The sequence below is a fragment of the Clostridium frigoris genome, from assembly GCF_018861865.1.
Classification (GTDB): Bacteria; Bacillota; Clostridia; order Clostridiales; family Clostridiaceae; genus Clostridium_AD; species Clostridium_AD frigoris.
In genome coordinates, this window is sequence record NZ_JAHLDV010000001.1 from 1 (window position 1) to 57671 (window position 57671).

Annotated in this window: 53 protein-coding genes, 5 tRNA genes and 1 other annotated feature (1 of these 59 running past the window's edge); of the genes, 11 read left to right on the plus strand and 47 right to left on the minus strand. The window is 30.9% G+C overall.

All coding sequences use genetic code 11. The features are described from left to right. The 11 genes from KPL37_RS00005 to KPL37_RS00055 form a co-directional block, all read right to left on the minus strand. On the minus strand, positions 1–999 hold a 999-nt coding region (locus tag KPL37_RS00005), incomplete at its 3' end, for an IS110 family RNA-guided transposase (protein ID WP_216145099.1). Between the two features lie 142 nt (positions 1000–1141). Next, positions 1142–1393: a Txe/YoeB family addiction module toxin gene (locus KPL37_RS00010; RefSeq protein ID WP_216145100.1), complete on the minus strand. Its 252-nt coding sequence runs from the start codon at positions 1391–1393 to the stop codon at positions 1142–1144. Continuing rightward, entirely contained in the window at positions 1386–1694 is a 309-nt protein-coding gene (locus KPL37_RS00015) for a hypothetical protein (RefSeq protein WP_216145101.1), read from the minus strand. The genes KPL37_RS00010 and KPL37_RS00015 overlap by 8 nt, the downstream gene beginning before the upstream one ends. A gap of 211 nt (positions 1695–1905) precedes the next feature. Further along, positions 1906–1980 (minus strand) — tRNA-Cys (locus KPL37_RS00020). A 22-nt stretch (positions 1981–2002) separates the two neighbouring features. After that, positions 2003–2077 (minus strand) — tRNA-Gly (locus KPL37_RS00025). A gap of 5 nt (positions 2078–2082) precedes the next feature. Next, a tRNA-Phe gene (locus KPL37_RS00030) sits at positions 2083–2158 on the minus strand. A 37-nt stretch (positions 2159–2195) separates the two neighbouring features. After that, positions 2196–2272, minus strand: a tRNA-Asp gene (locus KPL37_RS00035). A 5-nt stretch (positions 2273–2277) separates the two neighbouring features. After that, a tRNA-Val gene (locus KPL37_RS00040) sits at positions 2278–2353 on the minus strand. Between the two features lie 276 nt (positions 2354–2629). After that, positions 2630–3511: an Hsp33 family molecular chaperone HslO gene (hslO, locus tag KPL37_RS00045; RefSeq protein ID WP_216145102.1), complete on the minus strand. Its 882-nt coding sequence runs from the start codon at positions 3509–3511 to the stop codon at positions 2630–2632. A 30-nt stretch (positions 3512–3541) separates the two neighbouring features. After that, entirely contained in the window at positions 3542–4279 is a 738-nt protein-coding gene (locus tag KPL37_RS00050) for a class I SAM-dependent DNA methyltransferase (protein ID WP_216145103.1), read from the minus strand. A gap of 239 nt (positions 4280–4518) precedes the next feature. Next, on the minus strand, positions 4519–4758 hold the full coding sequence (locus KPL37_RS00055; protein ID WP_216145104.1) for an alpha/beta-type small acid-soluble spore protein: 240 nt from the start codon (positions 4756–4758) through the stop codon (positions 4519–4521). 388 nt (positions 4759–5146) lie between these two features. Here KPL37_RS00055 and dapA point away from each other — a divergent pair, with 388 nt between their 5' ends. After that, on the plus strand, positions 5147–6040 hold the full coding sequence (gene dapA, locus KPL37_RS00060) for a 4-hydroxy-tetrahydrodipicolinate synthase (protein WP_216145105.1): 894 nt from the start codon (positions 5147–5149) through the stop codon (positions 6038–6040). Next, the gene (gene dapB, locus KPL37_RS00065; RefSeq protein ID WP_216145106.1) at positions 6040–6795 is read left to right on the plus strand and encodes a 4-hydroxy-tetrahydrodipicolinate reductase; all 756 of its coding nucleotides are present in this window, start codon (positions 6040–6042) and stop codon (positions 6793–6795) included. Before dapA ends, dapB begins: the two co-directional genes overlap by 1 nt. A 155-nt stretch (positions 6796–6950) precedes the next feature. Here the strand turns inward: dapB and KPL37_RS00070 are convergent, their stop codons facing one another. After that, positions 6951–8108 carry a pyridoxal phosphate-dependent aminotransferase gene (locus KPL37_RS00070; protein WP_216145107.1) on the minus strand — a complete coding sequence of 386 codons (1158 nt, stop codon included), beginning with the start codon at positions 8106–8108 and terminating at the stop codon, positions 6951–6953. 211 nt (positions 8109–8319) lie between these two features. Here KPL37_RS00070 and dapD point away from each other — a divergent pair, with 211 nt between their 5' ends. Continuing rightward, complete coding sequence (gene dapD, locus KPL37_RS00075; RefSeq protein ID WP_216145338.1) at positions 8320–9030, plus strand: 2,3,4,5-tetrahydropyridine-2,6-dicarboxylate N-acetyltransferase; 711 nt, start codon at positions 8320–8322, stop codon at positions 9028–9030. Positions 9031–9277: 247 nt separating this feature from the next. Here the strand turns inward: dapD and KPL37_RS00080 are convergent, their stop codons facing one another. After that, positions 9278–9970 carry a single-stranded DNA-binding protein gene (locus KPL37_RS00080; protein ID WP_216145339.1) on the minus strand — a complete coding sequence of 231 codons (693 nt, stop codon included), beginning with the start codon at positions 9968–9970 and terminating at the stop codon, positions 9278–9280. 180 nt (positions 9971–10150) lie between these two features. Then, entirely contained in the window at positions 10151–10900 is a 750-nt protein-coding gene (gene pdaB / locus KPL37_RS00085; protein WP_216145108.1) for a polysaccharide deacetylase family sporulation protein PdaB, read from the minus strand. Positions 10901–11179: 279 nt separating this feature from the next. Between pdaB and KPL37_RS00090 the strand changes: the two genes are divergently transcribed. Next, a complete protein-coding gene (locus tag KPL37_RS00090; RefSeq protein WP_216145110.1) occupies positions 11180–11707 on the plus strand; it encodes a DUF4364 family protein in 528 nt (175 codons plus the stop codon). Positions 11708–11752: 45 nt separating this feature from the next. Here KPL37_RS00090 and KPL37_RS00095 read toward each other — a convergent pair whose 3' ends face one another. Further along, entirely contained in the window at positions 11753–12634 is an 882-nt protein-coding gene (locus KPL37_RS00095) for a YncE family protein (protein ID WP_216145112.1), read from the minus strand. A gap of 149 nt (positions 12635–12783) precedes the next feature. Here KPL37_RS00095 and KPL37_RS00100 point away from each other — a divergent pair, with 149 nt between their 5' ends. After that, complete coding sequence (locus KPL37_RS00100; protein WP_216145114.1) at positions 12784–13032, plus strand: TIGR03905 family TSCPD domain-containing protein; 249 nt, start codon at positions 12784–12786, stop codon at positions 13030–13032. A gap of 198 nt (positions 13033–13230) precedes the next feature. Here KPL37_RS00100 and KPL37_RS00105 read toward each other — a convergent pair whose 3' ends face one another. The 9 genes from KPL37_RS00105 to KPL37_RS00140 all read right to left on the minus strand — a co-directional run bounded on the left by KPL37_RS00105 (position 13231) and on the right by KPL37_RS00140 (position 26797). Beyond that, complete coding sequence (locus tag KPL37_RS00105) at positions 13231–14583, minus strand: bifunctional folylpolyglutamate synthase/dihydrofolate synthase (RefSeq protein ID WP_216145340.1); 1353 nt, start codon at positions 14581–14583, stop codon at positions 13231–13233. 213 nt (positions 14584–14796) lie between these two features. After that, positions 14797–16485 (minus strand): peptide ABC transporter substrate-binding protein, encoded by a 1689-nt coding sequence (locus tag KPL37_RS00110; RefSeq protein ID WP_216145116.1) that lies wholly within the window; start codon positions 16483–16485, stop codon positions 14797–14799. Between the two features lie 226 nt (positions 16486–16711). Next, complete coding sequence (locus KPL37_RS00115) at positions 16712–17689, minus strand: ABC transporter ATP-binding protein (protein ID WP_216145118.1); 978 nt, start codon at positions 17687–17689, stop codon at positions 16712–16714. Further along, entirely contained in the window at positions 17689–18699 is a 1011-nt protein-coding gene (locus tag KPL37_RS00120) for an ABC transporter ATP-binding protein (RefSeq protein ID WP_216145120.1), read from the minus strand. The genes KPL37_RS00115 and KPL37_RS00120 overlap by 1 nt, the downstream gene beginning before the upstream one ends. Before the next feature lie 14 nt (positions 18700–18713). Next, positions 18714–19673, minus strand: coding sequence for an ABC transporter permease (locus KPL37_RS00125; RefSeq protein WP_216145121.1), 960 nt, complete (start codon positions 19671–19673; stop codon positions 18714–18716). Positions 19674–19689: 16 nt separating this feature from the next. Beyond that, the gene (locus KPL37_RS00130; protein WP_216145122.1) at positions 19690–20607 is read right to left on the minus strand and encodes an ABC transporter permease; all 918 of its coding nucleotides are present in this window, start codon (positions 20605–20607) and stop codon (positions 19690–19692) included. A 260-nt stretch (positions 20608–20867) separates the two neighbouring features. Continuing rightward, the gene (locus KPL37_RS20005) at positions 20868–20999 is read right to left on the minus strand and encodes a hypothetical protein (RefSeq protein ID WP_281418605.1); all 132 of its coding nucleotides are present in this window, start codon (positions 20997–20999) and stop codon (positions 20868–20870) included. Positions 21000–21615: 616 nt separating this feature from the next. Continuing rightward, positions 21616–24258 (minus strand): valine--tRNA ligase, encoded by a 2643-nt coding sequence (locus KPL37_RS00135; protein WP_216145123.1) that lies wholly within the window; start codon positions 24256–24258, stop codon positions 21616–21618. 80 nt (positions 24259–24338) lie between these two features. Further along, positions 24339–24568, minus strand: a binding site (T-box leader). A 195-nt stretch (positions 24569–24763) separates the two neighbouring features. After that, on the minus strand, positions 24764–26797 hold the full coding sequence (locus KPL37_RS00140; RefSeq protein WP_216145124.1) for a Na+/H+ antiporter: 2034 nt from the start codon (positions 26795–26797) through the stop codon (positions 24764–24766). A 329-nt stretch (positions 26798–27126) separates the two neighbouring features. Between KPL37_RS00140 and KPL37_RS00145 the strand changes: the two genes are divergently transcribed. Next, positions 27127–28152 carry an ABC transporter substrate-binding protein gene (locus tag KPL37_RS00145; RefSeq protein ID WP_216145125.1) on the plus strand — a complete coding sequence of 342 codons (1026 nt, stop codon included), beginning with the start codon at positions 27127–27129 and terminating at the stop codon, positions 28150–28152. 75 nt (positions 28153–28227) lie between these two features. On the opposite strand, the gene KPL37_RS00150 is transcribed toward KPL37_RS00145, so the two are convergent. The 6 genes from KPL37_RS00150 to KPL37_RS00175 all read right to left on the minus strand — a co-directional run bounded on the left by KPL37_RS00150 (position 28228) and on the right by KPL37_RS00175 (position 36206). Continuing rightward, complete coding sequence (locus KPL37_RS00150) at positions 28228–29043, minus strand: AAC(3) family N-acetyltransferase (RefSeq protein WP_216145126.1); 816 nt, start codon at positions 29041–29043, stop codon at positions 28228–28230. Between the two features lie 66 nt (positions 29044–29109). Further along, on the minus strand, positions 29110–29265 hold the full coding sequence (locus KPL37_RS00155; RefSeq protein ID WP_216145128.1) for a hypothetical protein: 156 nt from the start codon (positions 29263–29265) through the stop codon (positions 29110–29112). Positions 29266–29468: 203 nt separating this feature from the next. After that, positions 29469–29906, minus strand: coding sequence for a hypothetical protein (locus KPL37_RS00160; protein WP_216145130.1), 438 nt, complete (start codon positions 29904–29906; stop codon positions 29469–29471). Continuing rightward, positions 29888–30643 (minus strand): HipA domain-containing protein, encoded by a 756-nt coding sequence (locus KPL37_RS00165; RefSeq protein ID WP_216145132.1) that lies wholly within the window; start codon positions 30641–30643, stop codon positions 29888–29890. Before KPL37_RS00165 ends, KPL37_RS00160 begins: the two co-directional genes overlap by 19 nt. A gap of 148 nt (positions 30644–30791) precedes the next feature. Beyond that, positions 30792–31163, minus strand: a complete 372-nt coding sequence (locus KPL37_RS00170; RefSeq protein WP_216145135.1) for a hypothetical protein — start codon at positions 31161–31163, stop codon at positions 30792–30794. 765 nt (positions 31164–31928) lie between these two features. After that, entirely contained in the window at positions 31929–36206 is a 4278-nt protein-coding gene (locus KPL37_RS00175; RefSeq protein ID WP_216145137.1) for a 2-hydroxyacyl-CoA dehydratase, read from the minus strand. Positions 36207–36748: 542 nt separating this feature from the next. Between KPL37_RS00175 and KPL37_RS00180 the strand changes: the two genes are divergently transcribed. The 3 genes from KPL37_RS00180 (at position 36749) to KPL37_RS00190 (ending at position 38760) form a co-directional block, all read left to right on the plus strand. Then, positions 36749–37522 carry an ABC transporter ATP-binding protein gene (locus tag KPL37_RS00180; protein ID WP_216145139.1) on the plus strand — a complete coding sequence of 258 codons (774 nt, stop codon included), beginning with the start codon at positions 36749–36751 and terminating at the stop codon, positions 37520–37522. Beyond that, positions 37506–38306 carry an ABC transporter permease gene (locus tag KPL37_RS00185; protein WP_216145140.1) on the plus strand — a complete coding sequence of 267 codons (801 nt, stop codon included), beginning with the start codon at positions 37506–37508 and terminating at the stop codon, positions 38304–38306. Before KPL37_RS00180 ends, KPL37_RS00185 begins: the two co-directional genes overlap by 17 nt. A gap of 97 nt (positions 38307–38403) precedes the next feature. After that, positions 38404–38760, plus strand: a complete 357-nt coding sequence (locus KPL37_RS00190) for a tetratricopeptide repeat protein (protein ID WP_216145141.1) — start codon at positions 38404–38406, stop codon at positions 38758–38760. Between the two features lie 18 nt (positions 38761–38778). Here KPL37_RS00190 and KPL37_RS00195 read toward each other — a convergent pair whose 3' ends face one another. From KPL37_RS00195 to KPL37_RS00205, 3 genes are all read right to left on the minus strand, one after another. After that, entirely contained in the window at positions 38779–39948 is a 1170-nt protein-coding gene (locus tag KPL37_RS00195; protein ID WP_216145142.1) for a transglutaminase domain-containing protein, read from the minus strand. A gap of 92 nt (positions 39949–40040) precedes the next feature. Further along, positions 40041–40916: a recombination regulator RecX gene (recX, locus tag KPL37_RS00200; RefSeq protein ID WP_246578063.1), complete on the minus strand. Its 876-nt coding sequence runs from the start codon at positions 40914–40916 to the stop codon at positions 40041–40043. Positions 40917–40918: 2 nt separating this feature from the next. After that, positions 40919–42169, minus strand: coding sequence for a M16 family metallopeptidase (locus KPL37_RS00205; protein WP_246578064.1), 1251 nt, complete (start codon positions 42167–42169; stop codon positions 40919–40921). 327 nt (positions 42170–42496) lie between these two features. Here KPL37_RS00205 and KPL37_RS00210 point away from each other — a divergent pair, with 327 nt between their 5' ends. Together KPL37_RS00210 and KPL37_RS00215 are read left to right on the plus strand one after the other, a co-directional pair. Next, positions 42497–43021, plus strand: coding sequence for a QueT transporter family protein (locus KPL37_RS00210; RefSeq protein WP_246578065.1), 525 nt, complete (start codon positions 42497–42499; stop codon positions 43019–43021). A gap of 111 nt (positions 43022–43132) precedes the next feature. Further along, positions 43133–44704 carry a DEAD/DEAH box helicase gene (locus KPL37_RS00215; RefSeq protein WP_216145143.1) on the plus strand — a complete coding sequence of 524 codons (1572 nt, stop codon included), beginning with the start codon at positions 43133–43135 and terminating at the stop codon, positions 44702–44704. 229 nt (positions 44705–44933) lie between these two features. Here KPL37_RS00215 and KPL37_RS00220 read toward each other — a convergent pair whose 3' ends face one another. From KPL37_RS00220 to hcp, 14 genes are all read right to left on the minus strand, one after another. After that, positions 44934–45644 (minus strand): MgtC/SapB family protein, encoded by a 711-nt coding sequence (locus KPL37_RS00220; RefSeq protein ID WP_216145144.1) that lies wholly within the window; start codon positions 45642–45644, stop codon positions 44934–44936. Between the two features lie 164 nt (positions 45645–45808). Further along, a complete protein-coding gene (locus KPL37_RS00225; protein WP_216145145.1) occupies positions 45809–46336 on the minus strand; it encodes a UPF0158 family protein in 528 nt (175 codons plus the stop codon). A gap of 86 nt (positions 46337–46422) precedes the next feature. Further along, positions 46423–46695 carry a DUF1292 domain-containing protein gene (locus KPL37_RS00230; RefSeq protein ID WP_216145147.1) on the minus strand — a complete coding sequence of 91 codons (273 nt, stop codon included), beginning with the start codon at positions 46693–46695 and terminating at the stop codon, positions 46423–46425. Positions 46696–46831: 136 nt separating this feature from the next. Beyond that, complete coding sequence (locus tag KPL37_RS00235; RefSeq protein ID WP_216145148.1) at positions 46832–47821, minus strand: biotin--[acetyl-CoA-carboxylase] ligase; 990 nt, start codon at positions 47819–47821, stop codon at positions 46832–46834. Positions 47822–47872: 51 nt separating this feature from the next. Then, positions 47873–48742 (minus strand): radical SAM protein, encoded by an 870-nt coding sequence (locus KPL37_RS00240; protein WP_216145151.1) that lies wholly within the window; start codon positions 48740–48742, stop codon positions 47873–47875. A 354-nt stretch (positions 48743–49096) separates the two neighbouring features. Continuing rightward, positions 49097–49690 carry an HD domain-containing protein gene (locus KPL37_RS00245; protein WP_216145152.1) on the minus strand — a complete coding sequence of 198 codons (594 nt, stop codon included), beginning with the start codon at positions 49688–49690 and terminating at the stop codon, positions 49097–49099. A 180-nt stretch (positions 49691–49870) separates the two neighbouring features. After that, on the minus strand, positions 49871–50047 hold the full coding sequence (locus KPL37_RS00250; protein WP_216145153.1) for a hypothetical protein: 177 nt from the start codon (positions 50045–50047) through the stop codon (positions 49871–49873). Between the two features lie 64 nt (positions 50048–50111). Beyond that, positions 50112–50342, minus strand: a complete 231-nt coding sequence (locus KPL37_RS00255; RefSeq protein WP_216145154.1) for a DUF1292 domain-containing protein — start codon at positions 50340–50342, stop codon at positions 50112–50114. 441 nt (positions 50343–50783) lie between these two features. Beyond that, a complete protein-coding gene (locus tag KPL37_RS00260) occupies positions 50784–52118 on the minus strand; it encodes a CCA tRNA nucleotidyltransferase (RefSeq protein ID WP_425514016.1) in 1335 nt (444 codons plus the stop codon). A 38-nt stretch (positions 52119–52156) separates the two neighbouring features. Continuing rightward, positions 52157–53026, minus strand: a complete 870-nt coding sequence (locus tag KPL37_RS00265; protein ID WP_216145156.1) for a DUF6414 family protein — start codon at positions 53024–53026, stop codon at positions 52157–52159. A 164-nt stretch (positions 53027–53190) separates the two neighbouring features. Next, positions 53191–54396, minus strand: a complete 1206-nt coding sequence (locus tag KPL37_RS00270) for a DNA polymerase Y family protein (RefSeq protein WP_216145157.1) — start codon at positions 54394–54396, stop codon at positions 53191–53193. Positions 54397–54550: 154 nt separating this feature from the next. After that, the gene (ptsP, locus tag KPL37_RS00275) at positions 54551–56260 is read right to left on the minus strand and encodes a phosphoenolpyruvate--protein phosphotransferase (protein ID WP_216145158.1); all 1710 of its coding nucleotides are present in this window, start codon (positions 56258–56260) and stop codon (positions 54551–54553) included. 53 nt (positions 56261–56313) lie between these two features. After that, positions 56314–56577 carry an HPr family phosphocarrier protein gene (locus tag KPL37_RS00280; RefSeq protein ID WP_216145160.1) on the minus strand — a complete coding sequence of 88 codons (264 nt, stop codon included), beginning with the start codon at positions 56575–56577 and terminating at the stop codon, positions 56314–56316. Positions 56578–57047: 470 nt separating this feature from the next. Further along, positions 57048–57671, minus strand: partial view of a hydroxylamine reductase gene (hcp, locus tag KPL37_RS00285; protein ID WP_216145161.1) — the final stretch only. It continues 1020 nt past the right edge of the window; 624 of the gene's 1644 nt are visible here — the last part of the coding sequence; the start codon falls outside the window, past its right edge; it ends in the stop codon at positions 57048–57050.

A 57671-nucleotide genomic window follows, 5' to 3' on the forward strand; every position in this document is an offset into this window, starting at 1 on the left:
ACCTGAACTATTCTCAATCAGATTTAACCCTGCAAGTTTTTGAATTTGGCTTGGATGTGTAAATCTTTTTATATCACCAACTTCAGCAATGAACCCTGCAGCCGTCATTATTCCTACACCTTTAATAGATACCATCTCCTTGACCCCAGGTATCTGAAAAGCCAATTCCTCAATTTCTACCTCTAATTGTTCATTTTGTTTCAAATATAGTTCATACTGTTCCAAGTTAGCTTCAAGCTCTCTCTTAGCCATTTTAATGCCTTCTCTAATTCCAATAGAAATCTTAGCTGCTTCAACAAGTCTTACTGCCCTTTGATTGCCTACGGCACGTTTAATTTCTTTTCTCCATGTTGCAACTATTTGCTGCACACCTGTAAATAAAACTTCTTCTGGTGTAGCAAACTCCGTTAATGACATCAATGCAGCTTTACCTTCCCAATCAGCAAAAACATCGTTAAATTCAGGAAAGTATTTGTCTAACCAATGATCTACTTTATTTTTAATTATATTTAAATTTTTGGTAAGGCTTTCTCGCATACCCATTGCTATCCTTAGCTCGCTGTATATTCCTTCCGGAATGTAAGGCTGAGAATACCTACCATCAATAACAAGCTTTGCAATTGTTTTTGGATCTTTAAGGTCATTTTTAGTCTGAGAGTTATCATCTAACTCTTTGCTTCTTTTAACATGAAACGGGTTAACTAGAACAAGTTTAATCCCTAGTTCCTTTAAAAAGTTTCCCAATGTAAACCAGTAATGCCCTGTAGGTTCCAGACCTACAATTATGTTATCTTTTTTATTTTCTTTAGCTACCAATTCTAACCATTCTTGAAATATTTTAAAGCCTGCTGCTGTATTTTCAAAAGATTTAACTTTACTAAGCTCTATACCTCTATAATCGAACGCTCTCGCATACTGAAATTGCTTTGCGATATCAATTCCTATAACTAATGTACTTTCTGTTATTGACATTATCTTTTCATTTTGTGTATAATTCATATTGAGTACCTCCACTGATAATTATAAATTAGGGATAAAAGTTGCAACTGTTATACCCTGTATTTTATCAGCAGGTGCTCTTTTTTTCAAAGTTCATTTTAATTCATAACAGGAATGCTCCTTTTATCTTTTAAAGTTAATGCTAATGTCCTTTGCAACTTGCAACATAGATATTTTCATCATCAATACTATATATAAGTCTATGAACATTTGTTATTCTTCGACTCCAATAGCCGGCCAACTCATGCTTTAATGCTTCTGGCTTTCCTAGACCTTCATTTCCGTTTCTTTCAATGTCTTTTATAAGTTCATTAATTTTTCTTAATACTTTTTTATCCTCTGACTGCCAATATATATAATGCTCCCATGATACCTCTGAAAAAATCTTATTCATCAAGAAGTTCCTTTGTAATTCCCTTTCCCATTTTTAATTGATCAATAGATTTCAACAATTCATTATAACAGGTGGGATCACTTCTAACGTACAAATTTTCCATAAGGTTATTATATGCCGATTCAGATAACATAACCACGTTGTCACGACGCTCGCGAGTAAATCGTATTTTAAATAATTCCAGACATTTTAAACATATGTACTCAACAAAACCTAATGAAATATCTCCACATCTTATCATTTTCATTACTTCAATATTCATATGTCCTCTCATCTTTTCAGGATACTTTTCTTTAATCAATTTCCAAAACTTTGGATAAATATCTTCAAATATTTATTTTATGGTAATCTTACTTTTTTCATGATTTAACCATCTCATATTTATCTGATTTTTTCTATCTATTTTTTAACTAGAATATTATCCACAGCGATTTCGGCAAACTGTTTCCTATAAAATAAAAAAAGTAGTCTAGATACTGAAATATCAGTATCTAGACTACTTTTTAATACTTTGGAGGCGCCACCCGGATTTGAACCGGGGAATAAAGGTTTTGCAGACCTTGACCTTACCGCTTGGCTATAGCGCCATATTATTGGTTGTGAAATAATTGGAGCGGAAGACGAGATTCGAACTCGCGACGTCCACCTTGGCAAGGTGGCACTCTACCACTGAGCTACTTCCGCAACACTGGTGGCTAAACCCGGAATCGAACCAGGGACACGAGGATTTTCAGTCCTCTGCTCTACCGACTGAGCTATTTAGCCTTAATGTTTTTGATTTTTTAAATTTTTTAGATTTAAATGGCGACTCAAAAGGGACTCGGACCCTCGACCTCCGCCGTGACAGGGCGGCACTCTAACCAACTGAGCTATTGAGCCATATGTGGTGGGAACAATAGGGTTCGAACCTATGACCCTCTGCTTGTAAGGCAGATGCTCTCCCAGCTGAGCTATGCTCCCACATGTATTAATGCAACTATTATAGTCTACATCATTTCATAAAACTTGTCAACAACTTTATGTGTTAATTGTTTTATATACTTGATTACTTACTACTTCGTCGATCACTACTTTACTATATTATAAAATTTCCTTGAAACTGTCAACCTTAAATATAGTCCATATTCATGATTATATCGATTAAAATCGCAAATAATTGAATTTACTCCATTTATCTACGATTTTCAATATATAATTATATTCTCCTATGTTACCATTTAAAAACATAATTATTGTTTAAGATTTAGCCTCTTTAATTAATTTCCCAATATCCTCATGATTAAATTCGTAATTTTTGTTACAAAAATGGCATTTAAGCTCTTCTGTTTTATCATCATTATATATTTCTTCTAAATCCTTTTTACCTATACTTATAAGTGCTCTCTCAACTCTTTCTCTAGAGCAATCACATTTATACATAGGCTTAACCTCTTCATGTATTTTTAATTCCATATCTTCAAAAATAAATTCCAATATTTCGCAAATACTCATTCCTTTTGCTATAAACTCAGTTATAGCTGGAATTTCTTCAAGTCTATATGTTATCATATCAGCTAAAAATTCGTCTGCGTCAGGCATCATTTGGATTATAAAACCTCCCGCTGCTTTAATACTCATGTCTGTGTCAACTAAAACACCTAACCCAACAGCAGATGGTGTTTGTTCTGAAACAGTAAAGTAATATGCTAAGTCATCTCCAATTTCTCCTGTACGTATTGGTACTTGACCTATGTATGGTTCCTTTAGTCCCATATCTCTTATAACTCTTAGATAACCTTCTTTTCCTACAGCACCACCTACATCAAGTTTTCCTAATTTATTTGCAGGTAAATCCGCATTAGGATTTCCTATATAACCTTTTACACTTGAATCAGCGTGAGCAGTTACCACTATTCCCTTCGCCTCACCACCTCCATCAATTTGGAGTGTTAAACTATCCTTCTCAGACTTTAGCAGTGTGCCCATAAGAGTACCCGCTGTTAACATTCTACCAAAAGCAGCAGCCGCTGTAGGCGCACATTGATGCATGGTCACTCCCTCATTTACTAATTCCGTAGTTATTGCTGCAACTATTCTAACTTGACCATCTTTTGCAGTAGCTCTAATCAATTTATCCATATCCTTACCTCCCATAAACTCATTTATTTTTTACTTTTTTAGTACATAACATATTCTTTCTGTTTTATCATTTACTGCTTTATCTTCGTAACTATCCATTTTTTTAACTATTTTAAACCCAATTTCTTTTATAAGACTTTCTACATATTCTTCTTTATAAGCCTTTTCTAAGTGTATCTCATCAAATCGTCTATATACTTGTCCTTCTTTAACAAAGAAGGTTAAATTCATCTCTACTATATCATTTTCTAAATAATTTTCCCAAATGTAAACTACATCATCACTATCGTAATTATAAGTATTATTACCAAGCACAGTAGTCAACTTATAATAAGAGTTGAGATCAAAAACAAATAAACCATCCTCTTTTAACAAATTATAAACTCCTGATAAATATTTTTCAAAATTTTCCTCTTCTAATATATAATTGCTAGAATCTAAGCAACAAGTTATAAGATTAAATTTATTATTCAAATTAAGTTTACTAATATCTTGACATACAAATGTTGCCTTTATAAGCTCTTCCCGCATTTTCTTCTCTGCTTGACTTAACATATCACTAGATAAATCAACTGCCCATACATGTTTAAATTCATTTGCAATTTCTATAGTAAGATTGCCTGTACCACATGCTAAATCTAAATAGCTCTCCATGTCTAGGTTATATCCTTTGCAAATACATAATATGTTAGCTGCCCATGTTTTATAATCAATATCAGCATTGATTAATTCATCATATATGCGAGCGAACTCTTTATAACAGTCCATATTAACATTTCTCCTTTTCCAAAAAACTTCTTCTTCAAATCATCTCCGGCGGAGCTGCATATTAACGACTTCAGAACGATATTTATACTACCACTGAAGTTTTATTTCGGCTAAGGTAGATAACTCCCACTTATAAAAATAGGAGACTATCCTTCTGAAATGTCGTTAAAACTATATTGGTATATATTATACTAACCTATACACCAAATATTGTCCAAGATAATTTAATATAAATATCTTTAAAAGTCTTTATTTTTAGGCAAATTTATACTTTTTTTTCTTTTTGTCATTAATCCTCCGATTCTACCTGTTTCTTCTGCTGTTAATCCACTCCAACCACATTCACCTATTTTACTAGTTAATCCTAATTCTTCTGCTATTTCATATTTCAAAGTCTCTCTAAGCATTTCATTCTTAGTTAACTCTTTATTTGTTTTTAATTTAGCTTTTATAACTTTTTTTAAAGGCGTTTTTCCCATAATGTACCTCCTAATTATAATTGTAATATAATATATTTTTTACAATATTAAGCTTTTTTATACATAATATCTAAAAGTAATTATTCTATTATTTCTTTTAAAATTATCAATTTTTATTTATAAAAAGGAGTGATTTTCATCTTTTTTGAAAAAAGTATATATATTTTCACATATGGGTTATATAATATAGTAAAGAAAAATATTTTAGTGACTATTCGTGTCTTCTTTAAATTTATTGTTAATTAACAAAATAAAATTATTTTCAAAACGAAATGTTTCACTAAAAGCGATCTAAATTAATAGATATATAGTAGTAAAATAAAATAGTTTTAAGATGAATGATAATTAATAATTATTATTCTTCATATAACTACGAGGAGGTAATCTTATGAGTATTTTTAAAGGTTCTGGGGTTGCAATAATCACTCCGTTTAACGAAAGAGGAGTGGATTTTAAAAAACTTGAAGAATTAATAGAATGGCAAATTGAAAGTAAGACAGATGCTATTGTAGTATGTGGTACTACTGGTGAGGCTTCTACAATGACTGAGCAAGAAAAAAAAGAGACTATAAAATTTGTAGTTGATTTAGTTAATAAAAGGATTCCTGTAATTGCAGGTACCGGGAGTAACAACACTGCCGATGCAATAAGTATGAGTATATGGGCAGAGAAAATAGGAGCAGACGGATTACTTGTAATTACGCCTTACTACAATAAAACTACTCAAAAAGGCTTAGTTGAGCATTTCAAAGCAATTGCAAATAGTGTAACTTCACCAATTGTTATCTATAATGTTCCTTCAAGAACAGGCATGAATATTAATCCAGCCACACTTTTAAAATTATGCATAATACCAAATATTGTAGCCATTAAAGAAGCAAGTGGAAATATAGGTCAGATAGCTCAAATTAAAGCATTATGCAGAAATAACTTGGATATTTACTCCGGTAACGATGACCAAGTTATTCCTATACTTTCTCTAGGTGCTATAGGTGTTATATCTGTTCTTGCAAATATAATTCCTACTGACATTCATAATATGTGTGAATTATATTTTAATGGGGAACATGCAAAGGCTTTAGAAATCCAACTTGGGTACCTTCCTCTCAACAATGCAGTATTTGTAGAAACTAACCCTATCCCAGTTAAGACAGCTATGAATCTTATGGGAATGAAGGTTGGTCCTTTGAGACTACCTTTATGTGAAATGGAAGAAAATAATTTAGAATTTTTAAAAAAAGAACTAGAAACATATAATATCCCTTTAAAGGAGGAAAACTAATGATTAAAATGCTTTTAAACGGTTGCAATGGAAAAATGGGTAAAGTTATTACTGAAATGGCTAAATCATCTAAAACAATATCAATTGTTGCTGGTGTTGATAGAGATTCATCTAATTTAACCTACCCATGTTATGGCGATATATCGAAATGTGAAGTTGATGTAGATGTAATTCTAGATTTTTCAAGACCGGATGCTCTAGATAGCTTATGTGAATATTCCAAAGAAAAAAATATTCCTATTATATTTTGTACTACTGGTTTCTCTCCTGAGCAATTATTAAAAATAGATTCCCTAAGTAAAGAGATTCCAGTATTTCATTCAGCAAATATGTCTATAGGCATAAATGTTGTTAATAATGTACTCAAGAGTATTAGTAAAATGCTTTATAAAGATTTTGATATTGAAATAATAGAAAAACATCATAACCAGAAAGTTGATGCTCCAAGTGGTACTGCTCTACTTCTTGCAAATACTATTAAGGATTCCATAAACGATGATATGTTCTTTGTTAAAGGGCGAGATGGCTCAAGCAAAAGAGAACCTAAAGAAATAGGTATTCATGCTATTCGTGGTGGAAACATTATAGGTGATCATGAAGTTATATTTGCAGGAAAAGGCGAATGTATTGAAATCAAGCACACTGCCATATCAAGAGATGTTTTTGCTATAGGTTCACTTAAAGCATGTGAATTTATATATGGGAAAGAAAAAGGACTATACACTATGGATGATGTAGTTAATATGTCAAACTAGACTTTAATAAAAAATATGAGTGCATCCATGAAGTTTCTCCTGCGTAACTTAAAATAAGAGTTTGAAACGTGAAAGTTGATTAAGGCTACATTCTTTTAAAATATCTTAAAAGGAGTGTAGCCTTATTCTAAGTTATGCATTTCATAGTTTAAATATTACAGTACCACAGGTAAGGATTTAATCCATTTTTCCATTCTATCTAACCCCTCTTTTAACACTTCTAAACTATAAGAGTACGAGATCCTTATGTAACCCTCTCCTCCTATGCCAAAAGCTGAACCAGGTACAACAGCAACCTTACCTTCATATAACAATCTATTACAAAATTCTTCACTACTCATACAAAATCTAGTTATAGATGGGAATATATAAAATGCTCCCCTAGGAGATGTTATACCCATCCCCATATCCTTTAATCTTTTATATACGTATTCCTTTCGTTTTTCAAACTCTAGTTTCATATTATCCACATCATGCGTACAAGAAAGTAGTCCCTCGTATGCACCCCATTGAGAAATTGACGTGGCACATGAAACATTATACTGATGTACTTTCATTATATTATCCATAATATATTTACTTGCACAAACATACCCTACGCGAAGCCCCGTCATTGAAAACATCTTAGAAAATCCGCCTACTAGAATTACTTTGTTTTTTAATTCATCAATTTGAGCTAAAGAATAATATTTTTCATAACATAATGAGCTATACATTTCATCACTTATTATATAAATATCTTTCTCTTTTAGTATTTTAACAAGTTTATCTCGCTCGGTGCATGATAATATTGCTCCAGTAGGGTTCGATGGATGAGACATAACTAAAAGCTTAGGCTGCTCCTCATCAATTAGTTTAGTTATTAGATCAAAATTAATAGTAAAGTCTTCATTTAGATTATAATTAATAACTTCTCCACCAAAAATCTTAACACAACTCGCGTAGGCTGGGTAAGCTGGAGTAGGCACTAACACTTTATCACCAGCATTTAAAAATGCAGCAAATATACATAGAAGTGCTTCACTACCACCTACGGTTACAGTTATCTCATCCGCTAAATACCTAATATTCATTTTAGCTAAGAAATCAGAAATTGCACCTCGAAGTTCTGGAATACCTGCATTAGTTGTGTAACCCGTTTTATTATCATTTATAGCTTTAATCATGGCATTTTTAATGTTTTTAGGAACTGGAAAATCAGGTTGCCCAAGGGTAAGTGAAATTGCACCCTGTACTTTTGTAACTTTATTAGAAAACTTTCTAATTCCAGAAATCTCTACGTTATTTACATTGTTTGAAAACAAATTATTCATAATATCATCCTTTTCTAGTGTTTGCATTATAAGTATTTTACTATATAATAGAATAAAAATCAGTATTTTTTTAATTATTCTGATATAATAATAACATTTTGTTTATTTAATGTAGATTTTGTTATATGATTTATAGTATGTATAATAAAATTAAATGCATAAGAAAAATAATTTGGCTTAATACTTATAATAAGAAAGGAGAGTTACTATGATGAACTATGATTTAACAGACCCTTATGAAATTGCAAGATACATAAAAGAAGCTAAGAAGGCTACCCCAATAAAACTTTATGTTGACGGGGATTTATCACAGTGTGAATTCGGAAATATAGAAAACTTTGGTAGTGGAGACTTTTACATGCTTTTTGGAGAAAGTGAAGAGGTATCAGACTTTCTAATAAAGTATAAAAACAAAATTAAAAAATCCAAACTAGAACAGGACAGACGAAACTCTGCCATTCCTTTGATAGACCTTAAAAATATAGATGCAAGAATTGAACCAGGTGCAATTATACGTGATAAGGTTACTATAGGTAAGAATGCCGTTATAATGATGGGTGCTGTAATTAATATAGGTGCTGAGATTGGTGACGAAACTATGGTAGATATGAATGCTGTGGTTGGTGCACGTGGAAAACTAGGTAAAAGAGTTCATTTAGGAGCTGGTGCAGTAGTTGCAGGAGTTCTTGAGCCACCAAGCAAAAGTCCTTGTGAAATTGGAGACAATGTATTAATTGGAGCAAATTCCGTAATACTCGAAGGAGTTAAAATTGGTAAAAACTCTATAGTTGCAGCTGGATCAGTAGTTGTAAATGATGTCCCTGAAAATGTTGTAGTTGCTGGAACTCCAGCAAAAATAATAAAAAATGTGGATACTAAAACTAAAGATAAAACTAAATTACTTGATGATTTAAGAAAGTAATAGCACAAAGAGCATATATTACTACAATTGCGTTTCACTTCGCTAAGTAATTCTAAAATAATATTAATGAAAAATGCTAAAAAGTACAAACTCGCTATCGCTCAAACATGTACTTTTTTTAACGCACTCTTCATTCAAATTATTTTGAATTACTAAAGCTTGTTCAAATGCAATTTACGTAATATATGCTCTTTTTTACTTACTAAATTTATTAATTAAATCAGTAAAGGATTACTAACACTATATATTATATAACGTCTAGAACTTCAAAGCTCTGCTCCTCATCGCCTACATTATCTCCCTCTACTGTGTTTTCACCATCTTTGGTAACTTTCTCCATCTTGGATATAGATACCTCATATGCAACTTTTTTTATAACTTCATCATCAGATAATTTCTTTTGATATTCTCTACTTTGAAGTCTTCCCCAAATTCTTATATTATCTCCTACTTCAAGACTTTTACAGAATCTAGAATTTCTTCCCCAAGCGATTGTAGGGATATAATCGGATTTGTTATACAATCTATTGACTGCTAAAAGCATATCAGCAATTTCTCTTCCGAAAGGAGTAGTCCTATATACTGGGTTTTTACATATAAATCCATCTAAAAATATTTGGTTTGGATTTTTACTGCGTTCTTCACATATTTTAATATCTCTAGCAAATACTGTTAATATCAGTCTATTAGATCCATTAACAAATTTATTATAAGACCTAAGTTGACCTTCAACTATGAATTCATTTCCTATCTTAATGTCAATTCCCGCTATTAGTCTTTCAGAAATTGTTATTGTTAAGATATCAGTTGTTTCGCTAAGTCTCCATACCTCAAAATCAAATACGTAAAACCCCTCGCCATACATTTCGTGACTAAATTTTAATTCAGATACTACCTTTCCTTCTAAATAAATCTTATTATTTAACATAACATTATCCATCATAATCCCTCTTTCCCCTTAGTTTTTTTATTAGCTTTCCTTAGAATATAAGTATTCATTTTTCTGATGTAATATACCTATTACTAAAATAATTGTTTTATATTTATTTTTCCATAATTAATATTAATTGGTATTTACATTATAATACAAATGCTTATAGAATTTCAATACATTTAAAATTTATTTTTGTATTTGTTTTCCTGCTCCATCTATATAATAATTTTTCTTGTATATAAGGTCTGAAATATTCACAAATGTATATCCCTTATTTTTTAAATATTGTAAAATTTTAGATAAGTTTTGAGGTGTATATTTTGCATTATTATGAAATAAAAGTATTGAACCTGGCTTAGTATTTTTTATTACTCTATTGTACTCAATTTCTGCGCCTTGTTCTTTCCAATCAATACTATCTACATCCCATTGGATACAATAATGATTCGTAGACTCTACTGTTTCAATTACTAAATTATTGTATTCTCCAGATGGACACCTAAAAAGTGTTGTTCCTTTTCCTGTTATAGACATTATTTTAGCATCTGTCGTATCTATCTCTTTAATCATTTCTTCTTTAGATATTGTAGGCATCATAGGATGTTTATTAGAATGATTCCCTATTTCATGACCTTTTTCATACATTACTTTTAACTTATCTGGATATTGATCTACCCATGCCCCTACCACAAAAAATGTTGCTTTAGCATTGTACTTATCTAATATTTTTAATATCTCATCTGTTTTGTCATCACCCCAACTTGCATCAAATGAAATTGCAATCTTCTTCTCTTTAGTATCTACGTTATAAATTGGTACTTTACGTTGTACTCCAACAAATGCACCATTAGTTTTAAAGTTATAAAATCCTATGACCGTTGAAACTACAATGAAAATCATACAGAATATTATTAAATTCTTTTTTATGTAACTCATACCATACTTCTCCCCTTATCCCTTATACTCTAAATTTATATTCTAAAACTCAATAAATATGTATAATTTAACGACATTTCAGAAGGAATTTCTCCCACTACTATAAATGGGGGTAAACTATCTTAGCCAAAATAAAACTTCAGTGGGAGATAAAATATAAAAATTAATAGCACCGAATTATTTCAGTGCTTTTTATGTTATAATGTTTATAGTTAATTTTACATAAAAAAGGCAATTCACTATTGTTTTTGATTAGGATAATTACAAGGAGGGACAGATATGTTTGAAGATGCTTTAGAATTAGCTGAAAATAAGCTTCTTTTACTTTATATATTTTATAAAATAAAGCTCCCTATTTCCAATATCCAAATAACACAAATTATTTTAGAAAATAATTTTATAAATTATTTTACTCTGCAACAATATATTACAGAACTTATTGCGTCTAACATGATTAAACATACTGAGCAAAAAGGTAAACATAGATTAATCATTTCACCAAAAGGTGATAATGTCCTATCCTTATTTAAAGAAAGAATTTCTGAAAAGAAGATTGAACTTATAGATAATTATTTAAAAGCTCATATTGAAAACATAAAGAAAGAACTAACAGTTAGTGCTGATTATACAATAGAAAACAATAACAATTATTTAGTTAACCTAATTGCTTCCGAGGATAGTTTTACACTTATAGATATTAAACTTAGTGTAACATCCAACAAACAAGCGCAAAATCTATGCGCCAAATGGAGAAAAGAGCCCTCTAAACTTTATGCTAAAATAATAAATCTTCTTATTGACGATTAATCTTCATAAATAAGCTTCTAATCTTCTTACGAAAGCTTAATCATCTTATATAAGCGTCATTCCTGTAGGCTCTGTGCCAATAGAAATGGCTTTTTTATTTTCTGTTATTTTATCAATTCTAAAAAGCAAATTATTATAATTATCTCCTACATACAAATATTTTTCATCCTCAATTATTCCTCTAGGCATTCCTCCAACCTCAATTCTTTTTATCTCTTTGTATTTATTTATGTCTAATATACTCACTGTACCATCTCCAAAATTTGATACATAACAGTATTCACCATTGCAATACATATCCACAGGAGAATTTCCAACAGGTATTTTATTTAATACATTATAATTTTTCAATGAAATAATACTAATACATCCTTTATTATTCATACCTATATTACTCTCACAAACTAAAATATAGTTTCCATCGGTGGTAATTAACGCTTTAGTAGGATATGCCCCTACCCTAATTTCTTTAATATTTCCATTCTGAGCACAATCTATTAACGTTATACTATCACTATTCATATTTGCTACTATAATAAGCTTCTTTTTCTTACAAATATAAATACTGTGAGGTGAATTACCACAAGGAATTGCTTCTACAATGCTTTTTTTCTCTAAATCAAAAACTATTATATCATCAGAATCTCCACAAATAACATAAGCCTTATTATCATAAACGGATAAATCATTACAGTGCATACCTATAAAATAATTTTCTGTTTCATAATTATTAATATTAACAATAGAAATACTATTATCATAACTATTAGCTGTTAATATCTTATTTTCGTAAATATATATACCATGAGGACCAATTCTTTTGAGATTTTGTTTATCTAAATATATCTTTTCTTCTTCTACGAATAACTCTAGGTTTACCTTTGATATGCAATCTGCTGAAGTACTACATACATACAAGTTTCTCAAATCCCTCACCTCCTCATAACCATAATATGAAGATAGTTATAATCTGCTAACATTGTTTTTATAAAAATTAATTTCTTGAAAATAATATACCTCATAGTATATAATAATTAGTGAGACTAATAAATTCTCGAAAAATGGAGGAATAAAATATGTATAGTTACAAGCCAAAAGGCGTTTGTTCAAGAAATATAGATTTTGAAATAGTTGATAATAAAATAACTGATATTAGTTTTACAGGAGGATGTGCAGGTAATTTACTTGGAATTTCAACCCTAGTAAAAGGAATGGATGTTCAAGAAGCTATAAAAAAACTTAAGGGTATTAAATGTGGAGAAAAAAGTACTTCTTGTCCTGACCAATTAGCATTAGCGCTTGAACAATTTGTTGCAAATGCTTAATTAATTTATATAAAAAAACAAGGTTCATGTTATCTAATAATATGAACCTTGTTTATTTTTAAAATTTTAACAACATTTTGGAAGCTTCAAGTCTGCCATCTTCTATAAGTGGCAGTTGTCTAGCCTAGTAAAATTGCTTTGGTGGCAGTCTAAATCTGCTTCCAAAGTTGTTAATATTTCAGCTCCGAAGGAGATGATTTAATGTATATTAGTATTTCGTATTATTTTTCTCATATCTCCCACCATGTATAAAGAACCTGACACTAATAACAAATCATCATCTTCGCAGTAGCTCAATGCTTTTTTATAAGCCTCATCGTAGTCTTCAATTGACTCACATTTTGATGTGTACTTTTCTACTTGAACTTTCAATTCCTCTGCAAGTTCTGCACGTATACTGTGTGGGGTAACAGTAATAACTCTATATGCTTTTGGAACTATAGTTTTTATCATTTCTTCCACTTGTTTATCCGCAAGAATTCCTAAAATTAATATAATCTTGTTGTAGTTAAAATACATGTCAATACTTTGTGTAAGGTTTTTAATGCCGTCGATATTATGGGCACCGTCTATAACAACTAAAGGCCTTCTATTCATCACCTCAAGCCGTGCTGGCCACGCGACATTCATTAGCCCAGCTATTATGTTAGCTTTACTAATAATGACGCCTTGGCCCATAATAGCCTCTATAGCATGGACTGCTACGGAGCAGTTTAGTAATTGATGCTTACCTAAAAGTGCTAAATCAATAATATAATCATTATTTATAGTTTTAATTTCTATTTTTTGAGTAATAGCATTATGTTTATAAGCCATTTTTCCTTCAATTGATTTAACGACCAAATGCTTTAAATTTTCCTTACCTAAATATACAGCTGAATCCCTTGGTACTTTTATTAATTCACATTTTTTTTCTCTACATATATTCTCTATTACATCGTAACTTTGCTTATTTTGTGGATACACAACTACAGGGATTCCCCTCTTAATGATGCCTGCCTTTTCATAAGCAATTTTTCCCAAAGTATCTCCAAGTATTAAAGTATGATCAAGACTTATGGATGCTATAATACTTAAAATAGGTGTAATTACATTTGTTGAATCAAGCCTTCCTCCAAGCCCTACTTCTACAACTGCAAAATCTATATTGTTTTTATAAAAATATAAAAATCCAGCACAAGTTATAATTTCAAATTCTGTTGGATTAATATATCCAAGTTCCACTACCTTTTCTACAGCTTTAGAAACCTCTGTTATAATATCACTTAAATCATCTTTAGAAATATTTTTATTGTTTATTTGTATCCGCTCTTCAAACTCTTCAATAAATGGTGAAATATATGAACCCACCTTATATCCAGCTTCCACAAGAATACTACTCACCATTGCCGCAGTAGAACCTTTCCCATTAGTCCCCGCAATATGTATACACTTCAATTTTTTATGTGGATTTCCTAAAAGCTCTAATAACTTTTCAGTTCTATCAAGCCCAAGTTTGCTACCAAACTTGGCTGTATTGGTTATATAAGATCTAGCCTCATCATAATTCATGCTTATCATTCCTTTCAAAACTAAATATCTACTTTCTATTAAATTCTATACCAACTTAGATGCAGTTGCCAATCTTTTATTCTTATTATAACTCGCCTAGAATAATAATTTCTCTATTTCACCCTATTATTAACTGTTTACTTTTTGTTTCCATAGAAATACCCTATAGAATAGACTTTATATCTACTCTATAGGGTATTTTAATTAATATTATTATTTAGCAGCAGTTACATAAGCACCTTGGAACCAATGTTGTCCTAGAGGTGATGTACGTACTCCTTTAATATTAGATTTTAAAACTACTGTATTTGTATATGCATAAATAGGAATTACAACATCATCTTTCATAATAATGTCTTCTGCTTCATGAAGAATTGCCATTCTCTTAGTTGGATCTAATTCTTTTTTAGCAGCTAAGATTTTTGCATCATATACTGGATTACTGTATCCCGAATCATTATTTCCTGAGCTTGTTGTAAGTAGATCAAGGAAACTCATTGGGTCTGTATAGTCTGCAAGCCATCCATCTCTCGCAAGAATATATTTCTTATCATTTCTTGTTTGTATAAATACTTTCCACTCTTGGTTCTTAAGATCTACATCTATTCCAAGATTTGTTTTCCACATATCTTGAACTGCAGCGGCTATGTTTTGATGCCCTGCACCTGTATTATAAGTAAACGTAAGTTTAGGGAATCCTTTTCCACCTGGATAACCAGCTTCAGCTAGTAATTTTTTAGCCTTAGCTATATCTCCTGCTGCTGGATAATAAGCTTTACTTGCAAAATCCTTACCATTCGGTTCTAAAGAACCCTTTGGAACCAATGATGTTGCAGGAGTTTCCCCACCTTTACTAACATTAGCAACTATATCTTTTCTATTAATAGCAAGAGATAATGCTTTTCTTACTTTAGCGTTTTGTATAGCCTTAGCAGCTTCTGGGTTTAACTTAACTGCTTCTGGTGTAAGGTTTGCTACGTAGTAGTAGGTTCCATAATTAGGAGTTATTATACAACTACCATCTTTTACAAGAGCAGGGATTTCTGATTGTGGTGGTTGATAAAGCATATCTATTTGGCCTGCTTTATATGCGGAAAGTGATGCAGTTTGATCCTCTAACATTTTATAATTAAGAGTTTCAAGTTTAATATTTTTAGTATCCCAGTATTTATCGTTTTTCACAAAAGTCATTACATCTTTAGGTTTCCATTCTTTCATTTTGAATGCACCATTAGATATATAAGTAGCAGGTTTAGTTGCCCAAGCAGAATTTGTATCTGCTACATCTTTTCTAACTGGCATATATGTTTGAAATGCCAAAAGTGATAAAAAATAAGTAGTTGGATTCTCAAGTGTAACTACAAGTGTTGAATCATTTGTAGCCTTAACTCCTACATCAGCGGCCGTTGCTGCTTTTACACCAGCAGTTTTTTTGTCAGCTGAAAGTCCACTTTCATTGTATCCTTGTCCATTTTTCAAATAAAACATTTGGTACGCATATTCGGATGCAGTAGCAGGTTTCAAAGCCCTTTTCCATGCATATTCGAAATCACCAGCTACAACTTGTTTTCCATCTGACCATAAAGCACCTTTTCTAATGTGAAAGGTATAAGTCAAACCATCTTTTGAGACTTTATAACTATCAGCTGTACCTAGAACTGGTTTATCTTTAGAATCTAATCTCATTAGTCCTTCAAAAGCATTTCCGATAACATCCCCACTGTCAATTGCAGTACTCAATGCTGGATCAATAGTCTTAGGTTCTGCACCCAAATTGAAAGTTATTGCCTGTGTTACTTTGCCATTAGAATTTGTTGCTGTTTTAGATCCGCAACCCGCTAATAATGATACACTTACAGCTACCGAAAGCATCACTGCACTAATCCTTGCTGATTTATTCATTAATTATTCCCCCCTACTAATATATATATAAATTCGCTGCAATGCATCGACTTATATTCTGTAATATTCTCATTAAACAAACATTTTATACATTTTAACAACATTTTGGAAGCTTCAAGTCTGCCATCTTCTATAAGTGGCAGTTGTCTAGCCTAGGAAAATTGCTTTGGTGACAGTCCAAATCTGCTTCCAAAGTTGTTAATATTTCAGCTCCGCAGGAGATGATTTAATATAGATGGCAAGCAACGAAATGATCAGATCCTAAATTCTTGAGCTCTGGATCTACCTTTGAACATATTGGTTTAGCATATTGACATCTACCTTTAAATCTACACCCTGGTGGAGGATCTATAGGCGATGGAATTTCTCCCTTAAGCATTATTCTCTTTCTCAGAGCTGCCTCTTCAGGGTCTGGTATCGGAATAGCAGACAGCAATGCCTTAGTGTATGGATGCATTGAATGACCATATACCTCTTCACTCTTACCTATTTCAACCATTTTCCCTAAATACATAACACCAATTCTATTTGATATATGCTTAACCATTGATAAATCATGGGCTATAAAAAGATATGTTAATCCCATATTTTCTTGTAACTCCTCAAGCATATTTATAATTTGTGCTTGTATAGAAACATCAAGAGCAGATATAGGCTCATCGCAAACTATAAATTCCGGTTGCACAGCAAGAGACCTTGCTATACCAATTCTTTGTCTTTGCCCACCAGAAAATTCATGTGGGTACCGACTAGAATGTTCACTGCTTAATCCTACTGTTCTTAGCAATTCTTGAATTTTTACCATTCTATCCTTACCTTTGTAAACACCATGGATGTCAATTGATTCACCAACTATATCACCAACAGTCATTCTTGAATTTAATGAAGCATATGGATCTTGGAATATCATTTGAATTTTTTTTCTATATGGAAGCATCTGCTTTTGACTTAATTTTGATAAATCATGTCCGTCATATATTATCTGCCCGAAGGTGGGCTCATATAACTTTATTATTGTTCTACCACAGGTAGTTTTACCACAGCCTGATTCTCCAACAAGTCCTAAAGTTTCACCTTTATTAATTGTAAAAGAAATACCATCTACAGCTTTTACATAGCTGTGAGCTTTTCCAAATAGACCTTTATTAACTGGGAAGTACTTCTTTAAATCTTTAATTTCAACTAATACTTTTTCATTACTCATTATAAACTCCCCCTTCCAACAGGTGCCTTTATCTTAGGTGCATTAGGATGATTTAAAAAACAAGCTGAACTATGCCCAGGAGTAATTTGAAATAGTGGCGGCCTTTTCAGTTCACAAATTTTCATAGTATAATTACATCTAGCTGCAAACGGGCATCCTACCGGTGGTTTCAACAAATCAGGTGGTTGACCCTCTATTGGTTTTAATTTTTCCCGTACAGTACTTTCAGGATTTGGAATACTGTTTAAAAGTCCCCACGTATATGGATGTCTTGGGTTATAAAATATATCCCTAGTGGAACCTGTTTCTGCAACTAATCCACCATACATAACGTTTATTCTGTCACAAACATCTGCAACTACTCCTAAATCATGTGTTATAAGGATAATTGATGTATTTAATTTTTGTTTTATATCTTTCATAAGTTCAAGAATTTGTGCTTGTATAGTAACATCTAATGCCGTTGTAGGTTCATCTGCAATTAGAAGTTTAGGTTCACAAGAAAGTGCCATAGCAATCATTGCACGTTGCCTCATACCACCAGAAAATTCATGAGGGTATTGTTTCATTCTTTCTTTAGGACTTGGAATTCCAACTAAGGAAAGCAATTCAACTGATTTATTAAAAGCCTCTTTCTTGCTTAATCCTTTATGTTTAAGCAGTGGTTCCATTATTTGATTACCTATAGTGAACACAGGGTTTAGGGAAGTCATTGGGTCCTGAAATATCATTCCCATTTCATTTCCTCTTATTTTTTCCATTTCTTTCTCGGAAAGTTTCGCAAGATCTTTTCCCTCAAATATCATTTCGCCATCTATTATCTTCCCTGTATCAGCAAGTAACCTCATAAGTGACATCATGGTAACGCTTTTTCCACTTCCTGACTCTCCAACTATTCCAAGAGCCTCACCTTTGTTTAAGTAAAAGGACACTCCCCCTACTGCTTTCACCTCTCCTACATGCGTAAAGAAAGATGTTTTCAAATTCTTTATTTCAAGTAATCTTTCCATAACTTCCTCCTCAACTATTTTCTCATCTTTGGATCTAGAGCATCTCTTAAGCCATCGCCAAGAAAATTAAACGCAAGTATTGTTAAACAAATTGCCATCGCCGGAAAAAATAACTGATATGGATAAAGTTGATATCCTTCTAATGCATCCGACGCAAGACTTCCCCATGATGCTTGAGGTGCAGAAATTCCGAGTCCTATAAAACTAAGGAAGGCCTCTGTAAAAATAGCACCCGGCACAGACATTGTCATTGTTACTATTATTGGTCCCATACTATTAGGAATAAGATGCTTTAGTATTATCCTCATGCTAGAAGCACCTGATACCTTTGCAGCAAGGACAAATTCCTGTTCCTTGAGTGCCATAATTTGAGAACGAACTATTCTTGCCATAACTACCCAAAATGATATTGCGAGTGCTATTATAATATTTAGCATACCGCCATCAGCTGAGGGATGATCTGGTTTATTAAGAATAACCATTAAAAGAATAACATAGATCATGCTAGGAACTGACCAAATTACATCAACAACTCTCATCATTAAATTATCAACAATACCACCAGCATATCCAGCAATACTACCATATAAAATTCCTATAACAAGATTCAATAAACTCGCTACATATGCAATTGTAAGTGAAATTCTTGCCCCATATAGCACTCTAACAAATTGGTCACGCCCAAATTTATCAGTACCAAACCAATGAGTCCAACTAGGATTCTGGTTTGCAATCCTAAAATTTTGAGAATAATAATTATATTTTGATAACATTGGGCCAACTATAGCAAGTATAGTTATAAATATAACGAAAGCGAGTCCAGCCATTGCAAGTTTGTTTTGTTTTAATCTTCTCCAAGCATCCTGCAAATAAGTTTCACTTGGTCTAACTATTTCATTTGTTTTTTTCTTATCATCTGGTATTCTTTCAAATAACTCAGAATCTATTTTCATTATTTCAGTATTTGTCTCCATATTTGTGCACCTCCTATTATTCGATTTTTATTCTTGGGTCAATCACTGCATAAAGTACATCAACAAGAAAATTGGCAAACACTAGGAAGGTTGCATCTAGTGTAACAAAACCTATTATTACAGTATAATCTCTGTTTGTTATACTTGTTATGAATTCCCTACCCATTCCAGGAATACCAAATAGACCTTCAATTACAAAACTACCAGTTAAAACAGCAGCAAGTAATGGTCCAATATACGTTACAATCGGAATTAGTGAGTTCCTTAAAGCATGCTTATATATAACTGTATTTTTAGAAAGTCCTTTAGCTCTAGCTACTCTAATGTAATCTGATCTTATAACATCAAGTAAGGCTGACCTACCAAGCCTTGCAATAAATGCCATTGAAGATGCTCCAAGAGCAATTGATGGAAGAACATAATCCATAGGAGTTTCAAGCCCTATAGCATGAAATACACTAAGTTTTATTGCAAACACATAAATAAGTAATGTTGCAATTACAAAACTAGGCACTGTAATACCAATGGTTGAAATAAACATACATAACCTATCTGGCCACTTCCCTTGATGAAGGGCTGCTATTATCCCCATATACACCCCTATCACCATAGCAAAAGCTATAGAAACAAAGCCTAATTTAGCAGAAACCGGAAGAGAATAACCTATAATTTCATTAACTGTTCTTCCTTCATATTTCATTGAAGGACCTAAATCGCCATGTACAAGGTTTGTTAAATACATTGTATATTGTTCAAACACAGGCTTATCTAAACCATATTTTTCGTTCAAACTCTGTAACACCTGCGCAGTTTGTTTTTTTTCACCAGAAAATGGCCCACCTGGCATTAATCTCATTAAGAAAAAAGTTATTGTGATAACTACGAAAATTGTAATAACAGTTGAAAATAATCTTTTAACAAAAAAATTAAACATCTCTTGACCCCTTTCGTATTATATTTATTTGAAATTTAATCCTACACTTAGTAGAAGTGCCTTTTTCACTGTAAGTCGCACCCGATTATATTAATTTTAAAACTTAAGATTGTCACATTTATAAAATATTCAAAATTACTCATACTATTGATTTTTTTTAATACAAATAATTCATACTGAGTATTAGCCTATAGCCTCACATGTGTAAAATTATTGAATGTGTTCCATTGCTTGTTCAATTGCTCTAATATTACCTAAAATCATGCTAGTCTAATATGTTTTGGCCTTACAACACACACACAAACACAAGTGCTATCATCAACCTCAGTCCATATAAAATGACCATATACTTCATTTACAACACTAATATGTATTCCATTAATAAAATTCAAAAATATAAATACATCTAAATAGTTTACAATTATTCGAAATTTAAAATATATATTATATATTACTTTACCTATTAAAATTTATCCCCCTTTTTTATTCTTATTCTTAATTATAATTAGAAATTTTAAAAAGTCAATGTAACATTTTCAAAAATATGTCTAATTTCGCTATGTTATTTATAATTTGTCTATATAGCATTGTTAATTTATTCATAACTTTTATAACTTATCCATATATTCTTATATTCATTAATTTTGTTTTATATTTTATGTCTTGTTTTATATATTTTACTAACTTACCTTATTAAACTTAATTTTACATTTTAAAGGTTATTATTTTATCTAGGTCACAATTAGGTGTATTCATATTGTCATTAACATTATGCATAATTATTGATAATATTGATTTTTATTATTCTTTTTTTTTAATATTGAATCTATTTTATCTAATAAAATGCTTTTTAATACAACTTCCTCCCCTATAAATATAATGCATTATAAAATAATTCAAAAGTAAGTTTTATAGATACCCTAAACTCACTATTACTACAAAAAAAACTATAGAATAGACATCTCTTAAATGTCTATTCTATAGTTAATACTTTATGTTGTTAAAGCTCTACTTCAAATTCTCTATGCTTTGAATTACTGAATTATACATTTCTTTATATTTTTCACCTTTAGCTTTTTCCTCGTTTACTACTTCTACTGGGGCTTTAGCTGTGAATCTTTCATTGCAAAGCTTTTTCTCTACCCTGTCTATTTCTTTTCTTAGTTTTTCTTTTTCTTTATTTAATCTTTCTAATTCTTTTTCTAAATCCACAAGTTCAAGTAATGGCATATATATTTCAGCACCTTTAGTTACTACTGTAACTACATTTTCTGGTGCTCGCTCTTTAGATTCTAAAAATTCAACTTCGCTTGCTGATGCTAGTTTTTGAAAATATACCATACCTTCTTCAAATGCTTCTTTTGCCTCTATAGCATATATAAATACTTTAGCTTTTCTTGAAGGTGCTACATTCATTTCTACCCTAGCATTTCTTACATCTTTTATTGCTTCTATAATATAGTTCATTTTTTCTTCGGATTTTTCGTCTTTAAGAGACTCATCAAATTCAGGCCACTTAGCGATTGTTATAGATTCATATTCATTATCTAAATGAGTATAAATTTCTTCTGTTATAAATGGCATAACTGGGTGAAGTAATTTAAGCCCTGTTTTTAGTACTTTGTTTAATACATTTAATACTATGCCTTTAGCCTCACAATCATCTGCGTACAATACTGGTTTAACAAGTTCAATATACCAATCACAGAATTCTGTCCACATAAAGTCATGAGTCTTTTGGAGTGATATTCCTATTTCATATTTATCAATATTCTCCGTAACTTCTTTTGTAACAGTATTCATTCTTGATAATATCCATTTGTCTGCAACTGTGTAGTTTTTACTCTCTTTATATTTAGCCATCAATTCTTCATTATAATTCATCATAACAAATCTAGATGCATTCCAAATTTTATTTGCAAAGTTTCTAGCTGCCTCAACTCTTGACTCATAGAACCTGATATCACTTCCTGGTGAATTTCCTGTTGCTAGTGAGAATCTTAATGCATCTGCACCATATTGGTCTATTACATCTAATGGATCAATACCGTTTCCTAGCGACTTAGACATTTTTCTTCCTTGCTCATCTCTTACCATTCCATGTATTACTACTGTATCAAATGGTACCTCACCTAAATTATATATTCCTGAAAAAATCATTCTTGCAACCCAGAAGAATATAATATCGTATCCTGTTACTAAAACACTTGTTGGATAGAATTGTTTTAAATCCTCGGTGTTATTTGGCCAACCAAGTGTTGAGAAAGGCCATAACGCAGAACTGAACCAAGTATCAAGAACATCTTTATCTTGATTAAGATTTGTACTATTACATTTGCTGCAGTTTGTTGGAGCGTTAACAGAAACTATAACTTCACCACAGTCCTTGCAATACCATACTGGAATTCTATGTCCCCACCATAACTGCCTTGATATACACCAATCTTGGATATTTTCCATCCAATTAAAGTATGTTTTATCAAATCTTTCAGGAACAAATTTTGTTTTGTTTTCTCTTACTGCATCAATAGCCGGTTTTGCAAGAGATTCCATTTTTACATACCATTGCTCAGATAACATTGGCTCTACAGTAGTTTTACACCTATCGTGAGTTCCTACATTATGAGCATGGTCTTTTATTTTAACTAGTAGTCCAGCCTTATCCAAGTCTTCAACCATAACTTTTCTTGCCTCATATCTATCAAGACCAGAATATTTTCCATAACCTTCACAAATAGCTGCATTTTCATTCAAAACTACTATTTCCGCAAGGTTATGTCTTTTACCTATTTGATAATCATTAGGGTCATGTGCTGGTGTGATTTTGACTGCGCCCGTTCCAAACTCTATATCAACATAATCATCTGCAACTATTGGTATTTCTCTGTTTACTAATGGAAGCATTATTTTTTTGCCAACTAAATGTGCATAACGAGTATCTTTAGGATTTACAGCGACTGCGGTATCTCCAAGCATAGTTTCTGGCCTTGTCGTAGCTATTTCTAAAAATTCATCGGTTCCTACTATTGGATATTTTATATGCCAAAAATGGCCCTCTTGTTCTTCAAACTCTATTTCAGCATCTGAAATAGCAGTCATGCATTTTGGACACCAGTTAGTTATCCTATTTCCCTTATAAATAAGTCCATCATTATATAGTTTAACGAAAACTTCTCTTACCGCATGATTTAAATTTTCATCCATAGTAAAACTTTCACGGGTAAAATCAACGGAGCATCCCATTTTTCTTATTTGTCCCCTTATTTTTGCTCTATACTCATTAGTCCAATCCCATACTTTTTCAAGGAAAGCTTCTCTTCCCATTTCTTTTTTCTTAAGGCCTTGTTTTAAAAGTTCATTTTCTACCTTTACTTCTGTTGCAATACTAGCATGGTCTTCACCTGGAAGCCACAATGTATTATATCCCTGCATTCTTTTTGTTCTTATTAGAATATCTTGAAGCGTATTATCAAGAGCATGACCTAAATGTAATTTTCCTGTAATATTTGGTGGAGGCATCATTATTGTGAATGGTTTTTTATCTTTATCAACTTTTGGTGTAAAAAAACCTTTTTCTTCCCACCATGCATAAAGTCTTTCTTCAAAATCTTTTGGATTATAGTTCTTATCAATATTATTGTTTTCTTCCATGATTAATTCCTCCTAAATGATGATTAGTATATCGATTTTTAATGCCAATTTTTAGACAATAAAAAAAGAGCCTTCGTCTGTAAAAGGACGAAAAGCTCCGCGGTACCACCTTTTTTCCTGCAAAATTGCAGGCTCTTTATAATTTAACGATTAAGAAAACCGTCTTATACCCTCTATTCATAAATACATGAATATGGCAAAGAAGCTCCAAAGCAACCTTCAAGGTTTTTCATATAAAAGATCTTACAGCCTATGGATCTTTTTCTCTTAATATTAATTTTCCTCTACTCCTCTTTATCTAAGCTTTTATATATTTTATTAATATATTATGTAGTTGTTATATACATTATACAATATATTGTGTAATTGTTATATAGTATTTAATTTCCATTATACCTTTTAATTTTTATATGTCAAGATACTAAATATACAAGCACAGGTTTAGCATCAATTTTTCAGTGATAATTCTCAATTTACTGAAATTGATGAGGAAAAGTTAAGTTGTTTATTCAACATATTTATTTAAAATAACACTTTCAATGTAGTTAATATATTTTCTTAATTCAGTTGTGGTTTCTCCTAAAATTTCTCCAGATTCATACATTCTATTAATTTCTGAGCGTTGTATATCCATGACTTTAATCCTAAGTTCTTCCTTTTGCTCTTCATTTTTTTCATTAAATATTGAAGTTGGCCTTTTTAATCGATTAATCATTGTTTTATAATCTGAGATCACTACAAAAACAATATCTGATTTTTCATGTTCTCTTGCGTATTTTTCTAAATGCTTAAGTGCCGCTCCTAAAGCTTTAAGCTGAATATCTTTTCCTATACGTAATCTAGCTAATTTAGTTTCCTCATTTTTGCGATAATGACCACTAAAATGCTTCCATTCACTTATGATTTTTCCTATGAGATACAATGCTCCTGAACTGAGGCTAATTGAGAGTGCTTCTGCTCGACAGTCCAGAGATCTTTCAAATGTTTCAAAAACCTCTTCAGTCATTCCATTGTTCTCCATTAGCTCATGGATATATTTTCTCTCTGCTTTTAATGCCATTAACCGAACTTCTGTGATTTTTTTTTGATAGTAACTTGTATTTCGTTCTATAGAATTCTGTTTATATTGAATTTGTTTAAATCTAATCTTATATTCATCCATTAATTCATAAGCTACAGATTGATTTTCTTCATTTATTTCTAACTTAATCTTTTTAATAGCAGCCAGCAAGAGTTTACTCTTTGCCTCATTTAAATTAAGGTAATTTATTGTATCTCCTTTTGCTAAATCTACTTTGCTTAAAAGAGGTAAAATGGCTGTTGCCAATATTAATGTAAATAAGATTACACCCGCTGCTAGAAATAGAATAAGTGAATGTTCTGGGAATGCCTCTCCGCTAGCTAAAAAGAAAGGAATTGAGAGAACACCTGCCATTGTAACTGTACCACGAACACCTGTTAAAGCAATTATCAAAACTGTTTTAAACTTTGGTTTTGTAGTGCTATTTATTTTCTTAAAACGGTATTCATAACATGAAAATAAATAGGCCCAAACAAAACGAATTGCAAGAATAACAATTCCAATGGCTATAACATATCCAATGGCTAACCAATTACCAATATTGGGGTCAGCTACCGTATCAAGCATAGATGACGGAATATTTAATCCTAATAATAGAAATACAATACCATTTAAAATAAATAAAACAATTGACCATATGTTTTCAGTAAGTATTTGCTCTTGAGCCATCATGGTTTCTGTTCGTTCTCTTACTACCGAATGAACAATACCAGCTACAACTACAGCAATTACTCCAGAAGCATGAAAAAGTTCTTCTGTAATAATATAAATAATAAAAGGGGTTAAAATTTGTAGCAATGAATGAAATATTACATCATTTATTCCTTTTTTACGCAAGGTATGTCGTATTAATGTTATAAGTAAACCAAGAATTAAACCTAATACTGCTCCAGCTAAAAACATATATGTAAAATTAAAGATTGCTTCTCGTAAAGAAAAATAACCCGTTACTACCGCCGCTATTGCATAATTAAAGGCAACTAAACCAGATGCATCATTTATTAGTGATTCTCCTCTAACAAGCTTTAATACTTTTTCAGGAATATGAATTCGTTTTGCAATTCCATTCACAGCAACAGGATCAGTCGGTGATAAAATAGCTGCTAAAGCAAATGCCGCGGCAAGAGGAATACTAGGTACCATCCAATAAATAAAATACCCACCTGCAATGGTTGTTAAAAGTACAAGGGGAAGAGCATTACCCAAAATTGATGCTCTCATATTCCACAACTCTTCACGAGGAAAATGTCTCCCATCGTTGTACAAAAGAGGGGCCACAAATAGCAATAAAAACCAATCTGTTTCTATATCGAATGAAATATCCCTAAATACAAATGCAATTATTATCCCAAAAGCTATTTGAGTTAATGCTGTAGGAATAAATGGTATGTAGTGGCTAATTATATTCGAGATTAATAAACAAACTAGTAATAACAAGACGGTCAACAATAAATCCATTTTAATTCTCCTTTATGTAGTACTATTAATAGTTTTAGTTTTAGTTTTAGTACTATTAATAGTCACTTGTATTCTCAAGAATTGTCATTGCCAGAAAATTTCTAATACAGTAACACCTAAGAGACTTAGTATAGAAATATTTATATATAAATTATAGCACATTTTAAAATACTCTAATATCTGAATATTTCATAAAACTAACAGGCTATCTCCTAAAAAAACTCATGTGCTAACCTTCTGGTATACAACTTATCACAAATATAAGATGTCACATTTACATTGTTTTTCATATTATATAATCATAACTACTATATGATATGGAGGTTTCTATGAAGATTAAAAAAATGTCAATTTTTTCTCTACTTCTCTCTCTCGCATTAATAACTACCTTATTCTCTGGCTGTACGCAAAAAACTGCTACCACACCTCTCGTAAAAGTAAAGTTAAATGAAGTGGTTCGTTCTATATTTTATGCTCCTATGTATGCGGCTATTTCTCAGGGGTTCTTTAAAGAAGAAGGCCTAAATATTGAACTTTCGACTGGTCAAGGCGCAGATAAGACTATGCAGCAAGTCTTAAGCAAAGCTTCTGATATTGGTCTTGCAGGCCCAGAACAAGTCATTTACATCTACAATCAACAGCGAAAAGATTACCCAGTTCTTTTTGCACAATTAACACAAAAAGATGGATCATTCCTAGTATCTAGAAAAGCTGAGTCGAACTTTAAATGGGAGTCCTTAAAGGGCAAAACTATAATAGGCGGAAGACCTGGTGGAGTACCTGAAATGGCTCTTGAGTATGTTCTAAAAAATCATGGTATAAAACCTGGAGTTGATGTAAATCTTATTACAAATCTCGCTTTCACAGCTACTGCTGGTGCTTTTAAAGCCGGTACAGGTGATTATGTTGCTCTTTTTGAACCAACCGCTAGTACATTAAAAAATAATAATTCGGGAAATATTGTAGCATCAGTAGGTGAATCTGCTGGAACCATACCTTATACCTGCTTTTTTGCCACAAAATCTTATATAACAAAAAATCCAGCTGTAATGCAAAAATTCACTAATGCAATTTACAAAGGTCAAAAATGGGTTAATAGTCATTCTGATAAAGAAGTAATTACTTCAATCAAATCCTACTTCCCCGGCACAGATGAAGCTGTACTCATTTCATCTATTAAAAACTACAGAAATATAAATGCTTTCTCAACAAACCCAACACTCACAACAGAGAACTTAACAAAACTTATGGATATAGTTCAATCTTATAAACCATCACTAATACCCACAAGACCAAGCTTTGATAAAATAGTTAATACTACATTTAGTAAAAATGCAGTAACAACCATAAAATAAAAAATCAAAAAAGTATATATTACGCGTATTGCAATACGTAATATATACTTTTTTTCGCGTATAAAAACATATATCCTATCTAGCAGCAAATCTATGGTTAATCAACCATGCCTTAGCAAAGTCAACTCCATCTTTCATATCAAATAACGTGCATTCTGCGTTACCAACCATGCCTTTTTGTATATTAAAATTATTCTCAAAATCTTCTCCAATTAACATAAAGTCTTCTGTATCATACTCATAATCCTCAAACCATTTCCAGCATCTCTCACCATTCTCAAATATTGCAGCACCTATACGTTCTTTAGGCATTTCATCTATAAGTGATTCTGAAAGATGAAAACTGGTGCAAGAATTATATTCTACTCCGAGTAAAAGAACTTTTGCTTTTAAATTATACATTTTGCCAAGCGGAGAATCCATACCAAGCTGCGGAGTCAATGGATGATTTTCAATAATATGCATTGCATCTCTTCCATTTGCACTAAATGATACGTGTGGGTGATTTGACCGTACTGTTCCCGGAAATGTCCTAAATAACTCTGCAATACGACCCATTCCTCGTGTCGGTGAAATATCAGGGTCAAATGCAGGCATATTATCATATATTGTTTGTATCCACTCTTTTGGTACTGGCGGATTGCTCCACTGCGAAGGGTCACTCCATTCTCCACTATGAGCTGGCATAACCAATGTTCCATTGCTTCCCACAACATTCATTAATGCAGTTATTATAGTCTGAGCCCCACCACAAACCCATCCTAATTTCGACAATGATGAATGAACTAATAATATATCACTGTTATCTATACCAAGTCTCATCAAGTCTTGATAAATAGTATTAATAGTATTAGGTTCTCTTGTTTTATTTATTATTTTCTCTTCACTCATTTATATCACTCCTTTTCTAATTACTACTTAATGCCTTTGTTTTCATACATATAAACCAATATTTACTCACATTGTGTCAATAATGAAACCTTCATTATTTTCTTTAACCACTAATGAGATTAATATTTTTAAATGAAGTTGAAAGTAATCATAAGCATTTAAATATTCCTGAATATACTTTTTTAACTTTAAATCATCTTCTATTATTAAAATTTTATTCATAGCAAATCTCCTAATTTTATATTTATAATGCTAATTATACCATTTCTTTAAGGTATCGAGATATATTTAGAATTAAGGATACGATAAGAAATCTCGTCAAATTTCCTCTAAAGCAGATTCAAAAAAATAAAAAAGGCACAAGAAGATTTAAATTCAAATCCACTTGAACCATAATATAACAATATAAAAATATGAACCCCAACTTAATTTTCTAAAAAATATTCCTCTGTTAATAAATCATCTCTAACGGAATTAGTAAATTTAATATGACATTTTTTGTACGTTTCATTACTGTTTCTTCTTATCCAATAAGTATCCAAGAAACACATTCCTTTTGCTTTTAAAAACAGTTCCCATTCATCCCAAAATTCCATGTCATAATATTTAAGATATTTACTCAAGTTCATACGATTATATGGTATTATCCTATCAACTATAAACTCTCTAATAACATCACTTTGCACTTCTATTTCTTTGACCTCAAATAGTCCATAAAATTCTGCTGGATATAACTTCAAATCATTAATTTCTTTATTTCTCTTAAAACTATATTCTTCTGACACTATGTCGTATGACAATTGTCCTAAAAAATAATCTTTATTCATAAGATCTACAGTTTCAATCACTGATTTGGGAAGCATATTTTCACATCCTTTATTCTTTCTCTCAATAATTGCAAAATAAAATCGATTCTTTTTTTACTAAAATACTCTTTGTACTTATCTTTTATTTGCTCAAAATCAATATCAATATTTAAACTATGTTTATCTACTAATCCTAATTGTTTTTTATTGCTAGTTTCAAAGCATTTAGCGTAGTCTGAATCTAATAACAAATCATCCATGTCTTCATTTATTAAATCATCATCATTTAAATGTGAACCTAAAGATAATCCATTGTCATAAATAGGTGCAAATCTTAATTCATCATCCTTTTCAATAAAAGCAAAATTCTTCAAGTGCCTGTCTGTATTATTTACAATATAATCAAAAATAATCATATTATTTAAATTCATCTTTATATTAGGAAAATTTTCAACTAATTTATTATATAAATTTTCTCTAGATATACCCAGTATTCTCATCAGTCTGTTTGCACTATAGAATCGTTCTTCTTCCTCATTGTAAAACCATTTTGAAACTGAAACCAATCTACCATTTCTTTTTTCTAATGTATATTCTGCACAATCTATTCCCATTAATTTCGCTAATTCATAGCAAATACATTCTGTTACCGGTTCCAATATCAAACTTTCTTTTTCTGCGCTTCCTCTTCCTGACTTCACCAAATACTTATGATTATCTCTAATTATAATATATTTTTCATAAACACCAAGTGATGAACTATTTATAAAATTCCTTATGTTCTCGGTTTCCACTTTTTCTTTCACCTCATTCTTCACTAAAAATAAATATCATTTTTACTTTCTATATTCTTTATTATAACCATAATTATATATTGAAACAACATACGATACTTAAATTATCCCCTGTGAAGCTACAATACAGAATTCCTTTTTGCTTGCATTATTCCATACTCTTCCATATTGGACATATAAAATAATATAACATTAATGCAAATATTAATATAACTACCATATACATAATTGCACCTAATATAAAATTAGAGGAAGTTATAAAACCTACTACTATTGAAATCAAGCAAGCAGATATATATAAGTACCATCCTAATTTTCTCCACTTAAATATTAGTATAAAACCTATAAGTTGAATTAAAGCTAGAATTATTGTACTTAATGCATAGAAATTCATTAATCCTCCTGGTTGTCTTGAAAAAGAATATAAATTTTCTGATATACATAAACTATATACCACGATTAATACCAATAAAATTGCTGTTAACCATATTCCCCTTTTTTTGTTTTCCTTTACCACCATTTATCATCCCCCATAATATTTGATCACATATTGTTATTGATGCCTTTTTTCTATATAGCTTAATAATACTTATGTTACATTTATTGATTTTAAACCATATAATAATAATTTATATTTATTATTTAAATAAATATATTATGTTATATTTTATTACCCTACATCCTGCATTAAATAGGCCTGAAAAAGACTAGTAGAATCCTATTAGCAAAGCCAAAAATGCCTAGGTTAAAACATAAAAACGTAGAAGCTAAAAATACGCTACCTAGTTTGAAATACTTTAGAGGAAACTCATCCCTCCGGGATTAAAACATATGGAGGGCTAATAGTTTCAAAATCTACTAATATTCCTAAAATGGAGAGGACAAAACAACTATTAATTGTTTTGTCCTCTCCTTTAGTCTGATTACAATTTTTTTCATTACATAAACTAATATTACAGGCTACCGCCTATAAGAATCCTGGATGAACGCGGAGTAATGAAATATGAAATTTCTCCAGAGTGACTTGCAACAAGAAACGAAATAATAATTAAATTTACATTTAGTAATTCTTCTTTTGCGAATGTAAAATTCTTGTAAGCCTGCCAGGACAGATAACAATTAATAATTGTTATTTCCCCCAGAGAACTACCCAGAGGTCCAGGCTAGCGAACCTGAGGCAGGACGCCGAATGTGAGCGCTAAAGAATTTTACAAGAACAAAAGATTAGAATTACTTAGTGGAATTTCTTATTTTGAGTTCTATTGCAAGGCACGCAGAAGAAATTCTATTCTCTTTTGTCACTAGCTGCCTCATCATAAGCAGTTTGTATTTCTTCTTCACTCTTAAGATTTTTAAAAGCAATAGACATCATAAGTTTAATCCTATTAATTTGATTTACCTCACTTGCACCTGGATCATAATCAATCGCCGTGATATTAGCACCCTTATTTATTCTCTTTAATTCCTTAATCATTCCTTTACCTGATACATGATTAGGAAGACAAGCAAATGGCTGTACACAAACTATATTTTTTGTACCACTTTCAATAAGTTCAATCATTTCAGCTGTTAAAAACCAACCTTCTCCTGATTGATTTCCAAGTGATATAATAGGTGATGCCTTTGCTGCTAATTTCTGTATAGTATTTGGTGGAGTAAATCTGGCGCTCTTTTCAAGCACTAATTTCATATGTTTTCTATAACTTTCTATATATTTAATAGCCACATCATTTACTATTTTATCAGTTCTACTTTTGCCTAAATACTTATATTTAAAGTCAGCATCGTAAGCACAGTACAAGAAAAAGTCAATTAAATCTGGCATAACCGCTTCTCCACCCTCTTTTTCAATAACATCTATAATATTATTGTTAGCTATGGGATCGAATTTAACTAAAATCTCTCCAACTAGTCCTACCTTAGGTTTAATAATATTCTTGATCTCTAAAAGATCGAATTCAGAGACAATGTTAGTTATATTGTTTTTAAACTCTTTCTTTTTTCCCTCTGCTACTGCTTTCTTGCATACTTTTACCCATTTATCATAAAGCAAGTTAGCTGAACCTTCTACTACTTCATAAGGTCTAACCTTGTAGAGCACTCGCATAAGCAAATCACCATAAACTAAAGCCATAAGTGATTTTTTAATTATTGCATAACTAAATTTAAAACCTGGATTTTTCTCAAGACCAGCAGCATTTAAAGATATAACTGGTACTTGTGGAAAACCTGCATCTTTAATCCCTTTTCTAAGGAATCCAATATAATTTGTTGCCCTACAACCCCCACAGGTTTGAGATATTATAGCAGATGTATTTTCTACATCATATTTACCTGACTTAAGAGCAGCAATTAGTTGCCCAACTACTATTATTGTAGGATAACAGGCATCATTATTCACATATTTTAAGCCTTCATCTACGGCTTTAGTGTCCACCGATGGCAATATTTGTAAATTATATCCTGATGAATTAAATGCTTCTTGTAAAAATTGAAAATGTATAGGCGACATTTGTGGACATAAAATAGTGTGTTTTTTTCTCATTTCTTTTGTAAATATAATTTTACTATCAGGCTCGTGTACTTTCCCAAGCAAAACTCCATTCTTATCTCTTTCATAAAGTGCAGCTTTTAAAGATCTAATTCTAATTCTTGCTGCTCCCAAATTATTACCCTCATCAATTTTTAAAGTTGTATATATTTTACCATTATCTTCGAGTATTTGAGCAACCTGATCTGAGGTTACTGCATCAAGTCCACATCCAAAGGAATTTAGTTGAATAAGTTCAATATTTGACTCTTTTGATACAAAACTTGCTGCCGCATATAACCTAGAATGATAAACCCACTGGTCAACTGCTCTTAAAGGTCCTTCAATAATGCCTAAATGAGCCACAGAATCTTCTGTAAGTACAGGCATGTCAAAATCAGTAATAACACTCGGAATACCGTGATTAATTTCTGGGTCTATATGATAAGGTCTACCAGCGAGTACTATACCCCTTTTTCCTGTTCTCCTAATATATTCTACAACTTCCTCACCTTTATTTCTAATATCTAATTTAACCTTTTCAGTTTCAGCCCATGCCAACTTAGTAGCTTTTGCAACTTCCCCTTTGCTAATTCCAAAACTAACTAGTTCATCTGCTAACCTTTTATCTAGTGCCTTTTTATTATCTAGAGAAATAAATGGATTAAGGAACCTAACATTTCTTTCTTTTAATATATCCATATTATTTTTTATTACCTCAGGATATGAAGTTACTATAGGACAATTATAATGATTATCCGCATTTTTACGCTCTTTTTTTTCATATGGAATACAAGGATAAAATATTAAATCTACGCCCTTATTTATAAGGCTCATTATATGTCCATGTGCAATTTTAGCAGGGTAACAAGCAGACTCTGATGGAATTGTTTCTATTCCCATTTCATATACTTTTTTAGATGATCTTTGGGATAACTCTACTCTAAATCCTAAATTCGTAAAGAAAGTAAACCAAAACGGATAATTTTCATATATATTAAGCACTCTTGGAATTCCTATTGTTCCTCGTTTCGCTTCTTCTTTTTTTAATGGAATATAATTAAATATTCTTTTATATTTATAATCATAAACATTAGGTATTTCTTCTTTTTTGTTACTAAGTCCTAGCGCTTTTTCACAGCGATTACCAGATATAAATTCCCGATCATTATCAAATTTATTAATTGTGAGAACACATTGATTAGCGCATTGCTTGCATCGTCCCATGGTCGTCTCGATAGCTAAGTTGTCCAATTGTTCTAACGATAATAATGTAGAAACCCTGCCCTCTTTATCTCTTTCTTTTGCAATAAGTGATGCACCAAATGCACCCATTAGACCTGCAATATCCGGTCTTACAGCTTCTCTTCCTGAAATAATCTCAAAAGCCCTTAGTACGGCACTGTTATAAAAAGTTCCACCTTGAACTATTATTTTTTCACCCATATCTTTTGGATCTCTTATTTTAATAACCTTTTGAAGTGCATTTTTTATTACTGAATAAGAAAGTCCTGCAGATATATCGCCCACGGAAGCCCCTTCCTTCTGGGCCTGCTTAACTCTCGAATTCATAAATACAGTGCACCTTGAACCTAAGTCAACCGGGCTTTTAGCTTGAAGTGCTACCTCTGCAAACTCTGCTACCCCCATATTTAAAGAGTGAGCAAATGTCTCTATAAACGAACCGCAACCAGATGAACAAGCTTCATTCAACATTATACTATCTATTACACCATCTTTTACTTTTAGACATTTCATATCCTGTCCACCAATATCTAGTATAAAATCTACTCCAGGCATAAAAAATTCTGCCGCCTTGTAATGAGCTATAGTTTCAATTTCACCAATGTCCACCTTTAATGCTGCCATTATTAGTTTTTCGCCATAACCTGTTACTGCAGCATTTTTAACAGTAACACCTTTAGGTATTATCGAATATATATGTTTTAGTGCTTTTCTAACTGAAGTTAATGGATTGCCTTCATTACTACCATAAAAAGAATGCAAAATTGCACCTTCTTCATCTATAAGAGTAACTTTAGTTGTTGTAGAACCAGCATCTATCCCCAAATAACAATTTCCAGTATACCCTTCAAGTTCACGTCTTTTAGCCTTATACTTGCTTTGCCTTTCATTAAAAACTTGTAGCTCATTATCATCTGCAAATAGGGGCCTAAATCTTCGAACATCATTACTTGTAGCTTCCTTAAGTTTAGGGAGCAAATTCTTTAAATCTTCAAATAGAACAGTACTATTCTCCTTTGAAGACATAGCCGCACCTACTGCTACAAATAACTGAGAATCCTTTGGAAAAATAACTTGATCATCTGTAAGTTTTAAAGTTTCAATAAACCTTTGTCGTAGTTCGGACAAGAAAAACAATGGGCCACCTAAAAATGCAACATTACCTCTAATTGGCCTACCACATGCAAGTCCGCTAATAGTTTGATTAACTACTGACTGAAAAACTGACACAGCAATATCTTCTTTTGCAGCACCTTCATTTAACAAGGGCTGAATATCTGTTTTTGCGAAAACGCCGCATCTAGCTGCTATTGGATATATAGTCTTATAGTTTTTTGCAAGTTCGTTAAGTCCAGTTGCATCAGTTTGAAGAAGGGATGCCATTTGATCAATAAATGCTCCAGTACCGCCAGCACAAGTGCCATTCATTCTTTGATCTATTCCTCCATCAAAATAAATTATTTTTGCATCTTCTCCACCGAGTTCTATTGCTACATTAGTTCTTGGAATAATGTTTTCTATTGCGTAAGTACTTGCTATTACTTCTTGAATAAAAGGGATATTCATCCACTTTGATAATGCTAGTCCTCCCGATCCCGTTACTGCTATAGTTATACTTGATTCGCGAAAATTATTATAAGCCTCCAGTAAAAGCTCTGCGATTGTACTTTTAATATCTGAAAAATGTCTTTGATACTTACTATAAATCGTTTTATCTTGATCATCTAAAACAACTATCTTAACAGTAGTTGATCCTACGTCTAACCCAACATGTAATACATTTCTCATATTCATCTTCTCTTTCCTCGCAAGTTCAATTTATTTTTGTAACTTAAATTTATTATATATATTTATGCGTCTTGATATAAACTCATTATTTTTGAAAACCTTAATCATTCATATATCCTATTTTTAGTTTATATATTTTTATTCTTCAAAAACATAATTTATTCTCTAAACCGCAGATTATTAGCATATTATTCCTATTAACTATATAATTTTAATATTTATTTCGCATCTCAACAACATTATTTTATGAATTAATAACCGAGTACATAATATTATAACTCAATAAATATAATATTTTCAACCTATTTTGCTATATTGTTTTAGAAACTAATGTCAATTATTATATATTTCTATAAAAATACTCAAGACTTGTATTTTTTATTTAACGACATTTCAAAAGGAAAGTATTCCACTTCTATAAACGGTAGTTACATACCCTAACAAATGGAAAACTTCAGTGCGTAGATAACAATTGAGAATGTTCGTTAACAATACATTATACCCCCTCATATACTAAACTATAACTTTGAGGGGATGATAAAGTGAATAAAGTAGAAATTAATAATATATGTATGAATTACCATTCTCTAACTTCAGAAACCCCTGCTCTAGCAGACATCTCATTTGGTGTACAAGAAGGTCATTTTTTAAGTATTGTAGGCCCTTCCGGTTGCGGAAAATCTACACTATTAAATATAATAGCAGGCTTAATTACTCCCTCATCTGGAGAAATTAAAATTAATAGTAGTGCTGATAGCTCAAGCTTTTTAAAAATCGGATATATGTTTCAAAAGGATCAATTGTTTGACTGGCTGACTATATGGGACAATGTACTTTTAGGCCTTAAGATTAACCACTCTGTTACTTATGCCAATAAGGAAATAGTAAAAAATCTTTTAATAAGTTATAATCTCTGGGAATTTAGGGATCATCACCCTAGAGAATTATCTGGAGGCATGAGGCAAAGGGTTGCTTTAATTAGAACCTTAGCTTTAAATCCTGAATTACTTCTTTTAGATGAACCTTTTTCAGCTTTAGACTATCAAACTAGATTAAACATTAGTGATGAGGTTTATGAAATTATAAAAAAAGAGAAAAAGACCACAATAATGGTAACACATGACATTGCAGAAGCTATCGCTATGTCCGATGAAATTATTATTCTTTCTAAACGCCCAGCTGTAATTGTTAAGCACATAAAACTTGAATTTGGTGAAAACTTTTCTTATCCTTTAAAACGTAGAGCAGCTCCAAATTTTAGTATTTACTTCAATGAGATTTGGAAGGAGTTGAATAATAGTGCTGATTCAAAGTGATGAACAGAAAAAATATATTAAAGGTGTAAAAAAGAGAAAACACATTATTATTTTTACAAGAATAATAATATTAATAGCATTTTTTAGCTTTTGGGAAATAGCAGGAAGACTAAACTGGATAGACTCGTTCCTAACAAGTACGCCTTCGAAAATGTTTACATCATTTATACAAGTATATAATGAAGGAACTCTTTTAACTCATATTTCAGTAACTTGCTTTGAAACCATAACAGGTTTCTTACTTGGAACAATTTTAGGAGCTTTCATAGCAGTACTCTTATGGTGGTCCGATTTTGTATCCAAAGTTTTAGATCCATATATAATAGTATTAAATGCTTTACCTAAAGTAGCTCTTGCACCTATTATTATATTTTGGGTAGGCAATGGTATAACAGCAATAATAGTAATAGCTCTTTTAATATCAATAGTTGTAACTATAATAAGCATACTTGGCGGCTTTAGAGAAGTTGATGAAGATAAAATAAAACTTTTAAAGACCTTTGGAGCTTCAAAACTTCAAATATTAATTAATCTAATTATTCCTGCTTCTATTCCTACTCTTATTTCTGCACTTAAAATAAACGTAGGGCTATCATGGGTAGGTGTAATCATGGGTGAGTTCTTAGTAGCCAAAGAAGGTTTAGGATTTTTAATAATTTATGGCGGACAAGTTTCCGAGCTAGACATGGTAATGATGAGTATAGTTATACTATCTATTTTAGCTTACCTTATGTATGAAGTGGTGGCTTTAATTGAAAGAAAAATTGTTTTTAAAAACAAATGAAATTTCACTTATAATGAATATAAATTAAAACCCTTGGACAGTATTTATATTGAATAATCAATTTATAATTCTTTTATGAATCATAAGGAGGCTAACAATGGAATACTTTCAAAAGGCTAACGATATTTACAATACTAAAGATTATAATAGAGCTATATCTCTATATAAAAAAGCTGCTGAAATGAAAGATAATGAGGCTGGTGCGCTTTATAATAGTGCAGTATGTTTTATTCACTTGAAAAAATATGAAGAGGCAATACCTTTATTTCATGCTGCTATATCCCTGCGCCGTGAGAGTAAATATTTTTTCAACTTAGCTTACTGTTATGCTATGTGTTTTAACAAACCAAAAGCATTGTATTATTTTAATACCGCTTGGTCACTAAATAATGATGATGAAGATTGTGAAAAGGCAATTAATTTGTTATTAAAAAGTTATAAAAGAGCTACCTAATTTTAGGTAGCTCTTCTTTTACCATTCTCCAGCTATACTCTCTTGCTTATGGTCTATAGTAAATCTTTTGCTATCAAAATAGTCTCCTCCAATTAAAAATGTAGGATCTGCATTAATCCATTTATTTTCTTTTGCTATATATACTTGATTCCAAGCATGGCTAACCCAATTGCTTCCATTAAAGCCTTGGCCAGTTATAATTCTCACCTTTATATTGTTGGCTCTGCACATAGCGACGTAGAGACATGCATAATCAAAACATATCCCACTTTTAGAATTAAAAGTTGGGATGGCCCCAGAGGTCATTTGTGTATCATTATTTAGTACTCTATTTGCTTTTTCGTCACTATAAACTATTTCACTACCTACCCACTTGTATATAGCCCTCGCTTTATCTCTTGTTCCATTTTTACCTTGAGCTAAGTTAATGGCAAACTTATTTATCTCATCATTAGACTTAACTCCTTGCTCTAGCGTAATTCCATTGTAATAAATTATGCCTTTCTGCTTGTTGTTTTGTACATTAGACTCCGTTGACGAAGGGTCTTTCACAACTATAGTAAATGAATTGTTTACAATATTGGGAAGTTTTTTCGCAAGTTTAGAATTAGTAAGAGGAATAACCACTTGCTTTGATATATAATTGTATACCTGTGATTCTTCCAAATACTTATTGTATGTATCAGCTACATTAAGAAGCGACATAAAATTCAGTACAAAAACAATAACAATTACATAAGAAATTGCTTTAGGCACTTGAGATATTGCACCTACAATTCTATTAAATAAAACACTCTTTTTCTTTAACTTATTCTCTATAGTATCAAATAAAGGATAAATAGTAATATGAGCAATAATATTAACAACAAACGTTATAATGCTATAAATTATCATTATTAAAAGTGGCATTAGTAATATATAAACTACCAATGGGTTGCTATTAATAAATTCTATAGCCTTTGCAGGTATATTTTTATATATGTTTTCATAAATACCTTCATCATGTTGAATAAATATTTTTTTAGTGTAGTAAATACCCAGACACAAAGAAAATAGAAAAGATAAACTTTGAAAAACTCCTTCAATAGATCCTTTTATATATTCAGACGAAAACTTAGATATAAACCCTCTAATTATTGGGTATATAAATAACAATAGCAAAATTATACTTACGGGTTCTCTAAACAATACTATCACCTACTTTAATTCGTATCATCTTTTTCCTCCGACTTATTATATTTTGAGGATGACATAAAACAAAGTTATAATTAACCTCATATCTATTCATCTTCCACACCATTAATTAAATTTCTTAATACTTTTTTAATTTGCTCCCATCTAAAACCTCGCCTTAAAAGATAGTCGCAAAGCTTTTTGTATATTTTTATTTTCAGAGGCTCAGATTTTATTAAGATATTGTACCTTTTGCTAGCTAGTTCGTACAATTTAATATAATCCTCCTCAGATGTTTCCTCATAGGACTCACCTTTTGGCAAAGATACTTCTTGTACAAAATCATCATCCTTGTCATCCCGTGCGATTTCATCCATAACTTTTCTAATTAGCTCGTAATCATATCCCGTGCGAGCTAAATAGTCTGCTGTTTTTTTATATAGTTTACTTTTATCTTTTTCACTCTTAGATAATGTTTCCATCTTTTTATTACCTAACTTCAAAGCCGTTTCCACTAGTTGCTCATTAGTAATCTTATTAAGTTCTTCATTAATTAATTCTTTTGGTAGAAATTTTTTTAATAAGGCAAACTTAATCTTATTTTTACCGCAAGATCCTATTTTCTCTTTTATATATAACTTAATAAATCGACTATCATCAATAAAATCATACTGCCCTAAGAAGTCCATTACCCTGTCTATAGTTTTATCATCAAATTCTTTCATCGTTAATTTATCTATTACTTGCTTTGTTGACTTAAAACTTCTTTCTAAAAAATGAAGTGCACAAGTTTTTCCTTTTATATAATTATCTTCATTAACTATATTTTCGAGGCTCTCCTTATCCATTACTCTGCCTTTAGTTATATTATGAATATAAACAAGCTGGGCATCACATGCAAAAGCATAATCCTCATCCATATAGATATTAACTCGAGCCTTGTTCTTTTTTTGAAATTCTATTTTTGTAATAACACTACCCAATATTAGCCTCTCTTTTCTGGTGAAAATATGTGAATTGTTGGTTTTTGTAACACTTTTCTAGAAACATTATATAAATCCTTACTTTTAACATTTCCCATGTTTTTCATATCATCAGTAAATTGGTATATATCTTCGTTATCCATTGCCTGATGAAGTACATAGTTTGAAAGATCAGTAGAATCCTCAAGTGTTGATGCTATTGCAGTTTTCATTATTTTTTTCATTAAAGATATTGTATTATCATCGAAAAGTATTTTTTCAGTTTCGATGTCTTTAATTACAGTATCAATTACATGAATTGCCTCATCAACATTTTTTTGTGATACCGATGTATAAATATATAGTGTTTTTACGTTGTTTGAAGCATCTAAATGAGTATAAACATCATAAGACAATCCTCTTTTTTCGCGCAGTTCTCTAAATAATATAGAATTGGAACTTTCACCAAATTTAAAATTTAATATCCTAAGTGCTAGCTCCTCATCTTTAGATAATCCATTAAATGTATATAAGTAAAGTATTGTACTTTGCTCAATTTCTTTTTTATATGATATCTTTTTTATAAATTGTTGTTTTTCGGCTATTATTTTTTTCTTTTCAAATTTTTTCTTATCCCAATTACCAAAACATTTGCTTACTATATTTATTATATCCTCATGTTCAAATGGGGATACAATAGATATAAATGAATTGTTTGGCAAATAATATTTATTATAAAACTCAACAAGTTGCTCCCTTGTAACATTTTTTATTATATTTTCGTTTCCAATAGTATCTTCCCTAAGCGGACTATATTTAAATGCTATTTCATTAACTTTCTGAAAACTTAGGTCTTCAATATCATCATTAATTGTTCTAATTTCAGATAGTATAACGCCCCTTTCCTTTTCAATTTCCCCAATTGGAAAAGTAGAGTTTAAAAGCATATCCCCCATAAGTGTTATAGCATTCTCTAATTCCTCATTTAAAACTGATGCACTATATACTGTAGAATTAAAATCAGTATATGCATTATATTCTCCACCTAGATTTTCTAAATCGTTGTTTAGCTTCTCATTAGACCTAGTTTGCGTACCTTTAAATAACATGTGCTCAATAAAGTGTGCTATTCCTTTTTCATCTTTTTCTTCAAAAAGCGAACCTATATTTACTCCAGCATGAACTGCTGATATCTGACTATCTTTTTTAATGGTAATAAGTTTTATCCCATTACTTAGTTCTGTTTGTTTTGTGTTGAAAATTTCTTTAATCATCATATTCTCCTTTTAACAAAAAATATATTATTAATTATCTTATCTCCTGCGGAGCTGCAATATTAATACCTTCAAAAGGTGATTTGCACCTTAACTTTTAAAAATAATTTACCTACCTTTAAATAAACCAAATATATTATTTAACTATATCATACTTTTAACTATTTTAGACTATATTCTTGAGCAATTTAGAACACATTTTTTTGCGTATTTTAGCGAAAGCTATTGACTAATTAAGATTTATATACTAGAATTAAAGTTCGAGTCAAATACTCATAGACAGTTCGCAACCATCCTGTCTTAAACTAAAACTATGGAGGCACAAAATTGAATATTAAATTAAATGAAGGAACTATGTCTGTAAAAATAAGAAAAATCGTTTTTGCAGCAATGGTGGCTGCTATTTATGCGGCTTTAACTCTAAGCTTATCGTTTTTCAGCTTTGGAGTTATTCAATATCGCGTAGCTGAAGGACTTACTATCCTACCTTATTTTGCATCCTTTTCTATTCCAGGATTGTTAATAGGTTGTATAGTTTCTAATATTATAAGTCCACTAGGTATTATGGATATGGTTTTCGGTTCCCTTGCAACACTTATATCCGCAATTTTAACTTACTATATTGGTAAGAGCAAACTAAAGTTCAAAAAAATACTTGCTCCATTACCAGCTGTAGTAGTAAATGCCTTTGTTATCGGCATACTGTTAAAGCTTTTATATGTCAAGGACATGCCCCTTTTACTTTGTATGCTGCAAGTTGCATGGGGAGAATTGGTCTGCTGTTATGGAATTGGATTACCTCTTATTTATATTATTGAAAAGAACTCAATTTTGAGGAATTTTTTTAAATAATAATGAAAAGTAATTTATTTTGCTTTTTTAGTTTAATATTTATTGTTTTGTATAAAATTGTAATAATAGATGTATTTGATACTTTATGAGAAGAAAGAGGAATTTTAATTAATGGAAAAAGTTAAATTTGATGAATTAGGACTAAACGAATCTGTACTACACGCTATACAAGATTTAAAATTTGAATACCCATCTGATATCCAAGAAAAAGCTATTCCAGTAGTACTTGCTGGCTTTGATATCATAGGTCAAGCTCAAACAGGAACTGGCAAAACATTAGCATTTGGTGCACCTATTTTGAGTAGAATGGAAAAATCGAACGGTAAAGTTCAAGCAATAATAATGTCTCCAACAAGAGAACTTGCAGTTCAAGTTTCTGAAGAACTTCAACGTATTGCAAAACATGAAAGAATTAAGATATTACCAATCTACGGTGGTCAATCTATAGATAGACAAATATCCGCTTTAAAAAGAGGAGTAGATATTGTAGTTGGAACTCCAGGAAGATTACTAGACCATATTAGAAAAGGTACTTTAAAACTTTCAAATGCTAAATTTCTTGTTTTAGATGAAGCTGACGAAATGTTAAACATGGGTTTTATTGAAGATATCGAAAGTATAATAAGCAATTTAAGTGCAGATAGACAGACATTACTTTTCTCAGCTACTATGCCAAGAGCTATTAAAATATTGTCAAAGAAATATATGCATCCTGAAACAAAGATTATTGCAATAGAAAAGAAATCTTTAACAGTTTCTACTATTAAGCAATATTATTATGAAGTAAATAATAAAAACAAATTTGAATCATTATGTAGAATTCTTGACGTTGATGCTCCTAAGACTTGTATATTATTCTGTAAAACTAAAAAAGGTGTAGATGAATTAGTTGATGCATTACAACCTAGAGGTTATACAGTAGAAGGTATGCATGGAGATATGAAACAAAGCCAAAGAATGAACACTCTTAAAAAATTCAAAGAAGGTAATTTAAACTTCTTAATTGCAACTGATGTAGCTGCAAGAGGAATTGATGTTGAGGATGTTACTCATGTAATAAATTATGATTTACCACAAGATAGCGAATCATATATACATAGAATTGGTAGAACTGGTAGAGCTGGTAAAGAAGGTACAGCATATAGTCTTATAACAAGACGTGAATCATCAGCTATAAGACAAATTGAACGTGATACTAAAAGTGTCATCAACAAAAAAACTGTACCTACTATAACAGATATTTTTGCTGCTAAATCAGATACTATTATAGATCAAATAAAATTAGTTCTAAAAGAAAATTTATATGAAAATTTTCTTCCACTAGGACAAAATCTTATTGCAGAATTTGGTGATGAAGATGTAGCTGCTTCTTTAATAAAAATTATTTTTGATAAAGAAGTTAACTATAACTACGCAGATGATTCTACAACAACAACATCTGATACTGTTAGACTATTCTTATCTATAGGAAGAATGGATGAAGTTATGACTAAGGATATTATCGCTTTCTTATGTGAGACTGCTAATATTAACAAAAATGAACTTGGCCGTATTGACATCTTAGATAAATTTTCTTTCTTAGACGTACCTTCTAACTTAGTTGATGCTATTTTAAATAATAGTTCAGGTAAGAGATTGAATAGTAGAAAAGTAAATATTGAAGTTGCTAAATCTAGAAGATAGTTTTAACAAAACAAAAGAGTACCTGTTATAGGTGCTCTTTTGTTTTGCCAATTTTTATAAATAATATTTTTTAATTTCAATTATGTTACCACCCTCTTTAACATACAATATATAGGGGGTGATAACTATGAACAAATTTAGGAAACTACTTTATACTTTAACCTATATCTTACTAATTGAGATATGTCTAATATATCTTGTTTACAAATAAAGATATTAGAATCCTTATTTACATTATCTCAGCTTTATAGATTTCCTCAAAAGTACACAATTTTTGTACAATGCCACTACTCTTAATATACCTTGGTGCCAAAATTGTATACATCGTTGTACTATACTCTGACTTTTCATCTTCGTCTTCTTCATCATCAATTACAAATTCTATATTCTTAACTTTTATGCTAACACTGTCAAAATATTTTTCCAGTTTTTCTACCATATTTTTTTTGTTAACATATTGAATTTCTAATTTTAAAATATTAGTATTTTTAAAAAGTTTAGTCTCGAAAGTCTTAAGAAATACTAGCACTATAAAAACACATATAGTTGATAATACAGTTAAAGTATAATAACCTAGTCCAATTGCAAGACCAATGCAAGCAACTGTCCATATGCTTGCTGCAGTAGTAAGCCCTTTTATTGAACCCTTATCATGTATAATAGTACCTGCTCCTAAAAATCCTACTCCCGTTATAACTTGTGCTCCTAGTCTACCTATATCTACCTTCATAGCCGATTGGAGTTCTGGATGTTGCAAGATCATATTCGTCGTTTCTTGAATAGAATATAATTGTATCATTGAAGTAATTGCCGCACCTAAACATACTAATATATGCGTTCTAAACCCAGCTGGTCTATTTTTAAACTCTCTCTCATACCCAATTAACCCACCAACTAAAACTGCAAGCGCAAGCCTTATTGCTACTTCATGTACTAACACGTGAATCCCCCCCCCACTAACTCCACTTATAACCCTAAATTTTAATTCAAATACTTTAATGACATTTCAAAAGGAAGGTCTCCCACTTCTACAAGATGGAGTTTCGTACTTTAACAAATATGAAACTTTGGTATAAATATAACTTTCCTTTTGAAGTCATTAAATCAGCTCCACAGGAGATGCTTTAGCTCAATGCCATTTGATCTCAACCATTCTATAACAAATTCCTTTATACATTGGTCTTCATATTTATACCACTCATTTGTTGTACATTCATCATCTACACATCCATCCATTGTATTTTGTTTATCCATTAGAATATGCTTAAACTTTTTTGTAGGTTCCTTGCTTTCTAACGCCTGGGCTAGTTCTAATTTCAAATCAGAATTACTGATTTTATTCTTAACATAATCCTTCATAGCTTTTATATAAAACTCTTCTTGCATTAGTGGGGTAATTAAATACCTATTTTCCTTATCCTCATTAATAAGTATAGCAATACTAACAAATTCTTTTAGCCAATTATCGAAGGTGTCTTCCTTCAATGTCCCCTTTTCTAAGGCTAAACTTACTTCTGTGGGAATATATATAACCTCGCCAGTAACAGCATCTAGATAACTTTTTCCTAAATTATCATCAACATGTGAAATTGTTTCTATAAGTGCTTCCATATCAACCGCAACTAAATTCAAAACTATTCCTCCTCAAATTGTACAATATTTACTTAAGATTTATAATAAAAGGCCAATAAACCCAAATGGTCTATTGGCCTGTTTACTTATTCTTCAAATGTCGATTCATATTCTTCTAGTACTTTTGCGAATTCTTCCTCATCTTCTACTGCAATATATTGCTCTTTATCGTCTACTAATTCTATTTTATAGACAAAAGCATCTTCTTCTTCCCCTATTGGAGCTAATAATGCATATTTATTTTCATCCAATTCAATAATTTCAATTATTTCAAAATCAACTTTTTCTCCATCTTCATCCAGCATCGTAATAATTTTATTTTCTTCCATGACAATTCCCCTTTCAAACTTAATAAACACATTATACCGTTAATCTCGCCAACATGTCCATATAAAAATATAGATTTATGCTATTTTAACCTAAATCATAACACAATACACCTTAATTAATTTAAGATAACAGTTTCAAAGATGGTCGTAGCTTCAAAGAAGATAATTAATCAATATATCCATAAAGTCCTCTAATAGAAACTTCTCCTGACACAATATGTTCAATATTGCCACTAGAATTCTCAACAACTAATTCACCTTTATCACTTATATCAATTGCTTTAGCTGTCGTTACTTTACCTCTATTTATTAATCTAATTTCTTTCCCTATAAGGATAGAATTTTTTCTGCATATATCTAAAGTTTCTTTTATATTATTGCTTTCTACAAAATCAATATACAACTCCTCAAAAATGTTTAAAATACTAGCAAGAAGTAACTTTCTATCCATGGTTTTACCACTTTCAATCTTAATTGACGTAGCTACATCTTTGAGATCACTTGTAATATCTTCTTTATCTAGATTTACATTAATACCAATTCCCATAACTAAGTAATTTACATGATCTATCTCTCCGCTCATTTCTGTTAATATGCCACATACTTTTTTACTATTAAGTATTATGTCATTAGGCCATTTAATACTTGTTTTAACCCCCATTTTCATAATAGCTTTTTGAACAGCGGCTGCTCCAATAAGTGTTATCTTTGATATGTTTTCCGTAAGTATATTAGGTCTAAGTATAATTGACATCCATATACCCTTATATTTTGGTGATAAAAAATTTCGCCCAAGTCTTCCACGTCCTAATGTTTGCTCTTCACTTACAATGACTGTGCCATGTCCCTTACCAATTTCCGCAAGTTCCTTAGCTTTAGAATTTGTTGACCCTATAGAATCATAATAAATAATATTCCTACCTATATACTCTGTGTCTAGATAATTTTTAATTTCCTCAAAAGTGAGTATATCAGGTGATGAGATTATTCTATAACCCTTTCTTGAAATAGCTTCAACTTCATAGCCATCCTCTTTAATAACCTTTATATGTTTCCAAATAGCAGCGCGACTAACCCCTAAAATTTCACTAATTTTTTGACCAGACACAAAATTATCTCCACTGCCTTTAAGTAACTCAATAATTTTTTCTTTCATAATATCAACACCTTTTATTTTGTAATATATATAGGAATTTTTTCTATATTATTATAATCTTCTATATTTCTCTTGTTTATATTCGTGCTTACCTTTAAGCGATACATCAATATCTGACACTAACTTATCTCTATCACCCGGTAATGTTCCGGAAAGTGCCATATAATTTGAAGCATGATTGCTTCTAAAAATACAGTCAGTAACTTCTACGTTTTTAAGAAATTCTCTTAACTCCTGCATTACTTCCTCCGGAGTTAATACATGAAAGATACCATTTTGTATATCTTTATAAATAGGGGTTCCGCTTTCTAACATTAGAGTTAAAAATCCCACATAATCTGGATTTATAGCACTTATAAGTTTCGCAGACTCCATAGCATTCTCATTAATTTTTTCTCTGCCACCTATACCCGAGATCAGAGTAGTTGATAATTTTATTCCACTATCTTTAACCTTGCGCCCTGCCACAATCAAATTCTCGGCAGTTACACCTTTATTTATACTCTTTAATATTTCATCACTTCCAGATTCAACCCCTAGATATAAAATTCCAATACCTAAAGCCTTAAGCAAACGAAGCTCCTCCAATGACTTTGCTAAAATGTCATTAGGCGTAGCATAAATCCCAACTCTCTCGCACCCTGGAAACAACTCTTTTATTTTCAATAAAATTATTTTTAACTTACTAGTTTCAAGAACCAAAGCATCCCCATCAGCTAAAAATATTCTCTTAACCACCCCATAATCTAACTTAGCCTGCTCAAGATCAGATATAATATCTTTCAATTCACGTACTCTAAACTTCTTATCTTTATACATTCCGCAAAAACTACATCCATTATGTGAACACCCAATAGTAACTTGTACAATAAGACTATAAGCCTCACTAGGTGGTCTATAAACTGTTCCCTCATACTCCATTAAACTCATCTCCCAGCATTTTAATCTTCCAAATCCATCCAATAGCCCAAAAGGCTATGGTTCTTTTTAATCATCCTGATAATTTTATTAGTAACCCTAATATCCTAGTGTGCTTCGGTAATAAGTGTATATATTGTGTAAACAGCAATTGAACAAGCCTTAGTAATTCTTAATTTATTTTATTTACCTCTGCGTCAGAAAACCGCATGTTTGAGCGAAGCGAGTTTGCGGTTTTTAGCAGAGGTCAATAAAATAGATTTTAGAATTACAAGGCGAAGTGAATGCTGCTGTAACAATATATACACTTATGATAGAAGCTACGATGTCCCAGGGATCAATACAAACATATGTAGATTATTTAAAAGGAGCTAAACGCTCTTCGCACTTTTTAATGAAACATTTAATATTCTCTTTTTCCTCGCAGATTTTTGTCTCATTCATATCACCTCTACCAAGTCTATCACATAATGATAACAACGCAATTTCTTTAATAGATATATCAAATCTCATTTCTTCCACATTAGAAAAAGGTAAATTTTTCGTTATAAAAAGAGTTTGCATATGCCACCTAACTAAAGCTGTAACTTGTTTAATTAATTCTTCATCATTTGTCAGTTCGCAAAGAAACCTTTTGCTAAGTTCTGAACCAACTTTATCATGATCATATGATGTTATCTTTCCTTTTCTAACTTTTGTTGTAGGTGCCTTACCTAAATCATGTAATAAAGCACCCCACATAAAAGCTATAGGATTTTCACTAAATTCTTTTTTCTTTGCCCCATTATCTATAACTAACATTGTATGTTTCCATACGCTTCCTTCTGGATGATGTACTAGAGATTGTGGAGTATCAACCAAGTTTCTTAATAATGTATATGGATATAACTCATAAATGTCAGGATTATTTATTATTTTATTAAAATATATAGAAGGCTTCGTATCTTCCATTAAATGTTTTTGAAATTCTTCAAAAATTTTTATAATATTAACTCCTTTCTGATTATTATTTTAGTTTATATTTTTTTATTATTTTTATAACAAAAAGAGCAAGCTAACCTTATCTAAACTATATACTATTTTAGTTTAGATAACAAACGCCTGCCCTTTTTATTAACATCTTTTTATTAGTTATTCTGACTTATTTCCACCATACTCACTTTTATTAGTTGTAAAAACACTATCATTATATGCACTTTCCTCAATTGATTGAATCATTTGGTTTTTAGAATGTGGATTTTTAGATTTTGTGTCTTTGTTAATATAATTACGTGAATTATCCTTACTTGCCTGTTCACGAGTCTTCATATTAAATCCTCCTATTTACATTTTATTATAGATTTAAACAAATTATTTTTTTTATTCTCTTAAGTTAATGCTCGCTATACTTTTTCAATACTTTTTTAAACTCATCACCCTGCCCTATTGATTTGTATTCTATTTCTCCATTAACTACAACTGACTTATAGGCATATGCCTCATCCGAATCCTTAGGTCCAACTATTACATAATCAGTTCCATCCATTTTAATAGCATCAATTAATTCTAGATCAACTTTTTCGCCATTTTCATTTAGGACAGTAATTATTTCATTAGTTTTCATAAACACACCTTCTCTCATGTAATTAGCACATTTAAATAAATATTAAACTCAATATGCAATTATATCTTGTTTCATCTGCAGTCATCAGATTTTGTATAGTTATACTATTTCCTAAATCTGCATCCATGCTTTGGCCAAAATACACATTACATAATGATATTATTATTTGTTTTTACGTGCTCTCTTATTTTGTGCTTAACTAAATCTTTTATACCATCTATTTTGTGCAAAAAAAAGTATATATTACGTATAATACATTGAAACAAGCTTTAGAAGTTCTTATTTTATTTTTAACTAAGATGCGTAAATAAAAACATATGTTTGAGCGAATAGCGAGTTTATGTTTTTTAGCAGATTAATTAAAAATAAAATTAGTACTTCTTAGCGAGGTGAATGTATTACTAGTATTGCAATACGCGTAATATATACTTTTTCATTATTTTATTTTTTATATTTATCATAAACTATAGATATAAGTTTCTCTTTAGTATTAAACTCTGAGTTTTCTAATACTATATTTAATAGAAATTTAAGCATGATACCTATCTCAATTCCTGGTTTAATAGAAAATTGATCCATTAAATCTTTACCGTTTATTGCTAATTCTTTTATAGATAGTGGGACCTTAGATTCTATAATAGCTATTGTTTGTTCCTCAACTTTATTAATTTCATCTAATCTAATTTGAGGAAATCGTGACCCTAAAGCATCTGCTCTTTGAAGTGTAAAAAGGTTAAACACTAATTTAATACTAGTTCTATTAATAAGACGTTTTACTGAAATCTCTGTTGGCCTTTTAAGTACATTCATATGCTCTTTCACTAAAATTTCAACTTCATTTATACTCTCATTATCAAATTTTAGTCTTCTAAGTATTTTGCCTGCTATTATAACTCCCTTTTTATCATGGCCATAAAAATGTCCTATACCGCTCGCATCAATAGTAAAACAATCTGGTTTAGCTATGTCATGCAGTAATCCTGCCATTCTTATGTTAAGAACCGGTGGACATTTTTCTACAACAGTTATTATATGTGAGAATACATCTTTATCATGGTGAGGATTTTGCTGATTAAATCCTACTGCTGCTTGAAGTTCTGGTAATATAACCTGTAACAATTTAGTTTCCTCTAATAATTTTAAAGCTTTTGTAGTATTATCAGATACTAACATTTTACATAGTTCATCCCTAATTCTTTCATTACTTACATTTGATATAAGGTTAAAATTATTTTTTATAGCAAGTATAGTTTCTTCTTCTATATCAAAATCTAAACTAGCAGCAAACCGAATGGCCCTAAGCATTCTTAGCGCATCTTCCTTAAATCTTTTATTAGGTTCACCTACAGCTCTAATTATTTTATTTTCTAAATCACGTATACCGAAAAAATAATCTATAATACCATCTGCCTCGTTAAAAGCCAAAGCATTTATAGTAAAGTCACGTCTTGCTAAGTCCTCTTTTAAATTTGAAACAAAAGTGACGGAACTTGGGCTTCTATTATCTAGATATTCACCATCAATTCTATAAGTTGTAACCTCGTAGCCTTCGCCGTTTATCATAACAGTAACGGTCCCATGTTTTATTCCTGTTGGAACCGTTTTATCAAAGATTTTAATGATTTCTTCTGGCAGAGCATTAGTAGTGATATCATAATCCTTAGGAAAAGCTTTCCCGATTGAGGAGTCACGTACACTTCCCCCTACTATATAACCTTCATATCCATTATTTTTTAAGGTATCCAAAATTAATTTTACATCACTTGGTATAAACATAACTCCTCCAATACTACTTACCATTTATTTATTACAATTTAAATATACATTGCTATAGGTATAATCTCAATTACAGGCCCATCAATTATTAGATTGTTTGAATCATAATCGTTAATTAAAGTTGTATCTTTTAGAAACCTGTTTTTAAACTCTTTAAAATACTCTTCATTTAAATAATCAAAATATGTTCCACTAAGCAGATCATTGCTATTTATTTCAGTATTATTTTTATTTGGTATTCTTACCACCTTACCAAGAACAGTAATTCTGGCACCTTCAATATAATCTAAATTATCTGCCATATGTTTTATCTCCAGAGGCACTATAACTTTTGTATTACTATCACCAATATTACCACTAATAAACTTTATACATTTTTCAGTTTTGCAAACTTCCATATCATCTTTTAAAACTTTTAAAACTTGCCTTTTAACCTTATGTTCCTCAGATTCATAGCCCTTCTCTAGTGGCTCAGGTGAAAAAGCCATTTGCATTTCCATAACTCTGATTATATCTTCTATATATTCTAGTACTGGATTTTTATATAATTCGCAGGTGAACTGAACAAAATCAAATTCCTTTATATTTGCTACATCACTCTCACTAGTTATGATCTTTAACATACTTTGCTCATTTAGCATGTTCTTTAACCTAGACAAAATTGTTATTACAATCGAAACTCTTTCTTCAATTTTCTGCGATGTAAATTCATTTAAAAATTGAACATTTAAGTCACCTTCCATTATTTTACCACAGGTAGCTTCATATAATGGTGTATTTGTACTAATCGTTAACAGCTTTCTGCTACTTTCACTTTTTATTTCTGCAAATTCCTCAATCACAACTGTATATAAATTGTTAATCATATCTCCATTAGTATATAAAGGTATTAGTGCTCTGTTATCCATATTTTCATACCCCCATAAATCATTTTTTTAGCAATGCATCACTTTCAGTGCTATATTACTAAAAGGATGCAATATAAAACAATACTCATAACTATTTTATATTACTTTTTATAATTTAGAACAATAATTTACAATGGAATTTTTTATTTATATAACTAGATACACTATTTTTTCTTTAGTAATATTGATTTCATAACTGAATTTTCACCATATTTTTGTCTCAAACTATCTATAGTTTTGTCTATTGCTCTTTTCTTTTCATCACTAGTATTATCAATATCAAAAATTGATATTTGTTTAAAATTATCATCACATAAATTGTTAAGAGAAACCCCAAGTAATCTTATTGGCTCACCTTTCCATAATTCATCAAAGAGAGTCCTTACTGTTTTTAATATCTCCTGAGTTTGATCCGTAGATATTTTTAAAGTTGTACTACGTGAATAATCAATAAATTCACAATTTCTTATAGTTACCGAAATAGAGTAACAACACTTTTTTATATTTCTTAATCTACTAGCCGTGTGTTCAACTAATTCTAAAAGCACTATATAAGCCTCACTTTTATTTTTAATATCATTTGCAAGGGTAGTTGAATTATTTATTCCTTTGAGCTCCCTTTTATCAGATTTTACTTCTCTATTATCTATGCCATTTGCATATTCCCACATCATTCTACCACTACTTTTAAAGTGATATTTTAAAAACTGAGCATCGTATTTTGCTAAATCTCCTATAGTAAATATATTCAAATTATTAAGTCTTGGAACACTTCTGCGTCCAACCATAAATAGCTCTCCAACAGGCAGGTGCCACAATTTTTTTTCTACTTCATTTTTGTAAAGCGTATGTACTTTATCAGGTTTTTCAAAATCAGATGCCATTTTAGCTAGTAACTTAACATCTGAAATACCAATATTCACTGTAAATCCTAGCTCGCACTTTATCCTATCTTTAATGTCACATGCTAAATTCAGTGCTGCCTCCTTAGAAGTATTATAACTTGTTACATCTAAATAACACTCATCAATAGAAAACTTTTCAACAATCGGTGTATAATCACCAAATATTTTTCTCATAGCTTTACTAGAGCTTTCATATAAATTAAAGTCAGGTGATACAACAACAAGATTTATACACTTTTTTCTTGCAGTAAATAAGCTCTCTCCTGTTACTATTCCACTTCTTTTAGCTATCATAGATTTCGCAAGAACAACCCCTCTGCGTGACTTCTCATCTCCACCTATTACCGCAGCTATATCCCTTAGGTCAATCTTTTCCCCTTGTTTTAGCATATTTACAGCACTCCAAGAAAGAAATGCTGAATTAACATCTATATGAAATATAAGTTTTTCATTAAATTTAGTCATATACTCTCTTCCTTTTTATAAACATCTATATTATATATAATTTATAAATATATTATATATAATTTTCATACAAAAAAGCAACCTATCCTTAATTTAAGAATAGACTGCTTTTTTTAAAGATAATATTGCTTTGACTTATCAATTATGATATGTCTTATGCTTTTATATTGGTCTTTATATAGTCTTTTATTTCATCTGCATCACCAAATGTAAGTACAGGCGCTGATAGTTTTTCACATTCTTTAAAGCTTGAATTTGTAATAGTTTTACGTGCTCCTAATATTGAAGCTGCACTCATACTAAATTCATCTAATCCAAATCCAAGAAGTACAGGTATAAGATTTGCGTCTCCTGCCATCTCACCACACATATTTACCGTTATCCCTGCTTTATGACCATTATCTATTACTATTTTAATAAGTCTTAAAACAGCTGGATGATAAAAATCATATAAATATGATATTTTCTCGTTCATTCTATCTACTGCCAAAGTATATTGAATTAAATCATTAGTACCAATACTAAAGAAATCTACCTCTTTAGCAAGTACATCTGATATTATTGCAGCAGATGGTATTTCTATCATTATGCCTACTTCAATATTCTCATCAAAAGTTACTCCCTCAGATTTAAGTTCTTTGGTACACTCCTCAAGTAATTTCTTAGCAGATCTAAGTTCCGTAATATTACATATCATAGGAAACATAATTTTAAGCTTTCCAAATGCAGATGCTCTTACTAAAGCTCTTAATTGAGTTTTAAATATATCTGTTCTATCAAGGCAAAGTCTTATAGCTCTATATCCTAGGAATGGATTCATTTCCTCGTCCATAGGTAAGTAATCTAATTTCTTATCTCCACCTATATCTAATGTCCTTATAATAACAGGTTTTCCATTCATCTTTTCAAGAACTGATTTATATTCTGTGTATTGTTCTTCCTCAGTTGGTAGAGCATCTTTTGCCATATATAAAAACTCAGTTCTAAATAATCCTATAGCTTCTGCACCATTTTTAAGTACAGCTCCTAAATCTGCTGCTGATCCAATATTTGCAGCTATTTCAACTTTTTTGCCATCAGCTGTTATAGATGACATTTTCGCATATTTAAGTAATTGATGTTTAGATTCAATGAATTCTTCTCTTTTGATTTTATATTCATTCAAAGTTTTCTCGTCTGGTTTAATAATAACTAGACCCTCTTCTCCATCTACAATAATTACATCACCATCTTTAATTTGATGTATATCACTGCCTGCACCTACAACTGCTGGTAATTCTAAAGAACGTGCAATAATAGATGTATGAGCAGTTCTTCCTCCTATTTCAGTTACAAAAGCCAAAACCTTTGCTTTATCAATTTGAGCCGTATCTGATGGAGTAAGGTCTCTTGCAACTAATATACACTCATCTTGAATATCTGCAATAGACGTAACTTTTATTCCCATTAATATATTCATCACTCTTTTACTTACATCCCTAATATCTACTGCTCTCTCTTTCATATATGCATTATCCATATTTTCAAAAACAGCAGCTGTTTGCGTTGATACGGTTTGTAGTGAGTACTCAGCACTTACCATTTCGTCCCCGATTTTCTTTTGAATATCACCTATAAATTCCGGATCTTCAAGCATGCATAAATGTGCTTCGAATATTTCTGCCTTCTCGCTTCCTAGCTTTTCTTTTACACCCTTAATCATTTTTTCAAGATCTATTATTGATTCTTTAAGTGCCTTATCAAATCTAGCCAGTTCTCCTTTTGAATCCGAAACATTACTTTTCTTTATTTCCACTACTTCGTCGCTAATAACTAATGCTTTTCCTATTGCTATTCCAAATGATACACCTATTGCTTTTAACATAATTTATCCTCCTGTTACTTCTATTTTATACTTTAGATTATACTTTTTTTCTACTAATTTGTTAGTCCTTGCTCGATAATTTTCACCATAGCAACTGCAGCAGCTTCTTCATCAGCACCACTTGTTTTTATTATAATTTCATCATCTTTAGCGGCTGCCATACACATTATAGCTACTATACTTTTTGCATTATATTCATTACCGTCTTTTACTATAAGAACTTCTGATTTAAATTTTGAAGCTTCTTTAACTACTGATAGTGCTGGTCTTGCATGTATTCCAGTTTCGTTTTTTACCGTCGCCTTCTTTTCTATCATAATATAACCACCCCTACTTCTTTAATTTTATTATCATAATTTCATTGTTTTTATATACATTTATTATAATCTATTAAAGTAGCCGAATCTACAAAAATAGCTTAATAGCTTCCTGTTAAAATATTCTTAAAATAAAAGACATAAACAAATAAGATGCCTTATTAGCATTTTATTTGATTCATGCCTTCTCTAATAAGTAACCCGACTAAAAATATAAGGATCTAAAGTTTAGGTGACGATAAGTAAAACCGATTTCAAGTTCCACTTTACAACACTTCTATATTTTAAAATATATTTTAAAATTATTCAATAGTTTTTTAAAAATATTACTAAAGCTCAAAATATTAAAAACAACTTTAAATATCCTGTATACATTATAACATTACTATATATATTATTGTAAAATATTAAAAAACTTCTTTAAATAATTGAAAACACCCTAAAATATTTTAGGGTGTTTGTTTAGCTCTTTAAGCCATAAACATTTTTATATCGTCTTCAACTGTTCCTATTCCAGCTATTCCAAAATTTTTAACTAATACATTTACAACATTTGGAGATAAGAATGCAGGTAATGTTGGTCCTAAATGAATGTTTTTAACACCTAGGTGAAGTAATGCTAATAACACTATTACAGCTTTTTGTTCATACCATGCAATATTGTATGTTATCGGCAATTCATTAATATCAGATAATCCAAATACTTCTTGAAGTTTCATTGCAATAACCACTAATGAGTATGAATCATTACATTGTCCTGCATCTAAGACTCTAGGAATTCCAGCAATATCTCCAAGTTCCAATTTATTATATCTATATTTAGCACAACCTGCAGTTAAAATAACTGTATCTGTTGGTAATTCTTTAGCAAAATCCGTATAGTATTCACGGCCCTTCATTCTTCCATCACAACCAGCCATTACAAAAAATCTTTTAATTGCTCCTGTTTTAACCGCTTCTACAACTTTATCAGCAAGCGCTATTACTTGATTATGAGCAAATCCTCCAACTATTTCTCCTCTTTCAATTTCAGTTGGTGCACTACATTTCTTTGCATGTGCAATTATTGCAGAGAAATCTTTTGCTGTTCCATT

What these genes read in the sequence shown, in the direction of transcription:
- KPL37_RS00010 (WP_216145100.1), bottom strand. Translation starts at nt 1,393, where the DNA reads ATGAATAAGATTTTTTCAGAGGTATCATGGGAGCATTATATATATTGG.
- hslO (WP_216145102.1), bottom strand. Translation starts at nt 3,511, where the DNA reads ATGGATAAATTGATTAGAGCTACTGCAAAAGATGGTCAAGTTAGAATA.
- KPL37_RS00050 (WP_216145103.1), bottom strand. Translation starts at nt 4,279, where the DNA reads ATGGACTGTTATAAAGAGTTCGCTCGCATATATGATGAATTAATCAAT.
- KPL37_RS00055 (WP_216145104.1), bottom strand. Translation starts at nt 4,758, where the DNA reads ATGGGAAAAACGCCTTTAAAAAAAGTTATAAAAGCTAAATTAAAAACA.
- dapA (WP_216145105.1), top strand. Translation starts at nt 5,147, where the DNA reads ATGAGTATTTTTAAAGGTTCTGGGGTTGCAATAATCACTCCGTTTAAC.
- dapB (WP_216145106.1), top strand. Translation starts at nt 6,040, where the DNA reads ATGATTAAAATGCTTTTAAACGGTTGCAATGGAAAAATGGGTAAAGTT.
- KPL37_RS00070 (WP_216145107.1), bottom strand. Translation starts at nt 8,108, where the DNA reads ATGAATAATTTGTTTTCAAACAATGTAAATAACGTAGAGATTTCTGGA.
- dapD (WP_216145338.1), top strand. Translation starts at nt 8,320, where the DNA reads ATGAACTATGATTTAACAGACCCTTATGAAATTGCAAGATACATAAAA.
- KPL37_RS00080 (WP_216145339.1), bottom strand. Translation starts at nt 9,970, where the DNA reads ATGGATAATGTTATGTTAAATAATAAGATTTATTTAGAAGGAAAGGTA.
- pdaB (WP_216145108.1), bottom strand. Translation starts at nt 10,900, where the DNA reads ATGAGTTACATAAAAAAGAATTTAATAATATTCTGTATGATTTTCATT.
- KPL37_RS00090 (WP_216145110.1), top strand. Translation starts at nt 11,180, where the DNA reads ATGTTTGAAGATGCTTTAGAATTAGCTGAAAATAAGCTTCTTTTACTT.
- KPL37_RS00100 (WP_216145114.1), top strand. Translation starts at nt 12,784, where the DNA reads ATGTATAGTTACAAGCCAAAAGGCGTTTGTTCAAGAAATATAGATTTT.
- KPL37_RS00105 (WP_216145340.1), bottom strand. Translation starts at nt 14,583, where the DNA reads ATGAATTATGATGAGGCTAGATCTTATATAACCAATACAGCCAAGTTT.
- KPL37_RS00110 (WP_216145116.1), bottom strand. Translation starts at nt 16,485, where the DNA reads ATGAATAAATCAGCAAGGATTAGTGCAGTGATGCTTTCGGTAGCTGTA.
- KPL37_RS00115 (WP_216145118.1), bottom strand. Translation starts at nt 17,689, where the DNA reads ATGAGTAATGAAAAAGTATTAGTTGAAATTAAAGATTTAAAGAAGTAC.
- KPL37_RS00120 (WP_216145120.1), bottom strand. Translation starts at nt 18,699, where the DNA reads ATGGAAAGATTACTTGAAATAAAGAATTTGAAAACATCTTTCTTTACG.
- KPL37_RS00125 (WP_216145121.1), bottom strand. Translation starts at nt 19,673, where the DNA reads ATGGAGACAAATACTGAAATAATGAAAATAGATTCTGAGTTATTTGAA.
- KPL37_RS00130 (WP_216145122.1), bottom strand. Translation starts at nt 20,607, where the DNA reads ATGTTTAATTTTTTTGTTAAAAGATTATTTTCAACTGTTATTACAATT.
- KPL37_RS00135 (WP_216145123.1), bottom strand. Translation starts at nt 24,258, where the DNA reads ATGGAAGAAAACAATAATATTGATAAGAACTATAATCCAAAAGATTTT.
- KPL37_RS00140 (WP_216145124.1), bottom strand. Translation starts at nt 26,797, where the DNA reads ATGGATTTATTGTTGACCGTCTTGTTATTACTAGTTTGTTTATTAATC.
- KPL37_RS00145 (WP_216145125.1), top strand. Translation starts at nt 27,127, where the DNA reads ATGAAGATTAAAAAAATGTCAATTTTTTCTCTACTTCTCTCTCTCGCA.
- KPL37_RS00150 (WP_216145126.1), bottom strand. Translation starts at nt 29,043, where the DNA reads ATGAGTGAAGAGAAAATAATAAATAAAACAAGAGAACCTAATACTATT.
- KPL37_RS00155 (WP_216145128.1), bottom strand. Translation starts at nt 29,265, where the DNA reads ATGAATAAAATTTTAATAATAGAAGATGATTTAAAGTTAAAAAAGTAT.
- KPL37_RS00160 (WP_216145130.1), bottom strand. Translation starts at nt 29,906, where the DNA reads ATGCTTCCCAAATCAGTGATTGAAACTGTAGATCTTATGAATAAAGAT.
- KPL37_RS00170 (WP_216145135.1), bottom strand. Translation starts at nt 31,163, where the DNA reads ATGGTGGTAAAGGAAAACAAAAAAAGGGGAATATGGTTAACAGCAATT.
- KPL37_RS00175 (WP_216145137.1), bottom strand. Translation starts at nt 36,206, where the DNA reads ATGAGAAATGTATTACATGTTGGGTTAGACGTAGGATCAACTACTGTT.
- KPL37_RS00190 (WP_216145141.1), top strand. Translation starts at nt 38,404, where the DNA reads ATGGAATACTTTCAAAAGGCTAACGATATTTACAATACTAAAGATTAT.
- KPL37_RS00205 (WP_246578064.1), bottom strand. Translation starts at nt 42,169, where the DNA reads ATGATTAAAGAAATTTTCAACACAAAACAAACAGAACTAAGTAATGGG.
- KPL37_RS00215 (WP_216145143.1), top strand. Translation starts at nt 43,133, where the DNA reads ATGGAAAAAGTTAAATTTGATGAATTAGGACTAAACGAATCTGTACTA.
- KPL37_RS00235 (WP_216145148.1), bottom strand. Translation starts at nt 47,821, where the DNA reads ATGAAAGAAAAAATTATTGAGTTACTTAAAGGCAGTGGAGATAATTTT.
- KPL37_RS00240 (WP_216145151.1), bottom strand. Translation starts at nt 48,742, where the DNA reads ATGGAGTATGAGGGAACAGTTTATAGACCACCTAGTGAGGCTTATAGT.
- KPL37_RS00245 (WP_216145152.1), bottom strand. Translation starts at nt 49,690, where the DNA reads ATGGAAGATACGAAGCCTTCTATATATTTTAATAAAATAATAAATAAT.
- KPL37_RS00250 (WP_216145153.1), bottom strand. Translation starts at nt 50,047, where the DNA reads ATGAAGACTCGTGAACAGGCAAGTAAGGATAATTCACGTAATTATATT.
- KPL37_RS00255 (WP_216145154.1), bottom strand. Translation starts at nt 50,342, where the DNA reads ATGAAAACTAATGAAATAATTACTGTCCTAAATGAAAATGGCGAAAAA.
- KPL37_RS00260 (WP_425514016.1), bottom strand. Translation starts at nt 52,118, where the DNA reads ATGTTTATACCAAGTGATGTAAAATTAATTTTGGATACCTTAAAAAAT.
- KPL37_RS00265 (WP_216145156.1), bottom strand. Translation starts at nt 53,026, where the DNA reads ATGGATAACAGAGCACTAATACCTTTATATACTAATGGAGATATGATT.
- KPL37_RS00270 (WP_216145157.1), bottom strand. Translation starts at nt 54,396, where the DNA reads ATGACTAAATTTAATGAAAAACTTATATTTCATATAGATGTTAATTCA.
- ptsP (WP_216145158.1), bottom strand. Translation starts at nt 56,260, where the DNA reads ATGTTAAAAGCAATAGGTGTATCATTTGGAATAGCAATAGGAAAAGCA.
- KPL37_RS00280 (WP_216145160.1), bottom strand. Translation starts at nt 56,577, where the DNA reads ATGATAGAAAAGAAGGCGACGGTAAAAAACGAAACTGGAATACATGCA.